This is a genomic window from Cumulibacter manganitolerans (assembly GCF_009602465.1).
GTDB classification, from domain to species: Bacteria; Actinomycetota; Actinomycetes; order Mycobacteriales; family Antricoccaceae; genus Cumulibacter; species Cumulibacter manganitolerans.
This window is the reverse complement of the sequence record NZ_WBKP01000011.1, coordinates 1-55,396: the sequence shown is the minus strand read 5'-3', so window position 1 is coordinate 55,396 and position 55,396 is coordinate 1. Positions and strand designations below refer to the sequence as shown.

At 71.0% G+C, this 55,396-nt stretch carries 57 protein-coding genes (1 of these 57 cut by a window edge); 32 read left to right on the top strand and 25 right to left on the bottom strand.

Annotation, left to right across the window (positions count from 1 at the left end; all coding sequences use genetic code 11):
* From F8A92_RS06295 to F8A92_RS06255, 10 genes are all read right to left on the bottom strand, one after another.
* Positions 1–449: the 5' portion of an enoyl-CoA hydratase-related protein gene (locus tag F8A92_RS06295; protein WP_153504307.1), read on the bottom strand. 373 nt of this gene lie to the left of the window's left edge; the window shows 449 of its 822 coding nt (coding positions 1–449); its start codon is at positions 447–449; its stop codon lies beyond the left edge, outside the window.
* 66 nt (positions 450–515) lie between these two features.
* Positions 516–1,361 (bottom strand): SDR family oxidoreductase, encoded by an 846-nt coding sequence (locus F8A92_RS06290; RefSeq protein ID WP_153504306.1) that lies wholly within the window; start codon positions 1,359–1,361, stop codon positions 516–518.
* 63 nt (positions 1,362–1,424) lie between these two features.
* Entirely contained in the window at positions 1,425–2,519 is a 1,095-nt protein-coding gene (gene dapC, locus F8A92_RS06285) for a succinyldiaminopimelate transaminase (RefSeq protein ID WP_153504305.1), read from the bottom strand.
* Between the two features lie 10 nt (positions 2,520–2,529).
* The gene (gene fdxA, locus F8A92_RS06280; protein WP_153504304.1) at positions 2,530–2,850 is read right to left on the bottom strand and encodes a ferredoxin; all 321 of its coding nucleotides are present in this window, start codon (positions 2,848–2,850) and stop codon (positions 2,530–2,532) included.
* A gap of 194 nt (positions 2,851–3,044) precedes the next feature.
* The gene (locus F8A92_RS19195; protein ID WP_267130035.1) at positions 3,045–3,179 is read right to left on the bottom strand and encodes a hypothetical protein; all 135 of its coding nucleotides are present in this window, start codon (positions 3,177–3,179) and stop codon (positions 3,045–3,047) included.
* A 198-nt stretch (positions 3,180–3,377) separates the two neighbouring features.
* Positions 3,378–4,106, bottom strand: a complete 729-nt coding sequence (locus F8A92_RS06275) for a helix-turn-helix transcriptional regulator (protein WP_194291382.1) — start codon at positions 4,104–4,106, stop codon at positions 3,378–3,380.
* A 172-nt stretch (positions 4,107–4,278) separates the two neighbouring features.
* Positions 4,279–4,758: a hypothetical protein gene (locus tag F8A92_RS06270; protein ID WP_153504302.1), complete on the bottom strand. Its 480-nt coding sequence runs from the start codon at positions 4,756–4,758 to the stop codon at positions 4,279–4,281.
* A gap of 70 nt (positions 4,759–4,828) precedes the next feature.
* The gene (gene mshB, locus F8A92_RS06265; RefSeq protein WP_153504301.1) at positions 4,829–5,707 is read right to left on the bottom strand and encodes an N-acetyl-1-D-myo-inositol-2-amino-2-deoxy-alpha-D-glucopyranoside deacetylase; all 879 of its coding nucleotides are present in this window, start codon (positions 5,705–5,707) and stop codon (positions 4,829–4,831) included.
* Positions 5,708–5,728: 21 nt separating this feature from the next.
* Positions 5,729–7,627: a translational GTPase TypA gene (gene typA, locus F8A92_RS06260; protein WP_267130034.1), complete on the bottom strand. Its 1,899-nt coding sequence runs from the start codon at positions 7,625–7,627 to the stop codon at positions 5,729–5,731.
* A 126-nt stretch (positions 7,628–7,753) separates the two neighbouring features.
* Positions 7,754–8,818 carry a hypothetical protein gene (locus tag F8A92_RS06255; RefSeq protein ID WP_153504300.1) on the bottom strand — a complete coding sequence of 355 codons (1,065 nt, stop codon included), beginning with the start codon at positions 8,816–8,818 and terminating at the stop codon, positions 7,754–7,756.
* A gap of 159 nt (positions 8,819–8,977) precedes the next feature.
* On the opposite strand from F8A92_RS06255, the gene F8A92_RS06250 reads away from it, so the two are divergent.
* The 6 genes from F8A92_RS06250 (at position 8,978) to F8A92_RS06225 (ending at position 17,180) form a co-directional block, all read left to right on the top strand.
* The gene (locus F8A92_RS06250; RefSeq protein WP_153504299.1) at positions 8,978–10,867 is read left to right on the top strand and encodes a potassium transporter Kup; all 1,890 of its coding nucleotides are present in this window, start codon (positions 8,978–8,980) and stop codon (positions 10,865–10,867) included.
* Between the two features lie 127 nt (positions 10,868–10,994).
* Entirely contained in the window at positions 10,995–11,864 is an 870-nt protein-coding gene (locus tag F8A92_RS06245) for an SGNH/GDSL hydrolase family protein (RefSeq protein WP_153504298.1), read from the top strand.
* A 170-nt stretch (positions 11,865–12,034) separates the two neighbouring features.
* A complete protein-coding gene (locus F8A92_RS06240) occupies positions 12,035–13,570 on the top strand; it encodes a class I adenylate-forming enzyme family protein (protein WP_153504297.1) in 1,536 nt (511 codons plus the stop codon).
* A 1-nt stretch (position 13,571) separates the two neighbouring features.
* Positions 13,572–14,702 carry a DUF429 domain-containing protein gene (locus tag F8A92_RS06235; RefSeq protein ID WP_153504296.1) on the top strand — a complete coding sequence of 377 codons (1,131 nt, stop codon included), beginning with the start codon at positions 13,572–13,574 and terminating at the stop codon, positions 14,700–14,702.
* A gap of 157 nt (positions 14,703–14,859) precedes the next feature.
* Positions 14,860–16,407 (top strand): DHA2 family efflux MFS transporter permease subunit, encoded by a 1,548-nt coding sequence (locus F8A92_RS06230; RefSeq protein ID WP_153504295.1) that lies wholly within the window; start codon positions 14,860–14,862, stop codon positions 16,405–16,407.
* Between the two features lie 209 nt (positions 16,408–16,616).
* Positions 16,617–17,180 (top strand): hypothetical protein, encoded by a 564-nt coding sequence (locus F8A92_RS06225; protein WP_153504294.1) that lies wholly within the window; start codon positions 16,617–16,619, stop codon positions 17,178–17,180.
* A gap of 149 nt (positions 17,181–17,329) precedes the next feature.
* On the opposite strand, the gene F8A92_RS06220 is transcribed toward F8A92_RS06225, so the two are convergent.
* Positions 17,330–17,695 (bottom strand): DUF488 domain-containing protein, encoded by a 366-nt coding sequence (locus F8A92_RS06220; RefSeq protein ID WP_153504293.1) that lies wholly within the window; start codon positions 17,693–17,695, stop codon positions 17,330–17,332.
* A 107-nt stretch (positions 17,696–17,802) separates the two neighbouring features.
* Here F8A92_RS06220 and F8A92_RS06215 point away from each other — a divergent pair, with 107 nt between their 5' ends.
* From F8A92_RS06215 to F8A92_RS06205, 3 genes are all read left to right on the top strand, one after another.
* Complete coding sequence (locus tag F8A92_RS06215) at positions 17,803–18,618, top strand: alpha/beta fold hydrolase (RefSeq protein ID WP_153504292.1); 816 nt, start codon at positions 17,803–17,805, stop codon at positions 18,616–18,618.
* Between the two features lie 131 nt (positions 18,619–18,749).
* Positions 18,750–19,769: an FUSC family protein gene (locus F8A92_RS06210; protein ID WP_228389251.1), complete on the top strand. Its 1,020-nt coding sequence runs from the start codon at positions 18,750–18,752 to the stop codon at positions 19,767–19,769.
* Positions 19,762–20,277 carry a low molecular weight protein-tyrosine-phosphatase gene (locus tag F8A92_RS06205; protein ID WP_153504291.1) on the top strand — a complete coding sequence of 172 codons (516 nt, stop codon included), beginning with the start codon at positions 19,762–19,764 and terminating at the stop codon, positions 20,275–20,277. Before F8A92_RS06210 ends, F8A92_RS06205 begins: the two co-directional genes overlap by 8 nt.
* On the opposite strand, the gene F8A92_RS06200 is transcribed toward F8A92_RS06205, so the two are convergent.
* Positions 20,274–21,245 carry a magnesium transporter CorA family protein gene (locus F8A92_RS06200; RefSeq protein ID WP_153504290.1) on the bottom strand — a complete coding sequence of 324 codons (972 nt, stop codon included), beginning with the start codon at positions 21,243–21,245 and terminating at the stop codon, positions 20,274–20,276. The genes F8A92_RS06205 and F8A92_RS06200 overlap by 4 nt on opposite strands.
* A 164-nt stretch (positions 21,246–21,409) precedes the next feature.
* Here F8A92_RS06200 and F8A92_RS06195 point away from each other — a divergent pair, with 164 nt between their 5' ends.
* Both F8A92_RS06195 and F8A92_RS06190 read left to right on the top strand, forming a co-directional pair.
* Entirely contained in the window at positions 21,410–21,766 is a 357-nt protein-coding gene (locus F8A92_RS06195) for an SPW repeat protein (protein ID WP_153504289.1), read from the top strand.
* A 93-nt stretch (positions 21,767–21,859) separates the two neighbouring features.
* Positions 21,860–22,426, top strand: a complete 567-nt coding sequence (locus F8A92_RS06190) for a TetR/AcrR family transcriptional regulator (protein ID WP_153504288.1) — start codon at positions 21,860–21,862, stop codon at positions 22,424–22,426.
* 3 nt (positions 22,427–22,429) lie between these two features.
* Here F8A92_RS06190 and F8A92_RS06185 read toward each other — a convergent pair whose 3' ends face one another.
* Positions 22,430–22,786: a carboxymuconolactone decarboxylase family protein gene (locus F8A92_RS06185; RefSeq protein ID WP_153504287.1), complete on the bottom strand. Its 357-nt coding sequence runs from the start codon at positions 22,784–22,786 to the stop codon at positions 22,430–22,432.
* Between the two features lie 160 nt (positions 22,787–22,946).
* Here F8A92_RS06185 and hchA point away from each other — a divergent pair, with 160 nt between their 5' ends.
* Positions 22,947–23,807: a glyoxalase III HchA gene (gene hchA / locus F8A92_RS06180; RefSeq protein ID WP_153504286.1), complete on the top strand. Its 861-nt coding sequence runs from the start codon at positions 22,947–22,949 to the stop codon at positions 23,805–23,807.
* Between the two features lie 71 nt (positions 23,808–23,878).
* Here the strand turns inward: hchA and F8A92_RS06175 are convergent, their stop codons facing one another.
* Positions 23,879–24,520 carry a dihydrofolate reductase family protein gene (locus tag F8A92_RS06175; protein WP_153504285.1) on the bottom strand — a complete coding sequence of 214 codons (642 nt, stop codon included), beginning with the start codon at positions 24,518–24,520 and terminating at the stop codon, positions 23,879–23,881.
* An 84-nt stretch (positions 24,521–24,604) separates the two neighbouring features.
* Between F8A92_RS06175 and arfB the strand changes: the two genes are divergently transcribed.
* Together arfB and F8A92_RS06165 are read left to right on the top strand one after the other, a co-directional pair.
* A complete protein-coding gene (gene arfB / locus F8A92_RS06170) occupies positions 24,605–25,054 on the top strand; it encodes an alternative ribosome rescue aminoacyl-tRNA hydrolase ArfB (protein WP_323368424.1) in 450 nt (149 codons plus the stop codon).
* Between the two features lie 174 nt (positions 25,055–25,228).
* Positions 25,229–26,881 carry a RecQ family ATP-dependent DNA helicase gene (locus F8A92_RS06165; RefSeq protein WP_153504284.1) on the top strand — a complete coding sequence of 551 codons (1,653 nt, stop codon included), beginning with the start codon at positions 25,229–25,231 and terminating at the stop codon, positions 26,879–26,881.
* 7 nt (positions 26,882–26,888) lie between these two features.
* Here F8A92_RS06165 and F8A92_RS06160 read toward each other — a convergent pair whose 3' ends face one another.
* On the bottom strand, positions 26,889–27,149 hold the full coding sequence (locus F8A92_RS06160) for a DUF3072 domain-containing protein (protein ID WP_153504283.1): 261 nt from the start codon (positions 27,147–27,149) through the stop codon (positions 26,889–26,891).
* Positions 27,150–27,275: 126 nt separating this feature from the next.
* Between F8A92_RS06160 and F8A92_RS06155 the strand changes: the two genes are divergently transcribed.
* The 3 genes from F8A92_RS06155 (at position 27,276) to F8A92_RS06145 (ending at position 29,771) form a co-directional block, all read left to right on the top strand.
* Positions 27,276–28,193, top strand: coding sequence for an enoyl-CoA hydratase (locus F8A92_RS06155; RefSeq protein ID WP_153504282.1), 918 nt, complete (start codon positions 27,276–27,278; stop codon positions 28,191–28,193).
* A gap of 103 nt (positions 28,194–28,296) precedes the next feature.
* Entirely contained in the window at positions 28,297–28,887 is a 591-nt protein-coding gene (locus F8A92_RS06150; RefSeq protein WP_153504281.1) for a carboxymuconolactone decarboxylase family protein, read from the top strand.
* Positions 28,884–29,771: an RNA polymerase sigma-70 factor gene (locus F8A92_RS06145; RefSeq protein WP_153504280.1), complete on the top strand. Its 888-nt coding sequence runs from the start codon at positions 28,884–28,886 to the stop codon at positions 29,769–29,771. Before F8A92_RS06150 ends, F8A92_RS06145 begins: the two co-directional genes overlap by 4 nt.
* Before the next feature lie 17 nt (positions 29,772–29,788).
* Here F8A92_RS06145 and ychF read toward each other — a convergent pair whose 3' ends face one another.
* Entirely contained in the window at positions 29,789–30,874 is a 1,086-nt protein-coding gene (gene ychF, locus F8A92_RS06140; RefSeq protein WP_153504279.1) for a redox-regulated ATPase YchF, read from the bottom strand.
* Between the two features lie 40 nt (positions 30,875–30,914).
* Here ychF and F8A92_RS06135 point away from each other — a divergent pair, with 40 nt between their 5' ends.
* From F8A92_RS06135 to F8A92_RS06125, 3 genes are all read left to right on the top strand, one after another.
* A complete protein-coding gene (locus tag F8A92_RS06135; protein WP_194291381.1) occupies positions 30,915–31,832 on the top strand; it encodes a DNA-3-methyladenine glycosylase family protein in 918 nt (305 codons plus the stop codon).
* 37 nt (positions 31,833–31,869) lie between these two features.
* Positions 31,870–32,985 (top strand): DNA recombination protein RmuC, encoded by a 1,116-nt coding sequence (locus tag F8A92_RS06130; protein ID WP_153504277.1) that lies wholly within the window; start codon positions 31,870–31,872, stop codon positions 32,983–32,985.
* Between the two features lie 276 nt (positions 32,986–33,261).
* Positions 33,262–34,029, top strand: coding sequence for a DUF6542 domain-containing protein (locus F8A92_RS06125; RefSeq protein WP_153504276.1), 768 nt, complete (start codon positions 33,262–33,264; stop codon positions 34,027–34,029).
* A gap of 32 nt (positions 34,030–34,061) precedes the next feature.
* Here F8A92_RS06125 and F8A92_RS06120 read toward each other — a convergent pair whose 3' ends face one another.
* Positions 34,062–35,078 (bottom strand): 4-hydroxy-3-methylbut-2-enyl diphosphate reductase, encoded by a 1,017-nt coding sequence (locus tag F8A92_RS06120; protein WP_153504275.1) that lies wholly within the window; start codon positions 35,076–35,078, stop codon positions 34,062–34,064.
* Between the two features lie 73 nt (positions 35,079–35,151).
* On the opposite strand from F8A92_RS06120, the gene F8A92_RS06115 reads away from it, so the two are divergent.
* Genes F8A92_RS06115 through F8A92_RS06105 form a run of 3 tightly spaced genes read left to right on the top strand, consistent with a single transcriptional unit; the run spans position 35,152 to position 37,505 of the window.
* A complete protein-coding gene (locus tag F8A92_RS06115) occupies positions 35,152–36,051 on the top strand; it encodes a lipid droplet-associated protein (RefSeq protein ID WP_153504274.1) in 900 nt (299 codons plus the stop codon).
* Positions 36,052–36,054: 3 nt separating this feature from the next.
* Positions 36,055–37,290, top strand: coding sequence for an exodeoxyribonuclease VII large subunit (gene xseA / locus F8A92_RS06110; protein WP_153504273.1), 1,236 nt, complete (start codon positions 36,055–36,057; stop codon positions 37,288–37,290).
* Positions 37,287–37,505, top strand: a complete 219-nt coding sequence (locus tag F8A92_RS06105; RefSeq protein WP_153504272.1) for an exodeoxyribonuclease VII small subunit — start codon at positions 37,287–37,289, stop codon at positions 37,503–37,505. Before xseA ends, F8A92_RS06105 begins: the two co-directional genes overlap by 4 nt.
* A gap of 4 nt (positions 37,506–37,509) precedes the next feature.
* Here F8A92_RS06105 and F8A92_RS06100 read toward each other — a convergent pair whose 3' ends face one another.
* On the bottom strand, positions 37,510–38,073 hold the full coding sequence (locus tag F8A92_RS06100) for a DUF4245 domain-containing protein (RefSeq protein ID WP_153504271.1): 564 nt from the start codon (positions 38,071–38,073) through the stop codon (positions 37,510–37,512).
* A gap of 90 nt (positions 38,074–38,163) precedes the next feature.
* Between F8A92_RS06100 and glpX the strand changes: the two genes are divergently transcribed.
* A complete protein-coding gene (gene glpX, locus F8A92_RS06095; protein WP_153504270.1) occupies positions 38,164–39,186 on the top strand; it encodes a class II fructose-bisphosphatase in 1,023 nt (340 codons plus the stop codon).
* Between the two features lie 109 nt (positions 39,187–39,295).
* On the opposite strand, the gene F8A92_RS06090 is transcribed toward glpX, so the two are convergent.
* The gene (locus F8A92_RS06090) at positions 39,296–40,573 is read right to left on the bottom strand and encodes a PhoH family protein (RefSeq protein WP_267130033.1); all 1,278 of its coding nucleotides are present in this window, start codon (positions 40,571–40,573) and stop codon (positions 39,296–39,298) included.
* 227 nt (positions 40,574–40,800) lie between these two features.
* On the opposite strand from F8A92_RS06090, the gene F8A92_RS06085 reads away from it, so the two are divergent.
* Positions 40,801–41,718: a hydroxymethylglutaryl-CoA lyase gene (locus F8A92_RS06085; RefSeq protein ID WP_153504268.1), complete on the top strand. Its 918-nt coding sequence runs from the start codon at positions 40,801–40,803 to the stop codon at positions 41,716–41,718.
* The gene (locus F8A92_RS06080; RefSeq protein WP_153504267.1) at positions 41,715–42,404 is read left to right on the top strand and encodes an AMIN-like domain-containing (lipo)protein; all 690 of its coding nucleotides are present in this window, start codon (positions 41,715–41,717) and stop codon (positions 42,402–42,404) included. Before F8A92_RS06085 ends, F8A92_RS06080 begins: the two co-directional genes overlap by 4 nt.
* Before the next feature lie 9 nt (positions 42,405–42,413).
* Here F8A92_RS06080 and F8A92_RS06075 read toward each other — a convergent pair whose 3' ends face one another.
* From F8A92_RS06075 to F8A92_RS06055, 5 genes are read right to left on the bottom strand one after another with little or no spacing between them, the layout of a single operon-like run.
* Complete coding sequence (locus F8A92_RS06075) at positions 42,414–43,610, bottom strand: CaiB/BaiF CoA transferase family protein (protein WP_153504266.1); 1,197 nt, start codon at positions 43,608–43,610, stop codon at positions 42,414–42,416.
* Between the two features lie 3 nt (positions 43,611–43,613).
* Positions 43,614–44,495 carry an alpha/beta fold hydrolase gene (locus F8A92_RS06070; RefSeq protein WP_153504265.1) on the bottom strand — a complete coding sequence of 294 codons (882 nt, stop codon included), beginning with the start codon at positions 44,493–44,495 and terminating at the stop codon, positions 43,614–43,616.
* 53 nt (positions 44,496–44,548) lie between these two features.
* Positions 44,549–45,187 (bottom strand): SRPBCC family protein, encoded by a 639-nt coding sequence (locus tag F8A92_RS06065; RefSeq protein WP_153504264.1) that lies wholly within the window; start codon positions 45,185–45,187, stop codon positions 44,549–44,551.
* 7 nt (positions 45,188–45,194) lie between these two features.
* Positions 45,195–45,992, bottom strand: a complete 798-nt coding sequence (locus F8A92_RS06060) for an SDR family NAD(P)-dependent oxidoreductase (protein ID WP_153504263.1) — start codon at positions 45,990–45,992, stop codon at positions 45,195–45,197.
* A 56-nt stretch (positions 45,993–46,048) separates the two neighbouring features.
* Entirely contained in the window at positions 46,049–46,750 is a 702-nt protein-coding gene (locus tag F8A92_RS06055; RefSeq protein ID WP_153504262.1) for an enoyl-CoA hydratase/isomerase family protein, read from the bottom strand.
* A gap of 78 nt (positions 46,751–46,828) precedes the next feature.
* Between F8A92_RS06055 and F8A92_RS06050 the strand changes: the two genes are divergently transcribed.
* From F8A92_RS06050 to F8A92_RS06025, 6 genes are all read left to right on the top strand, one after another.
* A complete protein-coding gene (locus tag F8A92_RS06050; protein ID WP_153504261.1) occupies positions 46,829–47,698 on the top strand; it encodes an FAD binding domain-containing protein in 870 nt (289 codons plus the stop codon).
* Positions 47,695–50,049, top strand: coding sequence for a xanthine dehydrogenase family protein molybdopterin-binding subunit (locus tag F8A92_RS06045; RefSeq protein ID WP_153504260.1), 2,355 nt, complete (start codon positions 47,695–47,697; stop codon positions 50,047–50,049). Before F8A92_RS06050 ends, F8A92_RS06045 begins: the two co-directional genes overlap by 4 nt.
* Entirely contained in the window at positions 50,046–50,537 is a 492-nt protein-coding gene (locus F8A92_RS06040) for a (2Fe-2S)-binding protein (protein WP_153504259.1), read from the top strand. The genes F8A92_RS06045 and F8A92_RS06040 overlap by 4 nt, the downstream gene beginning before the upstream one ends.
* Positions 50,534–52,882, top strand: a complete 2,349-nt coding sequence (locus F8A92_RS06035; RefSeq protein WP_153504258.1) for a xanthine dehydrogenase family protein molybdopterin-binding subunit — start codon at positions 50,534–50,536, stop codon at positions 52,880–52,882. The genes F8A92_RS06040 and F8A92_RS06035 overlap by 4 nt, the downstream gene beginning before the upstream one ends.
* Positions 52,883–52,975: 93 nt before the next feature.
* On the top strand, positions 52,976–53,560 hold the full coding sequence (locus tag F8A92_RS06030) for a GntR family transcriptional regulator (protein WP_267130032.1): 585 nt from the start codon (positions 52,976–52,978) through the stop codon (positions 53,558–53,560).
* 90 nt (positions 53,561–53,650) lie between these two features.
* Complete coding sequence (locus F8A92_RS06025) at positions 53,651–55,006, top strand: MFS transporter (RefSeq protein ID WP_153504257.1); 1,356 nt, start codon at positions 53,651–53,653, stop codon at positions 55,004–55,006.
* 64 nt (positions 55,007–55,070) lie between these two features.
* Here the strand turns inward: F8A92_RS06025 and F8A92_RS18555 are convergent.
* A partial coding sequence (locus F8A92_RS18555) for a hypothetical protein (RefSeq protein ID WP_194291380.1) occupies positions 55,071–55,396 on the bottom strand: 326 nt, incomplete at its 5' end.

Below are 55,396 nucleotides of genomic sequence, written 5' to 3'. Positions count from 1 at the left end.
CCGCCGAACGCGGTCGCCATGACCGACTTCGGCGTCCCGACGCGAACGTCGGTGGCCAGCGCGAAGCCGAGGCCCGCCCCGGCGGCCGCGCCGGGGATCGCGCCGATCACCGGCTTGGGGTAGCTGTAGATCCGCCCGACGGTGGCCTTCTGGTTCTCGCGCTGGGCATCGACGCGGCGCGGATCGACCGCGCCGCCGGCGCCGCCCTCTCCCCCGCGCTCGTTGAAGCCCTTGACGTCGCCGCCGGCGCAGAACGCGCCGCCGGCACCGGTGATGACCACCGCGCCGATCTCGTCGTCGTCCGCCCAGTCCGCCAGCACGTCGGCGAGGCCGCTCATCATGTCGCCGCTCATCGCGTTGCGTGCTTCGGGACGGTTGAAGGTGAGGGTGCCGACCCCGTCCGCGACCTCCGCGAGCAGGTCGTCCGTTCCGGTCTCTGTCTTCGCCATGCGGGAGCTCCTTGCGTCGTTAGGCTTGCTAAGAGTGCACCTTAGCGAACCTGCGGCGACGTGTCGCTAGCCGCGAAGGGTCTCCACGAGCGGAGTGGTCGGGCGGCCGATCAGGCGGCCGAGCGTCGGGTCGACGTCGCCGAGGGCACCGTCGGCGATGTTCTCGTCGAGGGCCGCGACGAACCGGGCACTGCCCTCGTCGAGCCCGGCGTCCAGCAGCGCGGTGACGAGCTCGGCGGCGCTCACCGGCTTGTACACGACGTCCCGCCCGACGACCTCGGACAACGCCCCGGCGAGATCGTCGTAGGTCCACGCGGTGTCGCCGGTGAGCTCGTAGATGCGGCCCTCGTGGCCGTCGCCGGTGAGCACCGCGGCCGCCGCCTCGGCGAAGTCGCGGCGCGCGGCACTGGCGACCCGCCCGTCACCGGCCGCGCCGAGCAGGATGCCGGTGTGCCGCACCGCGTCGACCTGGGGCAGGTAGTTCTCGTTGTACCAGTTGTTGCGCAGGATGGTCACGGCGAGGCCGGAGGCGGCCAGCAGCTCCTCGGTCGCCTTGTGCTCCGGGGCGAGCACCAGCGGGGTGTCGGTCGCCTTGGGGGCGCTGGTGTAGACGATCCGCCGGACGCCGGCCTGCGTGGCCGCCTCGATCACGTTGGCGTGCTGCCGAACGCGCCGGCCGACCTCGCTGCCGGAGATCAGCAGCAGGGTCTCGACGCCGGCCAGCGCGGCGCGCAGCGCCTCCGGGTCGTCGTAGGTGGCGGTCCGGACGGCGACGCCGCGCTCGGCGAGCCCGGACGCCTTGGCCGGGTCACGGACGACGGCGACGAGATCGGCGGGGCGCTCGGTGCGCAGCAGCGACTCGAGCACGAGCGAGCCGAGGGCGCCGGTGGCGCCGGTGATCGCGATGGTCATAGGGTTCCTCCACACGTTGACGACATAGTGGTTGAACCGTCAATCAATGTCGGCTATTCCCCGTCAGGCGAGCAGCCGGGCAGCGGCCTGCTCGATGCCGGCGTCGGTGGCGGTCAGCGCGATCCGCACGTGCGTGGCGCCTGCGGCGCCGTAGAACGCGCCCGGCGCGACCAGGATGCCCTTCTCGGCCAGGAAGTCGACGGTCTGCCAGCACGGCTCGTCGCGGGTCGCCCACAGATACAGCCCCGCCTCGCTGTGGTCGATTCGGAAGCCGCTCTCGACGAGCGCCGCCTTGAGCAGCTCGCGGCGACGGCGGTAGATCTCGCGCTGGTCGCGCACGTGGACGTCGTCGCGGTACCCGGCGATCATCGCCATCTGGACCGGCCGCGGCACCAGGAATCCCAGATGCTTGCGAACCTCGGTCAGCCGGGCGATCACCTGCGGGTCACCGGCCACGAAGCCGCCGCGCAGGCCGGCGAAGTTGGAGCGCTTGGACAGCGAGTGGACGGCAAGGAGTCCGTCGAACGACCCGCCGCGTACGTCGGGGTGCAGCACCGACAGCGGCGCGTCTCCCTCCCAGGACAGGTCGATGTAGCACTCGTCGCTGGCGAGCAGCACGCCGCGGCGCCGTGACTCGTCCACCATCTTCTGCAGGTGCGCCGGGCCGAGGACCCGGCCGGTCGGGTTGGACGGCGAGTTGATCCAGGTGAGCGCCAGCCGCTGCGGGCCGATGCGGGTGTAGCCGTCGGCGGTGAGCGTCTGTGCGCCGGCGAACGCCGCGGCGACCGCGTAGGTCGGGTAGGCCAGGTCGGGAATCATCACGGTGTCGCCGGTCCCGATGCCCAGCAGCGTCGGCAGCGTGCCGATCAGCTCCTTGGTCCCGATCACCGGCAGGATGTGGGCGGGGGTGAGACCGGTGATGCCGTACAGCCGCTCGGCCGCCTCGGCGACGGTCTCCCGCAGGCCGGGGATGCCGATCGTGGGCGGGTAGCCGGGCGAGTCCGCCGCGGCCCGCACCGCGTCCTGCACGACCTGCGGTGTCGGATCGACGGGCGTCCCGATGGAGAGGTCGACGATTCCGTCAGGGTGAGCCCGGGCCTTGTCGCCGTACGGCGCGAGCGTGTCCCAGGGGAATTCGGGGAGGGTGATCTCGCGCATCCTCGGCCGACTACTCGGCCTGCGGGGGCAGCGCCGCCACGATCGGGTGATCGAAGTTCTGCTTGCCGATCTTGGAGGCACCGCCGGGAGAGCCAAGCTCATTGAAGAACTCGACGTTCACGTCGTAGTACTGCTTCCACTCCTCGGGGACGTCGTCCTCGTAGTAGATCGCCTCGACCGGGCAGACCGGCTCGCACGCACCGCAGTCCACGCACTCGTCGGGGTGGATATAGAGCATCCGCTCCCCCTCGTAGATGCAGTCGACGGGGCACTCTTCGACGCACGCCTTGTCCAGGACGTCGACACACGGAAGCGCGATCACGTAGGTCACGGGATGTTCCTCTCCACGAACGATGAGGCCACGGCCTCGATGCGGTGCTGTAGGACGAGTCTAGTCACCACACGGCGACGCTCCGTGAGTGGCTCACGGAGCGTCGGGCGGAGCTGAGAACAACGAAACAGCCGGCTCGGAAGCACATTGCAGGTAATGCGCCTCCGAGCCGGCTGCTCGGTCGTTGTGCTGGCCTACCGGTTGGTGGGCCAGCAGAACGCGCAGGCCTGGGGTGCCTCCTGCTGGGGTGCCGCGGCGGCCTCGACGGTGGCAACAGTGCCAAGCGCGAGGGCGGCGGCGGTGCACAAGATCGCTACGACTCGTCTCATCTTCGATCCTTCCCAGGTCTGCTCGGGAGCGCCCCGCACGGGGGAGTAGGGGCGTTTCCCATGACGCCCGTTGGGGGAACGGCGTCAAGAACATTCCATGTCATGAATCGCTCTGGCGCGAGGGTTTCACGGTTAGGTGACCGGTTCCGGCCACCGTCCGGATCCAGGCTTGACATTGTGGTGCCGATGTGGTGGGGCTTACATCCATCCGCGCTCGACGGCGCGAACTCCCGCTTGGAAGCGGCTCACTGCGTCCAGGCGCTCCATGACCGAGGCCACGTGGCGTCGGAACGTGCGTTCGCTGACCGCGAGCCGCTTGGCGGCGGCCTCGTCGGTCAGCCCCAGGCTCAGCGCCCGGATGACCTTGAGCTCCATCTCGGTGGGAGCGGTGCGGCCGCCGGCCTGGCGCAGCTGCTCGAGGTCGGAGCCTCGGCGCAGCATGCTGATGGCCAGGTGACGCAGCGCGCGCACCAGCACCGCCTCGCTCGTCAGGATCGCCCCGCTGCGCTCGGAGGTCGCAACGTGCGGGACGACGGCGCGCAGGCCGTCGGAGATGATCATGCGGTACGGGATCGCGTCGGCGAACCGGTACATGGCGCCGGCCGCCGTCTGCTGGTCGACGAAGTCGCGGATGAAGCCGACCTGGGCGAAGCTGCTGGGGTACAGCACTCGCACGTGCACGCCGCGATCGAGCAGCTCCTGGTCGGCCCGCGCCGCGTGCTGCAGCATGGGCTCGGTCGGCATGGCGCCGGCGTGCAGGCTGAGCACCTCGCGTCGAGTGCGCAGGCTCAGCCCCGACAGCTCACGTCCGAGCTCGGCGAGGTCGGTGACCTGGCGGACCCGAAGGTCGACGGGCGGCTGCTCGTCGAGCAGGCGGTCGAGGGTGGCGCGGCCTTCCAGGACTCGACGGTCGGCGCGCGTTCCCATCGAACGCCGATCGTTGAGCGAACGCACAGCAGCGAGAGCCTCGTGCGCCGCTTGCTCGGCGTCGGGATACTCGACAACTGTGGATTGCGTGGCAGCCACCAGACGTCCCCCCATTACGGACTTCGGGCCATGACCTCTGTCGGATGCTACTCCGCGAACGGACTGCTACGCACTACTTAGTGATGACATCGTACCTGGCGCGACGTCGCCGGCGCGGCGACATCCGCGCGACGGCCACCCCCATGACGGCTCCCATCGCGCCGGCGGCCAGGTGGATGAGGCCGACCACGCTCGAGTAGCTGTTGCCCGGAATCAGCAGGTCACCGTCGGAGGAGACGCTCGCACCGGCCAGCACCACGACGAGCCATGCCAGTGCGGGCAGGAAGGTGGCCCACCCCCAGCCGGCCCCGTGATACATCAGCCTGGGAAGGACGATGTTGGCGGCGAGCGCGATGGCCGGCGCGACGGGGATGCGGACGCCGCCGGGCGTCGTGAGCGGGATCAGCAGCATCCCGATCACCGCGACGAGGAGTGCGACCAGGGTCCAGACCACGACATTGCCGACGCGCGTCGCCGTCTCAGCGCCGGCCGGCTTCTCGACAGCGCGTCGCCGGTCGGTGACGGTCACTGCGTCGGCGGTCTTCTGGTCCACGCACGCCAGCGTAGGCCACGGCGGGGCCGGCACCGCGCCGCCGTCCGGGCCGGGTGGCCGCGCGGGTGCGCTACAGCCCGGCGAACAGATCGCTCTCCAGGCCGGTGGCGGGATCGCGCGCGCCGAGCGCGCCCTTGACCAGCTGGTAGTGGTCGCGCTGCGCCTCGGCACCGATCTGGTCGAAGACCCGGAAGAACGGGTGCTCGGGACTCACCTGGGTGGCGTGTGCCCGCAGGGCCAGCGTGCGCTGGTCGGCGTACCCGGTCCCCTGGATCGCGGTGGTGACGAGGGCGTCGTCGACGAGGAACGTCGCGTTCTCGATGTCGAGGTCGGCGAAGGCATCCTCCCCCGAGTCCCGCAGCCGGGCGATCGCCTTCGCGAAGCCGGAGCGCGGCATCGCGCTCCAGTAGATCTTCGCGATGTCCCACGGCTCACCGAGCTCGGCGGCGTACGCCGGGTCGGCGGCCAGCTCGGCGCCGCGCATCGCGACGCGGTGCGCCTGGATGTGATCCGGGTGCCCGTAGCCGCCGATCTCGTTGTAGGTCAGCAGCACCTGGGGCCGGTCGGCGCGGATCACCTCCACGAGGTGGCGCGCGGCCTCGTCGACGTCCGCCCGCCAGAAGCTGCGGGGATGCTCGTTGCTGGGCTCCCCCATCATCCCGCTGTCGCGGTAGCGCCCTGGTCCGCCGAGGAAGTGGTGGGTGCGCACGCCGAGCGCGGCGCATGCGGCGCGCAGCTCCCACAGGCGGTAGCCGCCGAGCTGGTCGGCCTCCTGCGCCCCGAGCCCGGCGAGCTCGGGCACCAGGATCTCGCCCTCCTCGCCGAGGTTGCTCGTCACCAGCGTGATGCGCACGCCCTCGTCGGCGTACCTCGGGAAGGTCCAGCCGTTGCTCGTCGTCTCGTCGTCCGGGTGGGCGTGGACGGCGAGCAGCCGCCTCTCATCGGGCACGGTGGCCTCCCTGTCGGTCTGCTACTGGCGCCCTGTCGCGCGGCGCGCGGTCTCGCGCTTGCGCTCGGAAGAGTTGAGGACCACCTTGCGGACGCGGACGGCGTCCGGCGTGACCTCGACGCACTCGTCGAAGGAACAGAACTCCAGCGCCTGCTCCAGGGACAGCACCCGCGGCGGCACGAGCTTCTGCAGCTCCTCGCCGGTCGACTGGCGCACGTTGGTCAGCTTCTTCTCCCGGCAGATGTTGACGTCCATCTCGTCCTGCCGCGAGTTCTCTCCGATGACCATGCCCTCGTAGACCGGCGCGCCCGGCTCCACCAGCATGGTGCCGCGCTCCTGCAGCGCGAACATGGCGTACGCGGTGGCGACACCGGTGCGGTCGGCGACCATCGAGCCGTTCTGACGGCCGCGGATCTCACCGACCCACTCGCCGTACCCGTGCGAGATGGCGTTCATGACCGCCGTACCGCGCGTCTCGGTGAGGAAGTCGGTACGGATGCCGATCAGGCCGCGCGAGGGGACGATCCACTCCATGCGCGCCCAGCCGGTGCCGTGGTTCGCCAGCGTCTCCATGCGGCCCTTGCGCACGCTGAGCAGCTGGGTCAGCGCGCCGATGAACTCCTCGGGGGTGTCGATCGTGACGTGCTCGAACGGCTCGTGGATCTTGCCGTCGATCTCGCGGGTGACGACCTCGGGACGGCCCACGGTGAGCTCGAAGCCCTCGCGGCGCAGGGTCTCGACCAGGACGGCGAGCGCGAGCTCACCACGGCCCTGGACCTCCCACGCGTCGGGACGCTCGGTGGGCAGCACGCGAATCGACACGTTGCCGATGAGCTCGGTGTCCAGCCGGTTCTTGACCAGCCGGGCGGTCAGCTTCGAGCCGCTCTTGCCGGCCAGCGGAGAGGTGTTGACACCGATGGTCATCGAGATCGACGGCTCGTCGACCGCGATGCCCTCCAGCGGGCGCGGGTCGTCGATGTCGGCGAGCGTGTCGCCGATCATGATGTCGCTGATGCCGGCGATCGCGATCAGGTCGCCGGGGCCCGCCTCCTCGGCGGGCTTGCGGTCCAGGCCCTCGGTCAGCAGCAGCTCGGCGACCTTCGCCCGCTGCTGGGTGCCGTCCGGCTTGCACCACATGACCTGCTGCCCGGAGCGGAGGGTGCCGTTGTGGATGCGGCACAGCGCGAGGCGACCCAGGTAGGGCGATGCGTCGAGGTTGGTCACGTGCGCCTGCAGGGGCATGTCCTCGTCGTACCGCGGGGCGGGGATGGTGCTCATGAGGACGTCGATGAGCGGCCCGAGGTCGTCGTTGTCGGGGCTGTGCCCGTTCTCCGGACGGTTCAGCGACGCCTTCCCGGCCTTCGCCTGGGCGTAGACGATCGGGAAGTCCAGGTCGCCGTGGTCGGCCATGCCGAGGTCGTCGTACAGATCCATGAACAGGCCGTACGCCTCGTCGACGACCTCCTCGATCCGCGCGTCCGAGCGGTCGACCTTGTTGATCACCAGGACGACGGGCAGCCCGGCCTGCAGGGCCTTGCGCAGCACGAAGCGGGTCTGCGGCAGGGGTCCCTCGGAGGCGTCGACCAGCAGCAGGACGCCGTCGACCATCGACAGGCCGCGCTCGACCTCGCCGCCGAAGTCCGCGTGGCCCGGGGTGTCGACGATGTTGATGGTGAACGGCTTGCCGTCGCGGACGATGTGGACGGCGGTGTTCTTGGCGAGAATGGTGATGCCCTTCTCGCGCTCGAGGTCCATCGAGTCCATGACGCGGGTCGCGCTCTCGGCCTGTCCCTCGTGCCGTTCGCCGAGGGCACCGGCCTGCTGCAGCATCGCGTCGACCAGCGTCGTCTTGCCGTGGTCGACGTGGGCCACGATCGCGACGTTGCGGAGGTCGTCGCGCACGGACATCTTGCTGCTCATCTGGCTCCTCGGGGATTGGCGGTCGCCACGGCGGAGGCGACGGGCAACCCTACAAGGATAGTCGCGCTCGCCGCGCTGCCGACGGGACTGTGGCCAACGTCCTGTGCGGCCGGCCGACGGCGCGCGCTACTCGGGCATCCCGGCGAGCACCACGACGAGCAGGACGGCCACGCCGATCCACAGCACCGTGTGGCCCAGCCAGCGCCGCTCGTACCACCGGGGTCGCGGCAGCACGGCGGCTCTGCCGGACGGCCGCCAGGTCTGGGTGATCGGTCGGATCGCCGGTCCGCGGGTGCGCAGCTGGGCGGCGAGGCCGTCGAGGGCGGTCTCGCTGAACAGGCGGGAGCGGACCGTGAGCTCGTTCCCCGCGGCGTACCGGACCACGAGGGCGCGGCCCTCGCCGTTCGAGCGTCGCCGCCGCGGCGGCAGCAGCATGCCCGCCTCGGCGATCTGCGCGACCGGCACCTCCCAGCGGCGCAGCGGTCCCTGGCGCGTGAGGGTGTCCCCCTCCAGCCGCACCTGGCTGCGCAGGATCGTCAGCGGCAGGACGATCGCGAGGAGCGCCGCAGCGACCCCCGTGGTCCAGAGTCCCTCGGTGAGGCTGATCGGTTCGCCGGAGCGGGTCCGGCGTACGACGAGGGACATGAACGCCAGGGCGGCGAACGCGATCCCCCACGGGACGGCGACCGCCCACGAGGCCCGCACCACCACCGGGGCGCCCGGCACGAGCGCGCGCCGGTCCGGCATCCACGGCGCCATCGGCACCCGGCAGCCTCGGCGGCGAAGGCCCTCGGCCAGGGCGGCGCGCTGCGCGACGCTGAAGTACGCCGGGCCGGCGACAACAACCGTGGGCCGTCCCTCGCTGACGAGCAGCACCCGCCGCGGGCCGCCCTCGAGCCGGCAGCCAGGCAGGGCGGGTCCGGGCACCGTGACGTCCCGGATCCGCAGGCCGCCCGGCCCGAGCTCGACGCGCTTGGACCCCAGCCAGACCTGGCCGAGGACCACGGCGGCCAGCACGATGCCGGCGAAGACCGGCGTCAGCAGGTAGGGGTCCCAGTCGCCGCCCTCGCCGTACAGCGCGGAGCCCAGCACCATCACGACGAGGAAGGCCCACCCCAGGCCGGCGAGGAGGTGCACCAGCAACCACAGCAGCCGGCGCGACATCGCCGGCCCGTACGACTCGACGATCACTGCCTCGCCCGCCCTCTCCGCTCGCTCGAAGCCATCCGCCCGCTGAGGCCGTCGATGGCCTCCGCAGGCTAGTGCATTCCGCGGCCGTGATCGGCGCCACGCGCCGTTCGGTGTGCTCTGTGCTGCGCCGAGCGCTCGTCGCGTGCTGCAATTGCCGTCATGACTTCGGCACGCCGACCCGGTCCCGCACTGCTGGCGCTCACCGCTCTGGGGGTCGTGTACGGCGACATCGGCACCAGCCCGCTCTACGCGATCCAGGTCGTCTTCTCGATCGATCACGGGCTCGTGCAGCTCAATCGCGCGGACGTGTACGGCTCGATCTCGCTGATGTTCTGGTCGATCGTCATGGTGGTCTGCGTGAAGTATCTCGGGTTCATCACGCGGGCCGACAACGACGGGGAGGGCGGCATCCTGGCGCTGGCGCACCTCACCCGCCAGGGGCTACGCCCGGGAAGCCGCCGGTACGGGCTCGTCATGATCCTCGGGGTGATCGGCGCCGCGCTGTTCTACGGCGACAGCCTGCTCACGCCCTCGATCTCCGTGCTGTCGGCGGTGGAGGGCATCGAGGTCGCGCTGCCGTCGCTGTCGCACGTCGTGCTGGCGATCGGCGTCGTGATCATCGTGGCGCTGTTCGCCGTGCAGCATCTGGGCACCGAGAAGGTCGGCAGGTCCTTCGGGCCGATCATGGTGGTCTGGTTCGTCACGCTCGCGGCCCTGGGCATCGGCCAGATCGCCGCGCACCCGTCGATCCTGGGCGCGCTGTCGCCGCACCACGCGGTGCTGTTCATCCTCGACCACCCGCTGATCTCGTTCGTCGCCAGCGGCGCCATCGTGCTGGTGATCACCGGCACCGAGGCCCTGTACGCCGACATGGGGCACTTCGGGCGGCCGGCGATCACCACGGCATGGTTCGGCGTGGTGTTCCCGGCGCTGACGCTGAACTACCTCGGCCAGGGCGCCATGATCCTCAACCACCCGGAGACGGTCGGCAATCCGTTCTTCCAGATGGCACCGGCGTGGGGCCGCATCCCGCTGGTCGTCCTGTCCACCGCGGCCACCGTCATCGCCAGCCAGGCGGTGATCTCGGGCGTGTACTCGGTGTCGCGGCAGGCCGAGCGGCTGGGCTACCTGCCGCGGTTGACGGTGCGCCAGACGTCCGCGCACACCGGCGGCCAGATCTACGTCCCCGCCGTGAACTGGCTCGTCTTCGGCGGCGTCCTGGCGCTCATGCTGACCTTCCGGGAGTCCAGCCGGCTGGCGACGGCCTACGGGGTCGCGGTCACCGCGACGTTCCTGCTGACGACGGCGTTGTTCTGCGTGTACGCCGCCAGCGCCCTCGGGTGGAAGCGCTGGCAGGTCGTGCTGGCCGGTGGCGTGTTCGGGCTGATCGAGCTCGCGTTCTTCTCCGCGAACGTGACCAAGGTGCTGCACGGCGGCTGGCTGCCGATCCTGGTCGCGCTCGTGCTGACCACGGTGATGCTCACGTGGCGGCGCGGCGTCGTCCTCGTGACGGCACGCCGCCGGAAGCTGGAAGGGCCACTCGTCGAGTACCTCGGCAGCGACGACGTCGTCAACGTCACCCGCGTGCCGGGCTCGGCCGTCTTCCTGCACCCCTCGAAGGAGACGGTGCCGCTGGCCCTGCGCGAGAACGTCCAGTTCAACCAGGTGCTGCACGAGAACGACGTCATCGTCACGACCCGCTCGCTGAACGTGCCGCACGTCGAGGACAGCGACCGGGTGACGATCGACCACCTCGCTAGCGAGTACGACCGGATCACCCACGTGCAGCTGGACTACGGGTTCTCCGACGCCCAGGACGTGCCGGCGGGGCTCGCGGTGGCGGTCGAGCGGCACGGTGTCGCGCTCAACCTGGCGACCGCGACGTACTTCATCTCGCGCATCAACCTGCGGATCAGCAACCGCCCCGGCATGGTCCGCTGGCGGAAGCGGATCGTGCAGGGTCTCGCGCAGAACGCCGCACGCCCGTCGGACTACTTCCACCTGCCGATCGATCGGACCGTGCTGATGGGGGCAGAGGTCAACTTCTGATCCCTCGCCCGGGATTGCGCTGGGCACAAGGGCTCTGGTGCGGGGTGCGGTGCGCGCGCCTACCGTCCGTAGCACCTGCCCGACGTCCGCGAGGACGGCCCGTCGGTCCGAGCCTCGAGGGGGAACCATGAAACGACGCATCGTCGCCGCGCTCGCGGCGGTGGGGCTCTGTACCGCCGCCCTCGTCGGGGGCGCTCCGGCCGCGTTCGCCGACGGGGTGCCCGGCGCGCCGTACGTTGAGTTGGGTGATTCGGAGGCGGCCGGCACCGGCAACCTTCCCTATGCCGACCCGGACTGCCTCCGCTCGGAGAAGTCCTATCCGGCCGTCCTCGCCGGCGCACTGGGGACACCGTTCGTCTCGGCCGCCTGCTCGGGTGCGACGACGGCCGACGTGCTGGGCCAGGTGGCGCAGCTCGCGACGACCGGCGGGATCGGTCCCGCGACGACGCTGGTGACGCTGACCGCCGGGATCAACAACCTCGGCTGGCAGCAGGTCCTCCTCGCGTGCAGCCAGGACGGCGGAGCGCTCGCCTGCCAGCAGGCGATGGCCGGGGCGCAGGCCGCGGCAGGGCAGCTGCCCGGCGAGCTCGGAGCGCTGCTCGGTGCGATCCGGATGGCCGCGCCGAATGCGCTGATCGCCGTCACGGATTACCCGCTGCTCTTCGGCCAGGAGACCGGCTCGTGCAGCGTCGGGGCGTTCCAGGGCACGCCGGTGAAGCTCGGCGCCGACCAGGTCGCGTTGGTGAACGGGTCGCTCGCGCAGCTCAGCTCCGTCATCCAGAGCACCGTCGCGGCGTACTCGCAGACCACGGGCGACCCGGGCGTCCGGCTCGTCTCGGTCATCCCCGGCCTCACGGGGCACGGGCTGTGCGACACCGGCGACCGGTGGATCAGCGGCCTGGTGTCGGGGACGAAGACGTTCGCGCGGAGCCTGCACCCGAACACGGCCGGCCAGCAGGCCTACGCGCAGATCATCCGGGGTGGGCTGCCGATGTAGCCACTCGGCGTGGCTTGGCTCGGCTCGGCTCGGCTCGGCTTGCCGCGGGTCGTCAGAACGACGAGCGAGAGGGCCCCTGTCCACCCGGAGTGGACAGGGGCCCTCTCGGCTGGCGATCTCCGGAGCGCACGGCCTGTCGGTCCCGGGCGGGCGGATGGTTGCATGGGCAGATGGACATCGGCTACCTCATTCGTACGGCGTACTCCCGCGAGGACCAGGGCGGTCGGCCCGCGTACACCGTCGGCGACGACACCCTCACCTGGGCGCAGCTCGCCGACCGCGCGCGGTCGATGATCACCGCGCTCGACGGACTCGGCGTCCGGCCCGGCGAGCGGGTCGGCATGCTGCTCGGCAACAGCGTCGACTATCTGCCGCTATACCTCGCGATCACCTCGATGGGCGCGATCGCCGTGCGGTTGAACTTCCGCCTCGGGGCAGACGAGCTGAGCTACATCCTCGGCAACGCGGCGTGCACGGTGCTCGTCGTCGACCACGAGTACGCCGCGAACGTCCCGGGCGACGCGGCCGGTCCGGACGACGGGCGTGCGCTCGTCGTCGTGCAGCGCGGCGGCGCGAGCCGTGCCGACGGGTGGCTCGACCTCGGGAGCGTCGCGGACGACGCACCGCCGGCGCCGCTACCCGGGCCTCGCGAGGCCTCCGAGCCGGCGATGATCATGTACACGTCGGGGACGACGGGGCTCCCGAAGGGCGCGGTCTGGACGCACGGCGGCACGATGGCCTTCGGCCTGAGCCAGGCCGCTCGCTGGCCGATGAGCAGCCGGACGGCGACCCTGGTGTGCGGACCGATGTACCACGTCGGCGGCCTGGAGGACGCGCTGCTGCCCACCCTGATCCAGGGCGGTCACTCGATCGCGATGCCCAGTGGCGGGTTCACCGTCGACGCGGCGTTCGCGGTGATCGAGCGGCACGGCGTCTCCGACGCGTTCTTCTTCCCGTTCATGATCTACGAGATCCTGGGCCGCGCCGATCTGGCTCGGCAGGGGGCGAGCCTGTCCGCGATCTACACCGGCGGCGAGAACCTGCAGCACCGGGTCCTCGACGAGCTGCCCGCGACGTTGCCGGGCATCGAGCTGCACCAGGTGTACGGCCTCACCGAGGGCACGCCGATCATCGCCACCTCTGGGTGGGCGGAGATGCGGCTGAACCCGAGCTCGGTGGGCTACCCGATGCCGATGTGTGAGATCTCCATCCGCGACGACGAGGGGCAGATCGTCCCGGACGGCGTATCCGGCGAGATCTGGACGCGCAGCGACACGGTGAGCCGCGAGTACTGGCGCAACGCCGAGGCCACCGAGCGGACGTTCGTCGATGGATGGTGCGCGACCGGTGACAGCGGGCTGATCGACGAGCACGGCATGCTCGAGATCGTCGGTCGCAAGAAGGACATGATCCGCAGCGGCGGCGAGAACATCTATCCCGCCGAGCTCGAGAACGTGCTGACCAAGCATCCCGCCGTGGCGGACGTCGCGGTGATCGGGGTGCCGGACCCGAAGTGGGTGGAGACGGTGTGCGCGGTCGTGGTGCTGCGCCCGGGCGCTTCGCTGACGCTCGAGGAGCTGGTCGCGTTCTCCCGCGAGCGCCTCGCCGGCTACAAGCAGCCGCGCCGCCTCGAGATCGTCGACGAGCTGCCGCGCACGGCCTCCGGCAAGGTGCAGAAGTTCGTGCTCCGCCAGGGACGGCGCTGATATGGGCGCCTACGTGGGTATCGATCTCGCCTGGAAGGACTCCAACCGCACCGGGCTTGCGGCGGTGGACGGCTTCGGGGCCCTCACGGCATCAGGAGTCGCTCGGGCCGATTCGGAGATTGCAGGCTGGCTCGAAGAGCATGCGCCGGCACCCATGGTCGTCGCGGTGGATGCACCGCTCATCGTGCCGAACGCCGCCGGCCAACGCGTGGCGGAGAAGCTGATCGGCCAGGCTTACAGCCGGTACGGAGCCGCGGCCTACCCCGCCAATCGAGGCAATCCACTGTTCAACCCGCCGCGCGCGGAGACCCTGGCGCAGCGATTCGGCTGGGAGATCGATCCCGCGACGCCTGTCGGCAACGGGCGCACCGTGTGCCTCGAGGTATATCCGCATCCGGCGCTGGTCGGGCTGTTCGCCCTCCCCCAGCGGGTCCTCTACAAGAAAGGCACCGCCCGTCAAGCCGGGTTCCAGCAGCTTGCGGAGCTCCTCGCGTCCATCTCCGAGCTCCGCCTGGAGGAGTCCCGCCGGTGGGCCGAGCTCGTCGCGACGATCGCGCATCCTGCGCGTGGAGATCTCACTCGCATCGAGGACGAGCTGGACGCGATTCTCTGCGCCCATCTGGCATGGCTGTGGCACCACCGACCCGAGGCGTTGACCGTCTACGGAACGGTCCAGGACGGCTATATCGTCGCGCCGCCGAAACCGGCGCACGCGTGGGAGCGCTGCCCAGCCCCGCGCGGTCGCGTGGACCCCCACGACACCGCGGGCCCGGTGGTCACCTACTCCCGCAGTGTCACCGGCAGAGCGGACCTCGGCCTCGGCCACACGGACTGGCAGAACCGGGTACACCGCGCATTCGGCGACTGCTCGATACCGGGGCGCGGACCGGTATCGGTCGACGTCGAGTTCGTCATGGACGAGACGGCGGCCCAACCAGCCATCGCGTTGCACAGCCTGGTCGCGGCGACGATCGACGCCCTCGACGACGTCCTCGGAGCCCGCGACGAAGACCGCAGGGTCGCCGCGCATGCCACCCGAGTGGCCCGTCTGTCGGCCAGCAAGCGCGCGGCTCGCGACGGCACGCAGGAGGGTGCCGTCATCACGGTGACGGACGGCGGCGACGGCAGCTGACGAACCGTGTCAGCAACATCGCACCTGTGATCGGGATAAACGGCTGGCCGGCACTCATAGAATCTGCCCAGCGACAGCGGCGCCGGACCACGGCGTCCGCCGAGCGCCGCGCCGAGCATCCTTGCCGCGGCCCGTCCCCGCAGAATCCCAGGTCTCCATGAGTAGCCCTATCGCGGCGCCCGCGAGCGACAAGCTCGACGCGGGCGTCTTCAAGATCGCCGGAGTCGTCGTGCTCGGCGCGATCATGTCGATCCTCGACGTGACCGTCGTCAGCATCGCGCTGCCGACCTTCCAGTCCGAGTTCCACGCCGCCTACTCCACCGTCGCGTGGACCATGACCGGCTACACCCTCGCCCTCGCGACGGTGATCCCACTGACCGGGTGGGCCGCGGACCGCTTCGGCACGAAACGCATCTACATGCTCGCGTTGACCCTGTTCGTTCTCGGGTCGGTGCTGTGCTCGTTCGCGTGGAGCATCGGCTCGCTGATCACCTTCCGCGTCGTCCAAGGCCTCGGGGGCGGCATGCTGATGCCGATCGGCATGACGATCATGACGCGCGCCGCCGGTCCGCATCGTGTCGGTCAGGTCATGGCGGTGCTCGGGATCCCGATGCTCCTCGGGCCGATCGGCGGCCCGATCCTCGGTGGGTGGCTGATCGAGACGGCGTCCTGGCACTGGATCTTCCTCATCAACGTGCCGATCGGCGTGGTGGCGCTGGTGTATGCGTGGCTCGCGCTACCCAAGGACGAGCCGCGGGAGGCCGAGCGTCTCGACTGGATCGGCATGCTGTTGCTGTCGCCGGGTCTGGCCGCCTTCCTCTACGGCGTCTCGATGATCCCGACCGAAGGCACGATCGGGTCGGCCAAGGTCCTGATGCCCGCGCTCATCGGCGCGGCACTGATCGTCGCGTTCGTGCTGTACGCGCTGCGTGCGGTGAACCCGCTGATCCACCTGAACCTGTTCAAGAACCGCCAGATGACCGTCGCGGTCATCTGCATGTCGCTGTTCGCGATCGCGTTCTTCGGCGCCGGGCTGCTGTTCCCGTCGTACTTCTTGCAGGTGCGCGGCGAGAAGACCCTCGCGACCGGACTGCTGCTGGCTCCGCAGGGCATCGGCGCCATGCTGACCATGCCGCTCGCCGGCAAGATCGCGGACAAGACCGGCGCCGGCAAGATCGTCGTCGTCGGCCTGGTCCTGGCGACGCTGGGCATGGTGACGTTCACCCAGCTCGACGCCGGCACGCCGTACTGGCTGCTGCTGGGCTCGCTGTTCGTGATGGGGCTGGGCATGGGGGCGACGATGATGCCGATCATGACCGTCGCGATCCAGACGCTCACCGATCACGAGATCGCCCGTGGGACGACGCTGATGAACATCGTCCAGCAGATCGCCGGTTCGATCGGCACCGCCGTGATGTCGGTGGTGCTGACCAACCAGATGCTCGGCCGACCCGAGATCGGCATGGCACGGGCCGCGCTCGAGGACGAGGCGTTCGCGGACCGGCTCGTCGGGCAGCTCGGCCCGGACGGCTTCAAGGCCTTCCTGATGAAGGCCTCCGAATCGGCGGCGGACTCGTTCGCCAACACGTTCACGGTGGCCGTCGCGCTGATGGTGCTGACCCTCGTCGCGGCGCTCTTCCTGCCGCGCAACGCACCGGCCCGGCCGGACGCCGAGCAGCAGCACGCGGAGCTGCTGCTGCACTAGGTTGTGAGTCGAGTGTCAAGGAATGGCCCGGGTTCGCCGTCGAACCCGGGCCATTCTCGGTATTCGCTGCCGGCCGCGCCGGATTTAGGTAGGAAGGTAGTAGCACCTCGTCGACGAGGCCCCGAGGGAATCGTCGAGGAGGACCGGACGTTCAGCAGGACGAGCGCTCTTCACGAGAGGACGCCGACACCTTCGGAAAGGACGATCAGATGACTGATAGCAGCAACGCATTCGGCACCGGTCCCCAGGGCCCGGGCGCGACGCCCGGCACCCCCAACCCGTCGGCGGAGAACCCGACCGCGAAGGCCGCCGAGACCGCGGGGACCACCACCAGCGCGCCGGGCACGGAGAAGGCGGTCGACGAGATCAAGCAGAAGGCCGAGGAGCTGTTCGATCTGGTCAAGAAGAACGCGGGCCCGCTGTTCGCCGAGCTCAAGGCGAAGGTCGAGCCGCTGCTGGCCGACCTGAAGGAGAAGACTCCGCAGTACATCGACCAGGCCAAGCAGAAGGCACAGCCGCTGATCGACGACGTCGCGGCGAAGCTCGACGAGGTCCGCAACAAGAACTCCCAGCCGGCCGGCGCCGGCACCGACACCCCGCCGACCGCGTCGCCGTCCGGCACCGCGCAGACGGTGACCGAGCCGGGCACCTCGACCCCGGGCAGCACGTCGCCGTCCACCACCGGCACGACGACCTCGGTGACCGATGCCCACCAGCCGGGCACCGGCGTCGAGGGGACGCCGGGCAGCGCCGGCGACAAGCCGACGGACTGACGCCGGCGGCCACGCGGCTGAAGCACTGCTGAGGCGGGCTTCGTCGGGCAGGGCGGGGAAGTTTCCCCGCTTTGACCGGCGAAGCCCGCTTCGGTTTGCATCGACGGCCGTCCCCGTGGCCGCCCTCGCGCGTCCATCGGTTCGTTCGTTCAGCCGGTGGCCTTCGCGGCACGCGCCTGCAGGGCGCGCGCCAGGACCGGCAGGTGGGTGCGCGCCGGGTCCTTCGTCGCCGTGAGCAGGGTGACGACCGGGTACTCGAGGACGGCATCGGCGGTGTCCGGGAACTCGTCGTTGCGGTCCAGCTCGCTGAGGTACCGGCGCTCGAACTCGGCGTAGTCGCCGCCGCCGTGCAGCCACCTGCGCAGCTCGTCGGACGGTGCGATCGCCTTGATCCACAGCGTCAGGTCGGCGTCGGCCTTCGTGATCCCGCGCGGCCACAACCGGTCGGCGAGCACCCGCGCGCCGTCGTCGGAACCGGGCTCGTCGTAGACCCGCGCGAACCGGAAGTCGGTCATGGCTCCATCCTGGCACCGGGCGCCGGCGGCTGCCGTCGTCCGACCGGCTGCCATGGCCACCGCGGATCACCGGACGTGGTTGACCGGCCCTGGAGGAGAATCGGGGCGTGGATACCTTCACGCGCGGCAGCATGTCGTTCCGGGTGCGCGACGCCGGACCGGCCGACGGGACGGTGGTCGTGCTGCTGCACGGCTTCCCCGAGACCTCGAGGGCGTGGGACGCCGTCGCGCCCCGGCTGCACGAGCGCGGCTACCGGACGCTCGCCCCGGACCTACGGGGCTACTCCCCCGGCGCGCGCCCTCGCGGCGCGCGGCACTACCGCCTGGACACGATGACCGGTGACGTGCTCGCCCTGCTGGACGCCGCGCGGATCGAGCGGGCGCACCTCGTCGGTCACGACTGGGGCGGCGCCCTCGCCTGGCAGGTCACCGGATCGCGCCCGGAGCGGCTGCGCACGCTGACCGCGGTTTCGACACCGCATCCGGCGGCGATGGCGTGGGCCGTGCGGCACTCTACCCAGGCGATCAAGAGCCTCTACATGGGGTTCTTCAACCTTCCCCGGCTCCCGGAATACCTGCTGCGCAAGGGAATCCAACGGGACGGCTTGCGCAGCCTCGGTCTCCCGGAGCCGCAGCGCGCGGCGTACGCCGAGGCGCTCCTCGAACCGGGCGCTCTCGAGGCGGCCCTCGGCTGGTACCGGGCCATCCGCACCCGTCCCCTGCCGAAGGCGGCGCCACCGGTGAGCGTCCCCACGACCTACGTGTGGGGGCGGCACGACAAGTACCTGGGCCGTGCCGCCGCCGAACGCACGGCGCGGTACTGCGACGGCCCCTACGAGCTCGTCGAGCTGGACGCCGATCACTGGATCCCCGAGAAGCACCCCGTCGAGCTGGCCGGGCACATCCTGGCGCGTATCGCGTGAGCGCCGGCCCGCCTCCGTCCGGGCCGCCGCCGTCCGGGCCGTCTACGTCCGGGCCGCCGCCGTCTGGGCCGTCCACCGCGGACCCGCCCGGATCGTCCCCCTCGCCGTCCGGCCGGCGCCGGCTGGTCGAGGTGCGCGACCTGCTGGAGATGCGCCCCGCCGCCGGGGCCCACCGGGTCGCGGTACGCGCCGCCGTCGGCGTCGCCGTGCCGCTGCTGGTGCTGTGGGCGATCGGGCGGCTGGACTGGTCGATCTACGCCTGCTTCGGCGCGTTCACGTCCTTGTTCGGCCGCAACCACGCCGGCGTCCCGCGCCTGCAGCTGCAGGCCTGGGTCGGCCTGCTGCTGGTCGGGTGCACGACGGTCGGCACGCTCATCGGCATCAGCCCGGCGCGGGCCTGGATCGCGGTGCCGTGCGCCGCGGCGCTCGCGGCCGGCGCCACGGCGCTGTCGGACCGCTACGACTGGCATCCGCCCGGCTCGCTGTTCCCCATCTTCGCCCTCGGCGGCTGCGCCTCGCTGGCGTCGACATCGGGCGACCTGCTGCCGGCGTTCGTGGTGTCCGTGGCGAGCGCCGGGTTCAGCGTGCTCGTCGGCTCGGCCGGCGCCCTGGTCCGCAGCCACGGCCGGCTCGCCGGCGAGCGGGTGCGCCCCGGCACCGTGCACCCCGCGCAGCTGCGGCACGCGGTCCGAGGGGCCGCGGCGGTCGGTGTGGCCGGCGCGGTGGCGACGCTGGCCGGGATCGGGCATCCGTACTGGGCGATGGTCTCCGCGGTCGTGCCGCTGGTCTCCCGCGACCCCCGGGTGCAGCTCGTGCGCGGGCTGCACCGGGTCGTCGGCACGGCGATGGGCCTCGGCCTGTCGGCCGCCCTGCTCGCCGCCCACCTGCCGTCCGCCGGAATCATCGTCACGGTCGTCGTCCTGCAGGCGGGCGCGGAGATGCTGGTCGGGCGCAACTACGCCGTCGCGCTGATCTTCGTGACGCCGCTCGCGCTGCTGATGGGGCAGCTCGCGCGTCCCCAGCCCCTCGGGCCGCTGCTGACCGACCGCGGCATCGAGACGCTGATCGGCGTGGTCATCGGGATCGCGGTGGGCGTCCTCACCCGCCGGCCGCGCACCGCGGATCGATGGCACCATCGACGGCATGGCTGATTCGTACCGCGTGTCCGTCGTCTGCTGGGGCAACATCTGCCGGTCCGCGATGGCCGAGCACATGCTGCGCGAGGCCGCGGCGGACTCCGACCTCGCCGACCGGCTCACCGTCGACTCCTACGGCACCTCGACCGAGGAGCTCGGCAACGGGATGGATCGCCGCGCGGTCGCGGCCCTGCACCGGAACGGCTCGCGGGACACCGGCTGGTCGACCCATCGGGCCCGTCAGTTCCTGGCCGACGACTTCGACGATCACGATCTGGTCCTCGCGGCCGATCACGTGCACGAGCGGATCCTGCGCGAGCGGGCCCGGGACGACACCGACCTGGCCAAGGTCGTCCTCCTGCGGTCGTTCGACCCGGCGGCCCTCGACGCGGGAGACCTGCGGATGGCCGACCCGTGGTACGGCGACGACACGGACTTCGACCAGACGTATCGGCAGATCGCCGCAGCGATCCCGGGAATCCTGGAGCGCGTCCGCGCGGACCTGACCGAGCGGGCGCGCTAGAGCCAGTCCTTCGCCTTGAAGGTGATGTAGAGCGCGCCCGAGAGCAGCACGATGAGGATCGAGGACGTCAGGAAGCCCGACAGGTGCGCGAAGCCGGGGTACGGCACGTTCTGGCCGTAGAAGCCGGTGATCGCCGTGGGCACTGCGATGATCGCCGCCCAGCTGGTGACCTTCTTGGTGATGACGTTGAGCCGATTGCCCTGGATCGTCAAGTTGGTCTCGAGGATCGTGTTGACGAGGTCGCGGAGGCTCTCGGTCCACTCCGTCGCCCGCAGCACGTGGTCGTACACGTCCTGGTAGTACGGCAGCAGCTCCTCGGGGATCAGGCCGATGTCCCGCCGCATGAGGGTGTTGACGACCTCGCGCATCGGCAGCACCACGCGCCGGAGCTGCACCAGGCTCTTGCGCAACTCGAAGCTCCGGCGCTGCACGTGCTGGTCGTGCGGACGGGCGTCGAACAGCAGGTCCTCGAGCTGCTCGATCTCGTCGTCGAGCGACTCCACGGCGTCGAAGTGGCCGTCGACCAGCAGGTCGAGCAGACCGTGCACCAGGGCGCCGACGCCGAACCTGCAGAGGTCACGGTCGCCGTCCCACCGTGCGGTCAGCGCCTCGATGGGGAAGGAGTCGTCACGGCGCACCGTCACCAGCGCGGTGGGGGTGATGAAGGCGTGGATCTCGCCGGTGACGAGCTTGCCGCTCTGCACGTCCAGGCGCGCGGAGTAGGCACTCAGGAAGTCGTGCTCGGCGTACCGGTCGACCTTGGGCCGCTGATGCCCCTGCGCGGCGTCCTCGACGGCCAGCTTGTGCAGGCCCAGCTCGTCGGCGACGAGCTCCAGGTCCGCGCGTTCGGGGGCGAGGAGATCAACCCACACGACGGCCGCGCCCTCGCCCAGATGCTCGGACAGCTGGTCGATCGGGAAGTCCTCGTCGGTCAGGACTCCGTCGCGGTAGCAGCGCGTGCGTGGCATCCGCCCAGTATCCGGCACGGTCGTCCCGCCGACGCCGAAGCCGGACCGCCGACGGCCCAGAATTGCGCGCGACAGGTCTTGACCGGCCGGTCAATCAAATTAGAATCGAAGGTGCATGGCCCGCCTTGGTAGCGACGGGTCCGCTCGAAGGGGAGGTACCTCTGATGCAGAAGTGGGCGCGGTGGCAGGACTGGGTGACGCTGATCGCGGGCGCGTACGCCGCACTCTCACCCATCTGGACGACCACCGACCGAACCGCCACGTGGACGATGGTGGTCCTGGGAGTGGTGACCGTGGTGGCGTCGCTGTGGGCGCTGGCGATGCCCGAGGATCGCATCTCCGAGTACGGTCTGATGCTGCTCGGCGTGCTGTTCATCATCTCGCCGTGGGTGATGGGCTTCACCAACCTGACCAGTATGGCGGTGACCGCCTGGATCGTCGGAGCGGTCACGCTGGTCGCCGGCTTCCTGGCAGTGCCGCAGGTCGACGGGCGCATGCATCACACGAGGGTGGCGCACTAGCGGCGCGCCCCAAGGTACGAGGACGGGCCTTCTCAGCGCCGGGAGGGCCCGTCCGTTCGGTCGTCGGCGCGCGGATGCCGGGAGGGAGCAGGGATGTCCACGGCCGATCGCCGGGCCCGGATACTGGATGCCGCCGAGGAGCTGTTCGCCGAGGAGGGCTTCGACGCCACGCCGACGGCGCGGATCGCCCGTGCCGCCGACGTCCCGAAGGGACTGGTCTTCTACTACTTCCCGCGCAAGATCGACCTGCTGCTCGCCTTGCTGGGCGAGCGGCTGCCCGCTCCGGCAGCGGACGCCGTGCAGGGCGTCGTCCGCCGCGGTGACCCCGCCGGCTCGCTGGTGGCTCTGCACCGCCGCCTCGGCATGGACACGCACGACTCGCTCGTCCTGCGCACGATCATCTTCCGCGAGAGCGGCACCCACCCGGAGGTACGCGACCACCTGCGGCGCCTACGCCGATCGCTGGTCGAGCTCACCGAGTCGGCGCTCGACCAGGCCGTCGACTGGGCGCTGGCCAAGACGCTGCGCCGCCAGGCGGCGGAGACGTTCGTATCGGTGATGCTCGACCATGCCAACGCGCGGCGCTCGGGAGGCGCGCTGCCGGACGTGACCGGCGCCGCAGCGGTCGTGGCGCTGGCGCTCGGCGCTCCGTCGACCTGAGGATCAGTCGTCCGCGCCGCCGGCCTTCTTCGAGTGCTCCTCGAAGAACTTCATCGCGAGCATGCCGTGCGTCGCCCCGCCGCCGGCGCGCAGCGCCGCTGCGAGCATCGAGGTCTCGGCGATCTCGTTCTTCGTGGCGCCGGCCTGCGCGGCCCCGGCCGCATGCGCGTCGAGGCAGTACACGCACTGCGTCGCGTGCGCGACCGCGAGCGCGATCAGCTCGCGGTACTTCCGCGGGATGGCGCCGTCCTCGATGGCCACGATCTTGTCGAGGTTGAGCCACGCCTCGAACTCGCGCGGTGCTCCTTCGCGGATGTCGCGCATGAACTTGGTGTCGGAATGATCGTGATATCCAGTCATGGGCTCACCGTGGCACGGTCCCGGGCGCGCCGCAAGCATCGCCGGCCCACGGCCCGCAGTACCCGTTTTCGCCGTCCCTGCGGCATTCGCCGGAGATCGGGTGCACCATGGTCGGCTGGCCGACCGCCACCGCGGCCGGTGAGGATCAGGAAGGAATCCCATGACTGAGGACACCCAGGACAAGCGGCCCGCCGCCGACCCCGCGGAGGACGGCGCGTTCTTCCCGTCGCCGTACTCCCTGTCGCAGTACACCGCCGCGAAGACCGACTTCGACGGTCTGGCGACCGAGCAGAAGTACGCCGGTGATCGCTGGAAGGTGCTCGTCATCGCCACCGACGAGCGCTACATGCTCATGCAGAACGAGACCTTCTTCTCCACCGGCAACCACCCTGTCGAGACCCTGCTGCCCATCCACCACATGGCCCAGGCCGGCTACCGCATCGACGTGGCCACTGTCAGCGGCGGTCCGGGCAAGCTCGAGTGGTGGGCGTTCCCCTCGGGTGACGAGGCGGTCAAGGCGACCTGGCAGGCGACGAAGGACGACTTCAAGGCACCGAAGAAGCTTGCCGACGTGGTCGCGAGCGGGCTCGAGGACTACGCGGCGATCTTCATTCCGGGAGGTCATGGGGCGATGAATGGCATCCCGTTCAGCGCCGATGTGGCCCAGGCTCTCGACTACTTCCTGGACAACGATCGGTTGATCGTGAGCCTGTGCCACGGGCCGGCTGCCCTGCTCGCCGCCGGTATCGGGCGCGACGCGAACCGGTTCGCCGGGTACCAGATCGTGGCGTTCCCGGACGCGCTCGACCTCGGCGCCAACATCGAGATCGGCTACCTGCCCGGCCAGATGCCGTGGAACCTCGGAGAGCGGCTGAAGGAGGCCGGGCTCGAGATCACGAACAGCGAGATGACCGGGGCGACCACCCGCGACCGGAACCTGCTGACCGGCGACAGTCCGCTCGCCGCGAACCAGCTGGGCAAGGACGCCGTCCTCGCCCTGCTGGAGAAGTTCGGCAGCTGACCGGTCGCGTCACCGCTGCGGGCCCTGGCCCGCAGCGGTGATGCGGGGTGCGTTGCCCTGCGAACTCGCGCTCAGCGGGGGTTGCGGTTCCACAGCTGGTGCGTCAGGCCGCTGGAGGTGCTGATCGACTCGACGGTGAAGCGCTGCTCCAGCCCGGCGAGGTGGTCCCAGATGCGCACGCCGGCACCGAGCACGACCGGGACGATCGCCACGTGCAGGAAGTCGACCAGGTCCGCCTCCAGGAACTGCCGCACCGACGACGGGCCGCCGCCGAGCCGCACGTCCAGCCCGCCGGCCGCCTCCTGCGCCAGGCGGAGTGCCTCCTGCGGCGCGGCGTCCACGAAGTGGAAGCTGGTGCCGTTGTCGAAGTACAGCGCCTCGCGCGGGTGATGGGTGAGGACGAAGACCGGCGTACGGAACGGTGGCGCGTCACCCCACCAGCCCTGCCAGCCGTCGTCCGGCCAGGCGCCTTGCTGAGGCCCGAACTTGCGCCGTCCCATGATCTCCGCGCCGATCCCCTGGCCCCACATGCTGAACAGCGCGCGGTCGACGGTGACCGGTTCGTCGATGTGGTGCACACCGTCGATGACGCGTCCGTCGAACCTGCCGAAGAGGGCGGCGGCGTCCCCGATGGGCTTCTCGAAGGTCACCTGCTCACCGGCGGCGTACCCGTCCGAGGAGACGAACAGGTTGTGGACTCGGGTACGCGACATGAGGGCTCCGAGGAGAGAGGTGCAGGACCGCCTTCATCCTGGCGGAGGCACCCGCGGTTGTCGACATCGTCATCGAGCGAGACGATGAGCGTTATGGACGACCTGCGCGTGGAGCCCGGCCCCGGTGCTCCCCGCGGCCTCAGCGTCCCGGCCGGCGAGCTCACGGAACAGTTCTCCCGGTCCTCCGGCCCCGGCGGCCAAGGTGTGAACACCACGGACTCCCGAGTCCAGCTCGGGCTCGACGTCGGCACGTCGTCCGCGTTCAGCGACACGCAGCGGGCGCGGGTGCTCGACCGGCTCTCGTCGAGGCTCGCGGGCACGGTGCTGTGGGTCAGCGCGGAGGAGCACCGTTCGCAGCGCCAGAACCGGGCGGCGGCCCGGCGGCGGCTCGCCGAGCTGCTCCGGGACGCCGTCGCGCCACCGGTGCCACGGAAGCCGACCCGGCCGACGCGCGGGTCGCAACGTCGCCGGCTCGAGGGCAAGCGTCAGCGGTCGGAGATCAAGCGGGCTCGGCGGCGTCCCGACACCGACTGACCGGCCGTCGCGAACGGCGTCCCCGCTCCGCCAGGAACCTTCGGGTGGTCGCTGCGCATACTTCCCGCCCTCCTGGGGCACGAAGATGCGTGACGGACGCCTGTCCCGGCCCCGCCCGAGACGGCGCTGGGCCGGAGGCTTGCGTACCCACGAGCCGGAAGGAAGCACGTGCAGATGAGCGACGAGACCGCGCAGCATGGCGAGCGGGCGCTGGAAGAGGCGGCCGCGCAGTTCGGCATCGACGAGTTCCGTGAGGGCCAGCGCGATGCCGTCCGGGCGGCGGTGAGCGGCCGGGATGTGCTGGCGGTCATGCCGACCGGTCATGGCAAGTCGGCGATCTACCAGGTCGCCGCGATGGTGTCGTCCGGTACGGCGGTCGTCGTGTCTCCGCTGATCGCGCTGCAGCACGATCAGGTGGCCGCCATCAACGAGGCACTCGGGGCTGAGCGGGCATTCGTGCTCAATTCCCGGGTGGGCGTGCGCCGCGAGAAGGCTGCCTGGGCGGCGCTCGAGGCGGGAGACGCGAGGTTCCTGTTCCTCGCCCCCGAGCAGCTGGCCCGCGAGGAGACGGTGCAGCGACTGTGCGGGCTGCGGCCGACCCTGCTGGTCGTCGACGAGGCGCACTGCGTGTCGTCCTGGGGCCAGGATTTCCGCCCCGACTACCTCGCGCTGGGCAACGTCCGGGAAAGGCTCGGCCGCCCGACCACGATCGCGCTGACCGCTACCGCGGCTCCCCCGACACGCGCCGATATCATCGAGCGGCTGGGCTTGCGCGACCCGCTGGTGATCGTGCAGAGCTTCGATCGGCCCAACATCGCCCTGCGGGTGCAGCATCATCACGAGGACGCCGCGAAGCAGGACGCGGTGCTCGATCAGGTCCAGCAGCTGTCCGGCCAAGGGCTGGTCTACGTCGCGACGCGTCGCGAGGCCGAGCAGTACGCCGCCGGGCTGGCGGAGCGCGGGCTGCGGACGGCGGCGTATCACGCCGGTCGTAAGCAGGCCGAGCGAGATGATGCGCACCAGCGCTTCCTCGACGGCGAGCTCGACGTGGTGGTCGCCACGAACGCCTTCGGGATGGGCATCGACAAGCCCGATGTCAGGTTCGTGGTACACGCGCACTGCCCCGACTCGCTGGACAGCTACTACCAGGAGATCGGGCGAGCCGGCCGCGACAACGCGCCCGCGCACGCGGTGCTGCATTACCGACCGCAAGACCTGGGCCTGCAGCGGTTCTTCGCCGGCGGTCCCCCGTCCCAAGCCGAGCTCAAGGCGGTATTTCGGGCGGTCCAGGAGCACGGCCCGATCCGCCGCACACCGTTGGCCGAGCACACCGGGCTACGACCTCGCACCCAGACGCGGGTGCTGAACTTGCTGGAGCACAGCGGCAGCGTCCTGACCTCGCGCCGCGGCCATCGGGCTGCACCGGGAGTGACGGCGCGGCAGGCGGTCCAGACCGCCCTGGAGGATGCCGAGAACCAGCGCCGCGTCGAGGAATCTCGTATCGAGATGCTCCGGGGCTACGCCGAGACCACGCAGTGCCGACGCGTCCGGCTGCTGAACTACTTCGGCGAGCAGACCGATGAGCGCTGCCACAACTGCGACACCTGCGAGGATCCCGCCTCCGCGGCGAACACGGAGGACGCCGCCACGCACGACTCGGCCTGGCCGATCCAGACACCGGTCTCCCACCGGGATTGGGGCTCAGGCATCGTGATGGGCACCCAGCCGGACCGGATCGTGGTGCTGTTCGATTCGGTGGGCTATCGCGAGCTGGCGCTGGAGCTCGTCGAGCAGGACGACGATCTGCTCGTCCGCGTCGTCACCTAGGCCCCGCTCAGGAGGTCGACTCCCGCCCGGTGCTGGACTTCAGTCGGTCGATGTGCTCGGAGGCCTCCGCCTTCGTCAGGTCGGCGGGGATCTGCTCACCGGCCTGGCGCGCGAGGGTGTCGAGGTAGCTGCGCTGGGCATCGGTCATCGGCTCATCCCCGCTGACCCAGTCCTCGGGGTCCTTCACCGCTCCGGACTGGTCCGGTTCCGTCGCACCGAGCATCTCCGGCTCGTCGGCGTCCGAATCGTGGGCATTCTTATCGCTCATGGCGCAACCCTATGCGCGGAACTCGGTGGACGCTCCTGGTGGTGACCGCGCGGCGCCTTCGACGTACGGTCACGACCAGGAGCACCGGTCTGACCCTCCGCACGCGGCACGACGAATGGAGAACCCATGGACACCCGATGGATCAGCTATGAGACGGTGGACGACGGACGGATCGCCGTCATCTCGCTGAATCGGCCGAAACAACGCAACGCCCAGAACCGAGGGCTGCTCGTCGAGCTGGACGAGGCGTTCCGTGCTGCCGAGAAGGACGACACGGTCCGGGTGGTCGTGCTGCGAGGCGAAGGACCCTCCTTCTCGTCCGGTCACGATCTCGGTTCGCGGGAGGGCGTCGCCGAGCGCGAGCCCGGACCCGGCCAGCATCCGTCGTACCAGTCGGACGGCGGGTCGTACGCCGCAATCGAACGCACCTGGCGCCAGGAGTGGCACTACTACCTGTCGAACACCCGCCGCTGGCGCGACCTTCGCAAGATCACGATTGCGTCGGTGAACGGCCCGGTCATCGCCGGGGGTCTCATGCTCATGTGGTGCTGCGACCTGATCGTCGCGAGCGAGGATGCGTTCTTCTGCGACCCGGTCGGCTCGCGGCTTGGCATGTGCGGCGTGGAGTACTTCGCTCATCCGTGGGAGTTCGGGGCACGAAAGACGAAGGAGCTCCTCCTGACCGGCGACGGGATCGATGCCGAAGAGGCCTACCGGCTGGGCATGGTCAGCAAGATCTTCCCCAACGACGATCTCGAGGAAAAGACTCTCGAATTCGCGCGACGGATCGCCAAGCGTCCGACGATGACCTCGATGATGATCAAGGAGTCGGTCAACCAGACCACCGACATCCAGGGGTTCCACAACGCCACGCAGGCTGCGTTGAGCCTGCACGAGATGAACCACGGTCACTGGCAGGTCGTCACGAACGGTGAGTCGATCGTGCCGAGCGGCGTACCGGGCGCGGATGACTTCCTGGAGTCCGGCGTGATGCTGCCCGCGCGCAAGAACGAGGTCTGGCCGACAGCCGGCGGCGCCAAGTAGCGCCGGCTGGAGCGAGCCCACTAAGGCGACCCGCCGCGCGGGTGTGTCACAACTGGCCACCGGACGGCGTCTCCATGTCGTATCCACTCGACAGGAGGACGACATGACCGGAACGACTCGCATCCCGCCCGCCCAGATCCTCGGCTTCAAGGGGCTGCTGATCAAGCGGTTCGCGAAGAAGACCCTCGGGCGGGTCCCGACCTCGCTCGGTGTCTACTGGCACAACCAGAAGGTGCTGATGGGCATGGCCGGCGTCGGCGGCAAGGTCAAGAAGTGGGATGCGTGCGACGAGCAGCTCAAGTCGTTCGCGCACATGGCGGTGGCCGCCCAGGTGGGCTGCAGCTGGTGCCTGGACTTCAACTACTTCGAGACCTACAACAAGAACCTCGACGTGACCAAGGCGCGGGAGATCCCGCGGTGGCGCGCCTCCGGCGCTTTCTCCCCGCTCGAGCGTGAGGTGCTGGCGTACGCCGAGGCGATGACATCGACCGAGCCGACGGTGACCGACGAGATGGTGGCCTCGTTGCGCGCCCAGCTGGGCGACGCCGCGCTCGTCGAGCTCACGGCGATCATCGGGTTCGCGAACCTCACCACCCGCACCAACGTGGCGCTCGGTATCGAGTCCGACGGCTTCGCCGCGGCCTGCGGTCTCAAGCCGATCGCCGAGCGCACGGTCGTAGGGTCGGAAGGGTGACCGCGACCGAGGACCCGTTCGTCGCCCATCGTGGGCTGCTGTTCACCGTCGCCTACGAGATGCTCGGCTCCGCCGTCGACGCGGAGGACGTCGTGCAGGACGGCTGGCTGCGGTGGGACGCGATCGGCGCGGACGCGCGTGCCGCAGTGCGCGACCCGCGGGCATTCCTCGTGCGGATGGTCACCCGCAAGGCCCTGGACCTCCTGCGCGCCAACGCCCGGCGCCGCGAGGAGTACGTCGGTGAGTGGCTGCCCGAGCCGTTGCTCACCGCGGCGGATGTGGCCGAGGACGTCGAGCTCGCCGAGAGCGTCTCGTTCGCCATGCTCACGGTGCTCGAGACGCTCTCACCCACCGAGCGCGCCGTGTTCGTGCTCCGCGAGGTGTTCGCCACGCCGTATGAGGCGATCGCCGAGGCGGTCGGCAAGTCGCCGGCGGCGGTGCGCCAGATCGGGCATCGCGCTCGCACGCACGTCGCGGAGCGCCGTCCACGGATGGCGGTCAGCCAAACGGAGCAGCGGGCGGTGGTCGAGCGGTTCATGGAGGCAGTGACGCGCGGAGACGTGCAGGGACTGCTCGATGTCGTCGCCCCCGACGTCGTGCTCGTGGCCGACGGTGGCGGGATCGCCCAGGCCGTCGTCAATCCGGTGAACGGGGCGAAGAAGGTCGCCAACCTGCTCGGCTCGTTCAGCCGGCTGGCACCGCAGGCCCGGATCCTGCCCGCGTTGCTCAACGGCGCCGTCGGCGCCCGCATCGTGGGCACCGACGACGGCTACGACACGGCGATCAGCTTCGCGGTGGCCGAGGGCCGGATCAGCCGCATCTACGCCGTCCGCAACCCCGCCAAGCTCGGACGCATCGATGCCGAGGCGAGGCTGAGCCGTTGAGCCGTTGAGCCGCCACTTCACACGTTGAAGCGGAACTCCACGACGTCGCCGTCCGCCATCACGTAGTCCTTGCCCTCGATGCGGACCTTGCCGGCGGCCTTCGCCGCCGCCATCGACCCGGTGGCGATCAGGTCGTCGAAGGAGACGACCTCGGCCTTGATGAAGCCGCGCTGGAAGTCGGTGTGGATGACCCCGGCGGCCTCGGGCGCGGTCGCGCCGACCGGGATCGTCCAGGCGCGCGACTCCTTCGGTCCGGCGGTCAGGTAGGTCTGCAGGCCGAGGGTCCGGAAGCCCGCGTGCGCGAGCTGGTCGAGCCCGGACTCGGTCTGCCCCAGCGACTCCAGGAGCTCGGCGGCGTCCTCGGGCTCGAGCTCGATGAGCTCCTCCTCGGTCTTCGCGTCCAGGAAGATCGCCTCGGCCGGCGCGACGATCTCGGCCAGCTCGGCCTTGCGCTCGTCGTCGGAAAGGACGTCGGTGTCGACGTTGAAGACGTAGAGGAACGGCTTCGCGGTGAGCATGTGCAGGTCGCGCAGCAGGTCCATGTCGATCCCGGCGCCGGCCGCCCCGGCAAACAGCGTCGTCCCGCTCTCCAGCAGCGCCTGGGCCTTGGTGACCTCGGCGACGACCGGCTGCAGGTCCTTCTTGTTCCGGGCGTCCTTCTCCAGCCGCGGCAGCGCCTTCTCGATCGTCTGCAGGTCGGCGAGGATGAGCTCGGTGTTGATCGTCTCGATGTCCGAGCGCGGGTCGACCCGGCCGTCGACGTGCACCACGTTGTCGTCGCTGAACGCCCGGACCACCTGGCAGATCGCGTCGGCCTCGCGGATGTTGGCGAGGAACTTGTTGCCCAGCCCCTCCCCCTCGCTCGCGCCCTTCACGATGCCGGCGATGTCGACGAACGACACCGTCGCCGGCAGCTCGCGCTGGCTGCCGAACACCTTCGCCAGCTCCCCCAGCCGCGGGTCCGGGACGCCGACCACGCCGACGTTCGGCTCGATCGTCGCGAACGGGTAGTTCGCCGCGAGCACGTTGTTGCGGGTCAGGGCGTTGAAGAGGGTGGACTTGCCGACGTTGGGCAGCCCGACGATTCCGATGGTGAGACTCACCCGGACATCGTAGTCGGCGTGGCCTGGCAGGATCGGCCGCGTGAGCACCGCCGCGCATCGATCCAGTCACACCCTGGCGCTGCCGACGCCGTACGACGCGGGGCGGCTGTTCGCGTTCCTGGCCAGCAGGGCCATCCCGGGCGTCGAGATCGCCGAGCAGACCGACGGCCAGTGGCTCTACGCCCGCTCGCTGGTGCTGGACGGCGGCGCCGGCTCGGTACGGCTGCGCACCGACGGCCGGTCGGTCGACGTACTGGCGCTGACGACCGCGCCTCGCGACGCCTCGGCCGTCCTGCAGATCGCGCGGCGGGTCCTCGATCTGCACACCGACCCCGTCGAGGTGGACGCCGCCCTCGCCGAGGACCCTGCGCTCGCGCCGCTGGTGGCCGCCCGGCCCGGGCTGCGGGTGCCCGGCGCCGCCGACGGCTACGAGCTCGCCGTGCGCGCGATCCTCGGCCAGCAGATCTCGGTCGCCCGCGCGTCGGCGCTCGCAGGCCGGATCGTCGCGGCACACGGCAGCGAGCTGCCCGCCGCGCTCTCCGTGGACGACCGGCTCACCCACCTGTTCCCCGCTCCGGCGGCCCTCGCCGCCGCGGCTCCCGATGCCTTTCCGATGCCACGCTCGCGCGGACGCTCCCTGAACGCACTCGGCGCCGCGGTGGACAGCGGGGAGCTCGACCTGCGCCCGGACGTCGATCCCGCCGAGGCCGGCGACCGGCTGCTGGCGCTGCACGGCATCGGCCCGTGGACGGTCGGCTACGTCCGGATGCGCGCGCTCGCCGACCCCGACATCCTGCTGGACGGCGACCTGATCGTCCGCCGCTCGGCCGAGGCGCTCGGCATGCCCGGCGCCGCCCGTGCCCTCGCCGCGCACGCGGCCCGCTTCGCCCCCTGGCGTTCCTACGTCACCATGCACCTGTGGGCGGCGTACGACCCGGCGCCGCGCTCGGCGCGCTGAGCGAAACCTGTCGGGGCGCTCGGGCACCATCAGCGGCATGGACGCACTCACCCTGATCGTGCTGCTGATCGCCGTCATCTGCCTCGCGCTCGGCGCCGCCGCCGGCTACTGGGCCGGACGCCGCTCGGCCCCCGCCGACGTACCCCTCGAGGTCGACGCCGCCGTCGGGCCGCTGCGCGACACCCTCGCCCGCGTCGAGGGCGTCCTGCAGACCGGCGAGAAGGAGCGCGCCCGCGCGCAGGGCGAGCTGCGCGAGCAGGTACGCGCCATGCACACCCTGCAGGCCACGCTCGGCACCCAGACCACCGCGCTCGTCAACGCCCTCCGCGCCCCGCAGGTGCGCGGCCGGTGGGGCGAGATGCAGCTGCGGCGCATCGTCGAGTCGGCCGGGATGATCGACCACTGCGACTTCAGCGAGCAGTACGCCGCCACGAACGACGAGCGCCGGCTGCGCCCCGACCTGGTCGTGCATCTCACGCACGAGCGGTCCGTGGCGGTCGACGCCAAGGTGCCGTTCACCGCGTTCATCGCGGCCCTCGAGGCCGACGACCAGCAACGCGCCCGGCTGGTGCGCGAGCACGCCAAGCAGGTCCGCGCGCACATCGACGTCCTCGCCTCGAAGGGCTACCAGGACGCGCTCGACGACTCGCCCGAGTTCACCGTGATGTTCCTGCCCAGCGACGCCTTCCTGCAGATGGCGCTGCAGCACGACCCCGCCCTGCTCGAGCGCGGCTTCGACCGCAACGTCGTCGTCGCCACGCCGTCCACGCTGCTCGCGCTGCTGCGCACCGTCGCACACACCTGGCGGCAGGACACCGTCGCCCGCGAGGCCCAGCAGATCCTCGCGCTCGGCCAGCAGCTGCACCAGCGCATCGGTATCTTCGCCGGTCACCTGTCCAAGGTCGGCGCGGCGCTCACCAGCAGCGTCACGCACTACAACCGGGCCGTCGGCTCGCTGGAGCGCAACCTGCTGAGCACCTCCCGCAGGCTGCACGAGCTCGGCGTCACCAGCACCGACCACGAGACGCCCGACCAGCTCGAGCAGTCGGTGCGCGAGCTGCACCTCGCCGACCCGCCCGCCGCCGGGCTCACCGACCCCGCGCTGGACGCCCCCGCCCCGCCGTCCCCGATGCCCGAGCGGCGGCACGCCTAGTCTCGGCACGGCACGGCACGGCACGGCACGGCTCGACCGTCCTGCTGACGTCACGGTGGAGTTGTGCCCAGGAGGTGGGCTCGTGCGCAGACCGTGGAGTGCTCGGTCCTCGGTCTGTACCTGACCCCGATGTCTGTATCGGACCGCGACGTCGGCGCCGAGGTCGTCCGCAGCCGGGTGAGCGACACAGAGGGCCGCGGCACGGCGTCACACGGAACCCGCACGCCCGGCACTATCCTGGGAGCGCCCCGCCCACCGATTCCGACAGGTTGCCGAGTGAACGACGAGCACGAGCCCCGCCGGAGAGCCGACGACGACCCGGCTGCGCCGCGGTCGAAGTGGGCCGTGCGTCCCGGATTCGTCGACGACTCGTTCGGGACCCGCCGCGGCGAACCGGAGCCCGACGCCCCCCGCACCCGGCGGCCGGCCAGCGAGATCATCGGCGACGTGCGGGCGCGTGCCTCCGAGGCCGACTACCCGACGCGCAGCACCGTCCGACGTCCCGGCGTGCCGGCCGGCGACCGCCCGCGGCCGCGGCTGGATCCGGACTACGCGGGCCGCTCCGAGGACGGCGCCGTGCGCCGCGCACCCCGCGCTCCGCTGTACGACGAGTCGACGCGCGTGGAGCCCGAGATGGGCGAGAACCGCGACCTCAAGGCCGTCTCGACGTCCGGTGGACGCCTCATCATGGCCGGCTTCGGCGGCGTCATCCTCATCGTCGTCGGCGGCCTGGTGGGCGCGATCGTCGACTTCCTGTTCACCGACCGGATCGGCGTCGTCACCGCGATCGGGCTCACCCTCGCCGCGGCGGTCGCCGCGCTGGTCACCCGCAAGCGCGACCTGCTGTCGATCATCGTCGCGCCGCCACTGGTCTACGCCGTGGTGGCGACCGTCGTGCTGCTGATGTCCGCGCGCACGATCCGGGTGACGAGCATCGCCGACCTGGCCATCCGCGGGTTCCCCGCGATGGCGCTCGCCACCGGGCTGGCGGCGCTGATCGCGGGCATCCGGCTGCTCACCTCGAAGAAGGGCGAGCGCTCCTGACCGGTCGCGGCTAGCGGCGTCCGGCGGCGCGGCTAGCGGCGTCCGGCGGCGCGCAGGTCGCGCTTGAGCTCCTGCGGGAGTGAGAAGGTCAGCCGTTCCTCCGCCTCGGTGACGACCTCGACGTCCTGGAACCCGTGCTCGCCGAGCACGTCGATCACGCCGCGCACGAGCTCGTCGGGCACCGACGCGCCGCTGGTCAGGCCGACCGTGCGCACCCCGTCGAGCCACTCGGGCTGGATGTCCTTGGGGTAGTCGATCAGGTACGACGAACGGGCGCCCGACTCCAGGGCGACCTCGACGAGGCGCACCGAGTTCGAGGAGTTGCGCGAGCCGACCACGAGCACCAGGTCGCAGTCGCCGGCGAACCGCTTGACCGCGAGCTGGCGGTTCTGGGTCGCGTAGCAGATGTCGTCGCTCGGCGGTGAGATCAGGTCGGGGAACTTCTCGCGCAGCGCGGCGACGGTGCGCATCGTCTCGTCGACCGACAGCGTCGTCTGCGACAGCCACACGACCTTCGCGGGGTCGCGCACCTGCACGTTCGCGACGTCCTCGGGGCCGTCGATCAGGTGGATGTGCTCCGGCGCCTCCCCCGACGTCCCGATCACCTCCTCATGGCCCTCGTGGCCGATGAGCAGGATGTCGTAGTCGTCGGAGGCGAACCGGCGCGCCTCCAGGTGCACCTTGGTGACGAGCGGGCAGGTCGCGTCGATCGTCTTCAGGTTGCGCACCTTCGCCTCCTCATGCACGACCGGGGCGACGCCGTGCGCGGAGAACACCACGATCGAGCCCTCCGGGACCTCCTCGGTCTCCTCGACGAAGATCGCGCCGCGCTCCTCCAGGGTGCGCACGACGTGCACGTTGTGCACGATCTGCTTGCGGACGTAGACCGGGGCGCCGTACAGCTCGAGGGCCTTCTCGACGGTCACGACGGCGCGATCGACGCCGGCGCAGTAGCCGCGTGGATTGGCCAGCAGGATCTTCTTGCCGTCGGCAGCGGGCACGTCGGTAGCGAGGGCTTGCGCGGTGAGATCGGGTGCGTGCGAGTCCATGCTCCCAGGGTACGCACCGCGGGGAGCCGCTGCCGCGCTGACAGCGCTCCGGGCGATGGTGCACTCTAGAGGCATGGCCCAGACTCCCTTGCCGCCGTCGCTCGCCGCCCTCCTCGCCGCCGACCTGCCCTCGCCGCTGAAGGCGATCGCCGGCCTCGCGGTGACCGCCATCGAGGACGCCCGAGGGCTGCCCGAGCGGGTCACCGAGCTGCCCGCGCACGTGCTGACCAGCCTCGCCGCCCGCTCGATGCGGGTGCAGCAGCAGTACGCCGAGTGGGTCGCCAAGGGTGACGAGCTGCTGGGCTCGCTGCGTCCGCCGTCCGACGAGGCCCCGCCGTGGGCGACCTTCGACGAGGACCTCCCGGCGCAGTCCCTGCCGGAGGAGGCCGCCGGTCTGGCCGGTGTCCCGGAGGCGGACGCCCGTCCTGCCGCGGCCCCCGGCCACGGACCGGTGTCGGCCGGGCTCGGCCCCGGCTCGGCGTTCGACCTGCAACCGGAGACCGACGAGCTGCCGATCGCGCGGCGTCGCGCCGCCGCGAAGAAGACGGCGCCGGCCAAGAAGACGGCGCCGGCCAAGAAGGCAGCGCCCGCGAAGAAGGCAGCGCCGACCACGAAGCCGGCTCCGGCGAAGAGGGCCGGACCGGCCACCAAGCGGGCACCGGCCAAGCAGGTCGCCCCGGTGAAGGACGAGCCCGTCGCGTCGGCTCCGGTCGAGGACGCGACCCCGCCCGCGATCGAGGCCGCCTCGCCCCCGGCCCTGGAGGCGGTCACCCGCGAGGCGCTTCCCGCGGCGCCCTCGGTGCCGCAGTCGCTGCCGGAGTTCGACACCCTCACCCTCCCGCAGCTGCGCTCGCGGCTGAAGACGCTGAAGTCGGCCGAGCTCGAGGAGCTGATCGCCTACGAGCAGGCCAACGCGACCCGCGACGCCGTCGTCCAGATGCTGCGCGCGCGGCTCGAGACGCTGCAGAAGTAGCCGGTGACCGCTGCCTCACGGGGACCGGAGAACCCCTACTCGGTACGCGTGATCGCCGCCAAGATCGCCGGGTGGATCGACCGGCTCGGACCGATCTGGCTCGAGGGCCAGGTGGCGCAGCTGAACGTCCGGCAGGGCACCAAGCTCGCCTACCTCACGCTGCGGGATCTGGAGGCGCCGTACTCGCTGCCGGTGTCCGCGCAGACCAGCGTGATCCAGGCGGTGGACGGCGGCCTGGCCGAGGGCAACCGGGTGATCGTGCACTGCAAGGCCGAGTTCTGGGCGCAGCGTGGGTCGTTCTCGATGCGCGCGAAGGAGATCCGCCAGGTCGGGCTCGGTGACCTGCTGGCCCGCATCGAGCGCCTGCGCACGGCGCTCGAGGCCGAGGGACTGTTCGCCGCCGAGCTCAAGCGGACGCTGCCGTTCCTCCCGCGCCACATCGGGCTGATCACCGGGCGCGACAGCGCGGCCGAGAAGGACGTGCTCACCAACGCCCGCAAGCGGTGGCCCGCCGTGCGGTTCACCGTCGCCAACGTCGCCGTCCAGGGCACCACGGCCGCCGGCGAGGTGATCCGGGCGCTGCGCGTGCTGGACGCCGACGCCAGCGTCGACGTGATCGTGATCGCCCGTGGCGGCGGCTCGGTCGAGGACCTGCTGCCGTTCAGCGACGAGTCGCTGGTGCGCGCCGTCGCCCGCGCGCGTACCCCGGTCGTCTCGGCGATCGGCCACGAGCCGGACGCGCCGCTGCTGGACTACGTCGCCGACGTGCGTGCCTCGACGCCGACGGACGCCGCCAAGCGGATCGTCCCCGACGTCGCGGAGGAGCACGCCCGGATCGCGCAGGCCCGCGAGCGCATCCGCGCCGCGCTGCAGCGCAGCATCGACGCCGGCTACCACCACATCGAGCAGCTCACGTCGCGCCCGGTGCTCGCCGCACCGGAGTCGATGATCTCCGAGCGCCGCGCCGACATCGAGCGCGGCCGCGAGCGCGCCCGTCGCGCCACCGGCCATCACCTGGCCATCGAGCGCGAGACGCTGGCCGCCGCCCGCGCCCGGATAGTCGCACTCTCGCCGACCGCCACGCTGCGCCGGGGCTACGCCGTCCTGCAGCGCGCCGACGACGGCGGCGTCGTGACCGCGACCACCGACGTCCGGCCCGAGGCCCGGCTGAGCGCGCTGGTCACCGACGGCCGCATCGACCTCGTCGTCGAGAACACCCACCCGAAGGAGCAGACATGACCCAGCCGACCGACGGACTGACGTACGAGCAGGCCCGGCAGGCGCTCGGCGAGGTCGTCCAGAAGCTCGAGGCGGGCGGCATCAGCCTCGAGGAGTCGATCGCGCTGTGGGAGCGCGGCGAGAAGCTCGCGAACGCCTGCCAGCGGCTGCTCGACGGGGCACAGGAACGGCTCGACGCTGCGATCGAGCACGTGCAGCAGGACGACGAGTCGTAGCCGGCTACCCGTCCTTGGCCGGCGGCTGCACAGCACCCGCGAGCTCGCGCAGCTCGGCGTACGACGCGGTGCCCGCGACGACCGCGACGAAGCCCTCGCCCTGGGCGACCAGCGCGTGTCCCGCGGTGGTCCGTACGGGCACCCAGCCGAGCCCCGCCAGCTCGACCGCCGACCCGTCGGGGTCGGTGCGCACCTTCGCGTCGGCGAGCGCGGTGCCGATCACCTCGTCGCGGGTCCCCGAGCTGATCACGTACCGCGCCAGCTGGTCCTTCGGCGTCCGGTAGCCGATCGACACGCCGACCACGTCGCCGTCCTTGCGCAGCAGCGTCGACGCCGTCGAGCGCCAGTCCTCGCTCAGCGAGTCCGGCGCGACCAGCGGGTAGCCGACCACCTGCGCCGCGCCGCGGACGTCGCCGCGCGGATCGACGGTGCTGACCTGGGAGTCACGCGGCCCGCAGAAGTAGACGAACCCGAGCACGAGCACGACGATGGGGATCAACGACCACATCATGTCCTTGAACGACTCGAATCCGCGCTTGCGAGGCCGGTACGGCTGGGTGTCTGCCACCGAACCATCATGCCGACAGTGGCGGACCGCGTTCGCCGGGGCCCCACCCAATAGGATGGACGAAAGCCCGCCTGTGAAGGAGATCAAGCCGTGCCCGGTGAGAATGCGTCCACGTCAGCCTCGGTGTCCGCGCCCGACCGGAATATCGCGCTGGAGCTCGTCAGGGTCACCGAGGCGGCCGCCCTCGCGGCGTCCCGCTGGGTGGGCCGCGGGCGCAAGAACGACGGCGACGGTGCCGCGGTCGACGCCATGCGCTCGCTGATCGCGACCGTCGAGATGCAGGGCGTCGTGGTCATCGGCGAGGGTGAGAAGGACGACGCCCCCATGCTGTTCAACGGCGAGCAGGTCGGCGCGGGCAGCGGGCACGCGTACGACGTGGCGGTCGACCCCATCGACGGGACGACGCTGATGGCCAAGGGCATGCCCAACGCGATCGCTGTGATGGCCCTGGCCGACCGCGGCTCGATGTTCGACCCGTCGGCGGTGTTCTACATGGAGAAGATCGCCGTCGGCCCGGACGCCGTCGGAGCGATCGACATCAACGCCTCCGTGGCCGACAACCTGGCCAGCATCTCCAAGGCGAAGGGCCGCCCGGTCCGCGACCTGACTGTCTGCGTGCTCGACCGGCCCCGTCACGAGCAGCTCGTGCACGACATCCGGCAGGCCGGCGCCCGCATCAAGTTCATCACCGACGGTGACGTCGCCGGCGCGATCGCCGCGGCGCAGCGCGGTGCGGCGGTCGACGTCCTCATGGGCGTCGGCGGGACGCCGGAGGGCATCATCGCGGCCTGCGCGCTGAAGTGCATGGGCGGCGAGATCCAGGGCAAGCTGTGGCCGCGGGACGACGCCGAGCGGCAGAAGGCGATCGACGCGGGACACGACCTGGACCGGGTGCTGGGCATCCAGGACCTGGTCCGCGGCGAGAACGTGTTCTTCAGCGCCACCGGCATCACCGACGGCGAGCTGCTCAAGGGCGTGCGCTACGAGGCCGGCGCCGCGTACACGTCGTCGCTGGTCATGCGGCACTCGTCCGGGACGATCCGGCAGATCGACGCGCGCCACCGGCTGAGCAAGATCCACGACCTGTACGACGACCCGGCACCGCTCGCCTAGCCCGGCGCGGCTCCGGCGGTGGCGGTGGGTGCTGCCCCGCTCGCCGCACGCGCGGTGGCTTCCACCCCGCTATCGGCGTCCGATCGGGGTAGAAGCCACCGCGAGCGCATCAGACGGCCGGGTACTCCTCCAGCAGTGAGGTGACCAGCGCGGCGATCGGCGAGCGCTCGCTGCGGCTGAGCGTAAAGTGCGCGAACAGCGGGTGGCCCTTCATCGACTCGATCACCGCGTTGATCCCGTCGTGCCGGCCCACCCGGAGGTTGTCGCGCTGCGCCACGTCGTGGGTCAGGACGACGCGGGAGTTCTGCCCCATCCGGCTCAGCACGGTCAGCAGCACGTTGCGCTCGAGCGACTGGGCCTCGTCGACGATCACGAAGGCGTCGTGCAGCGACCGGCCCCGGATATGGGTCAGCGGCAGCACCTCCAGCAGATCCCGTTGCAGCACCTCGTCGATGACCTGCCGCGAGGTCACCGCGCCGAGGGTGTCGAACACCGCCTGCGCCCAGGGGTTCATCTTCTCGCCCTCGGTGCCCGGGAGGTAGCCGAGCTCCTGGCCGCCGACGGCGTACAGCGGGCGGAAGACGATGACCTTCTTGTGCACCCGGCGCTCGAGCACCGCCTCGAGGCCGGCGCAGAGCGCGAGCGCCGACTTGCCGGTGCCGGCCCGGCCGCCGAGCGAGACGATGCCGATGCTCTCGTCGAGGAGCGCGTCCAGAGCGATCCGCTGCTCGGCGGACCGCCCGCGCAGCCCGAACGCCTCGGCATTGCCGCGGATCAGCCGGACCTGCTTCTCCGGGGTCACCCGCCCGAGCACCGAGCTGCCCGAGCCGTTGATCACGACTCCGGTGTGGCAGGGCAGCGCACGCGCGTCGTCGTGGTCGATCACCGTCGACTCGAAGAGGTGGTCGATCTGCTCGGCGGTCATCTCCAGCTCGCGCATGCCCGTCCAGCCGGTCTCGACCGCGCCGATGGCGCGGTACTCCTCCGCGGGCAGGCCGACGGCCGCGGCCTTGACCCGCAGCGGCATGTCCTTCGTGACCAGCACGACGTCCTCGCCCTCGGCGCGCAGGTTCAGCGCCACCGCGAGGATCCGCGCGTCGTTGCCGCCGTCGCGGAAGCCGTTGGGCAGGACGCCGGCGTCGACGTGGTTGAGCTCGACCCGCAGCGTGCCGCCGTCCTCGCCGATCGGCGTGGGGCCGTCGAGCCGGCCGAACTCGTGCCGCAGGTCGTCGAGCACCCGCAGCGTCTCGCGGGCGAACCAGCCCAGCTCGGGATGGTGGCGTTTGGCCTCCAGCTCGCTGATCACGACGATCGGCAGCACGACCTCGTGCTCACCGAATCGGCGCAGGGCGGAGGGGTCGGACAGCAGCACGCTCGTGTCGAGCACATAGCACCGGCGCTGTCCTCCTTCCGGCTGACGGGTCGTGCTGGAAGTGGAGCTCGCGCGTGGTGCCATGGGTAGTTCTCCTAGAGAGCGGAGGCGTTATCGACATCATGGACTGCTGTTCAATTGTGGGCCGTACACCGCTGAACCTATGCCCACGTCTCGCCGGCTGATCGTCGACACGCCCAGGCCCGCGTGTCGGGCCGGTTAATTCCCTCTACGATCGGCCTATGCCAGAACAGCTCTCCATCGTGGAGGTCTCGCCACGCGACGGCCTGCAGAACGAGAAGACCCTGCTCAGCACCGGCGCGAAGGTGTCGCTCATCGAGCAGCTGGTCGACGCGGGGGTACGGCGCATCGAGGCCGCCTCCTTCGTGCACCCGAAGCTGGTGCCGGCGATGGCCGACTCCGAGGCGGTCATGGAGGCGGTTCCGCGGCGGGACGACGTCTCCTACATCGGCCTGGTGCTGAACTCCCGGGGCTGGGCTCGCGCCCAGGCGGCCGGCGTCGACGAGGTCAACGTCGTCGCGAGTGCCTCCGAGGGGTTCGCGCAACGCAACCAGAACTCCAGCGTCGAGGCGATCATCAGCGAGGCCGAGCAGGTCATCGCCGAGGTGCGGCAGGCCGCGATCCCGGTCTCGATCACGATCACCACGTCCTTCGGCTGCCCGTTCGACGGCGAGGTCGACCCGGAGGTCGTGGTGGGCCTGGCCGCGCGGGCCGCCCGTGCCGGCGTCGACGAGATCGCGCTGGGCGACACCATCGGGGTGGCGGTGCCGACCGAGGTGACCCGGCTGTTCACCGCGATCCGTGACGAGGTCGGGGACGGCGTCCGGCTGCGCGGGCACTTCCACAACACCCGCAACACGGGGTACGCCAACGCGTACGCGGCGCTGCAGGCGGGGGTGCGCGTCCTCGACGCGAGCGCCGGCGGCATCGGCGGCTGCCCGTTCGCGCCCGCCGCGACCGGCAACATCGCCACCGAGGACCTGCTGTATCTCGCTCACCGGATGGGCTACCGCACCGGGATCGACCTGGAGGCGGTCACCTCGGTCGCTGCCTTCCTGGCCGGCGAGCTGCAGCACGACACGCCCGCCCTGCTGGGCAAGGCCGGTGGATTCCCACCCCGCGAAGGGAGCACCTCATGAGCAGCAACGTCGTGCGTCGATCGGTGAGCGCAGCCGCGGCGTTCGGGCTGGCGGCGGGCGTGCTCGCCGGATGCGCGAGCGAGCCGTCCGGGACACCGGGTGCGTCCGGCTCGGCGTCGTCCGCCTCGCGGACCTCGTCCTCGAGCGCACCGGCGACCAGCGGTTCGCAGGGCTCGGCAGCGGCCACGAGCGGCACGGCCGCAAAGTCGTCCTCGACCGACGCGTCGGCCAGCCCGCAGGGCAGCGATGCACCGTTCGTGGCGGACACCAGCCCGGACACCGCGACCGCCACGACGGATGCGGCGCTGGTGCTGACCGCCGTACGCAGCGGCGTCCAGCCGGGCTTCGACCGTGTGGTGCTGGAGTTCACCGGGCCGGGAAAGCCAGGCTGGGAGGCGAAGTACGTCGACGCCGCCTCGCGCCAGGGCTCCGGAGCGGCGATCTCGCCCGGCGGTAGCGCGATCATCTCGATCGTGCTCACCGGCACCACGATTCCCCAGCCCGGCCAGGCGACGGTGCCCGGTGGCCCGATCGCGACGTCCGGCACGACCGCGATCAAGGGCGTGTTCAACGACGGCACCTTCGAGGGCATGACGCAGGTGGTGCTGGGGATCGACGGCAAGAAGCCGTTCCGGGTGTTCTACGTCGCCAACCCCTCGCGCGTGGTGATCGACGTCCAGCGCTAGCGCCGGCTGCTAGGCGACCGTGCCGGCATCGCGGAACGCCGATATATCGGCGTTCGAGTAGCCGATCTCGGCCAGCACGGCGTCGGTGTCGGCGCCGAGCAACGGCGCCGCGGAACGGACCGTAGGGGTCGTGCGGGACATCTTCGCGACCGGCCCGAGCACCCGCACATCGCCGATCGTCGGGTGCGGCACCTGCGCGACCATGCCTCGGCGGAGCACCTGCTCCTGCTGCATCGCCTCGGCGTACGTGAGCACCGGCCCGCCGGGGACGCCGGCGCTGTCGAGCCGGGCCGCCCAGTGCTCCGTCGGGTGCTCGCGCAGCACCGCGGAGAGCTCCGCCTCGAGCTGGTCGACGCGGGTGATGCGGTCGGTGACCGTGGCGTATTCGGTGCGCTGCGGCAGGTCCGGCCTCTCCAGCACCTGCGTGCAGAAGACCTCCCAGAGCTTCTGGTTGTTCGCCCCCACCGTCACGTACCCGTCGGACGTCGGGAACGCCTGATAGGGAGCGATCTTGCGATGACGGGAGCCGGTCGCGGTCGCGTCCTCCCCACCGCCGAAGTACGCGGCCGACTCCCAGACGGTGAGCCCGATGCCGGCGTCCAGCAGGGAGATGTCGATGTACTGCCCGGATCCGCCGCGCAGCCGGTGCACGTAGGCGGCGAGGATCGCGATGCTCGCATTCAGGCCGGCGGCCAGGTCGGTGATCGCGACCCCGACCTTGACCGGCGCTCCGCCGGGCTCGCCCGTCATCCGCATGAACCCGCCCATCCCCTGGGCGATGATGTCGAATCCCGGTCGGCGGCTGATCGGCCCGGTCTGCCCGAACCCGCTGATCGAGCAGTAGACCAGGTCGGGCGAGGCCGGCCCGACCGCTGCGTACCCGATGCCGAGACGGTCGGCCACGCCCGGCCGGAAGCTCTCCACCACGACGTCCGCGCCGGCTATCAGCTCGCGGGCCAGACCCCGGCCGGCGTCGCCGCGCAGGTCGATGGCGATCGAGCGCTTGTTGCGGTTGGGCGCCTGGAACGAGTAGCTCTCACCCGCCACGCGAGGCCCCATGTCTCGCGCGTCGTCGCCGCCGCCGGGGCGCTCCACCTTGATCACGTCCGCGCCGAGATCCGCCAGCTGCATCGTGCAGTACGGCCCGGCGAGGAACTGGCTGAAGTCGACCACCTTCACGCCGTCCAGCGGCAGCGCGGTGCCCATGGGCTACTTCGCCCCGGTCGTGGAGCCGGATATGGACCGCGGGTCCCGAGGTCCCCATCCGCCGTGCTCGACCTGCGTGAAGAACGACTCCAGCAGCCGGTTGTAGAGCTCCGGCTCCTCCAGGTTCGTCACGTGCCCCGAGCGCGGCAGCACCGCGAGACCGCAGCGCGGCACCGTGCGCTTGAGCATCAGGTCGGTATCGAGGACGCCGTCATCCTCGTCGCCGGCTATCACGAGCAGCGGAAGCGACATGGCGGCGAGCTGGTCGCGCAGGTCGTACAACGACGGACGGGACTTCTGCACGGCGCGCATCGTCAGGCTCGCCCCCAGATTGCTGTGCTCGGCGAGCACCCGGACGTGCTCGGCGTGCCCGCGTGGGTCCTTGGCCTGGTACTGCACGCGGGCCGGCCCGACGCCGTACCACTCCGACATGGCCTCCGCACCCTCGTTCTCGAAGGCCTGGGCGATCGTCTCGCTCTCGGCGCGGAAGCCGTCCTGCTTGTCGGGGTGGGCGCCGTATCCGCAACCCGACGACACGATGCCCAGCACCCGGTCGGGGTGCCGCAGCCCGACATGAAGGGCCGCGAAGCCGCCCATGGAGTTGCCGACGAAGAAGGCCTTCTCGGCACCCAGCGCGTCCAGGATCGCCACGGCGTCGTCGGCGGCGCGATGCTGGCCGTACGCCGCAGGATCCTCGGGTACGGCGGACGGCGGGTAGCCTCGGGCGCCGTAGGTCGCGCAGCGGTAGCCGCGGGAGAAGTACCGCATCTGGTGCGGCCACGACCGGTGGTCGCCGGCGAACTCGTGGATGAACACGATCGGCGTGCCGCTGCCCTGCTCCTCGTAGTAGAGGCGCACGCCGTCGTCCGTGGTGGTGAATGCCATGCTTCGTCCTTCCGTTCGACCGCGCCGACGGCGCGGTCGTGGTCAGCCCCGCGCTAGCGGCGCCTCCCGGCCAGCCGTACCACGACGTACGCGGCGGCGGTGGCCGCGACGGCCGCCGCGACGACCTGGCCGGCGATCGCCACCAGCGTCGCGCGGGCCGGTCGGCCGGGCGGGGTGCCTTCGGCGTCCGCCGGCGGCGCCGGTGACGTGCCGGCCGGGGTCGCCGGTTCGGTCCGCTCGGCCGCCCGCTCCGCGATCATCCGCTCGAGGTTCGCGGCGAGCTCTGCGCTGCCCCTCTCGGCCAGCTCACCGATCGCGCCACGGCCGTACTCCGCGGCCTTGCCGCGAATGCTGAGGTCGGTGTCGAGGTCCACGCGCGTACCGCCGTCCGCTGCGCTGAGCCGCACCCGCACCAGGGCGTCGGCCGGTCCCAGACCGTTCATCTCGCGCCCACGCGCCCGCAGCGCGAACGTCCTGTCCTGCCGGCTGATGTCCTGCAGCTGCGCGGATCCGGCGTAGGTGGCGACCAGCGGCCCGACCTTGAGCCTCAGCTCGCCCTCGACGTGCTCGGCTCCGTGGGTGCCCACAACCCGCGCGCCCGGCACGCAGCCGCTCGCGCGCTCGAGGTCGAGGACCGCGTCGAGCACCTCATCGACCCCGCGGCCGATCACGAACGAGCTGTGCAGCCGCATCGCTTGCTCAGCGCTCCATCAAGGCCTTGCGCTGCGCCCCGTCGATCGGGATGTGCGCACCGTGCACGGCGCCCACCCGGTCCGAGCACAGCATGGTGACCAGGGCCGCGACCTCCTCCGGCTGGGTGATGCGCCCCAGGGGCACCGACCGCTCCGCGGCCTTGCGCGCCTCGTCCTGCGTGACCCCCATATCGCGCGCGAACGCCTTCTCCAGGGTGTCCCAGCGGTCGGTGTCGACGGGTCCGGGGTTGACGGTGTTGACCCGCACCCCCTTGGGTCCGTACTGGTCGGCGATCGACGAGGCGAAGTTCAGGTCTGCCGCGTTCGCCGCACCGGCGGTCATCTCCCAGAAGCTCGGCTTGAGACCGTCGTTGCCGACGACCAGCACGATGGTGCCCTTGCCCTGCTCGACCATGTGCGGGACGACGGCGCGCACCGAGCGCACGTAGCCCATGAACTTCAGGTTGAGCGATGCATGCCACTGCTCGTCGGTGAGCTCCTCGAGCAACCCGCCGGGCGAGCTTCCGGCGCAGGTGACCAGGATGTCGATCTTCCCCAGCTGCTCGAGGGTCTTGGCGACACACGCCTCGACGTCCTCGCTCTTGCTCATGTCGCCGGCCAGGCCGATGACCTGCTGGCCGGTCGCGCTGCTCAGCTCCCGGGCAGCAGCCTGGAGGTTGTCGTCGTCGCGCCCGGTGATGACACAGCTGACGCCTTCTTCGGCGAGATGCTTCGCCACCTGGTAGCCGATGCCCTTGCTGGCTCCGGTGATGAAGGCGACCTGCCCGGCGAGATTGAGATCCACAGCGTGCTCCGTTCGGCAGATGGTATACCACTTTGGTATACCAGATCGTCACACTCTCACTGCGGTTCCGCAAGCCCCCGCGGAGGAAAGGCCGCTTTCCCGTCCCAGTCGGCATTCCGCTGTCGCTCATGGCGCAGCCGGTCCACCAGGTCGGGGACGGCGGTCATCGACTTGAAGTCGGCGACTGCGCGGGCATCCAGGGTCGCCAGGTGGCCGAGGAGACCGGCGGCCTGCTCCCCCGGGTCCTTCGCTATCTCGCCGGCCAGTCCGCGGGCCACCAGGCCGTCGGCGGCGGTCCATCGGGACGTGAGGGCGAGCTCGGTCGCCACGGACCGGCCGACCAGCGCCGGCAGGATCCAGGCGCCGACGACCAGACCGTGCCCGGCGCCGACCCACCGCATGCGGGCGCGCGCGCCGATGACGCGCACGTCGGCCGCGGCGAGCAGCTGCGCCCCTCCCCCGACCGCCAGGCCGTCGACGACCGCCAGCACCGGACCGGGTCGGGTGATGATCAGCTCGTAGACCTCGTACAACGTGTCGCTCGTGCGAGCCCGTTCGCTGCGGTCGGCCTTCAGATCGGCGCCGGCGCAGAACACTCCGTCGGCGGCGCTGCCCAGGACGAACGGCGCATCCGGCGTCCCGCGCAGCTCGTCACGCAGCGCCTGCACCGTGGCGAGGTCCAGCGAGTTCCGTCGCGGCGGATCGTCCAGGCGAAACCGGCGCGCGCCGTGCCAGTCGTCGACCTGCGCTCGAATCATGCTGGGTCCTTTCGCTGCCGGTCGAGTCGTGCGTATGGTATACCAAATTCTCAGCCCGATCCTCGTACGGAGGCGCGCATGAAACCAGCAGCTTTCGAGTACCACCGAGTCTTCACCGCCGCTGAGGCGGTCGAGCTGCTCGGCGAGCTCGACGAGGATGCCAAGGTGCTGGCCGGCGGGCAGAGCCTGGCTCCGATGATGAACTTCCGGCTCGCTCGCCCGAGCGCGCTGGTGGACGTGAACGGCGTGCGCGAGCTCGACTACATCCGGCGCGACGGGGATGCCTTGCGCATCGGCGCACTGACGCGCCACCGCACCATCGAGACGAGCACGGACGCCGCCCTGCACGACGGCTTCGCCGTACTGCCGCGTGCCGCGAAGCACATCGGCCACTACCCGATCAGGACCCGCGGAACCATGGGCGGCAGCATCGCGCACTCCGACCCGTCGGCGGAGTGGTGCCTGATCGCGCTGCTGCTGGACGCCGAGATCGTGACCCTCGGCCCCGACGGGAGCCGCGTGACCGCCGCCGCGGACTGGTTCACCGGCTTCATGACCACCAGCATCGAGCCGGGTGAGATCGTGACCGAGGTGCGGTTCCCGAGACCTCGCGGCAATGCCGCGCTGACGGAGTACGCGCAACGCAGGGGGGACTTCGCGATCTGCTCGGCCGCCGTGGCCTACGACGACGTCGACGGCGTCATCACGAATCCTGCGGTCGTGCTGGGGGGCGTCGCCTCGGAGCCGTTCCGGAGCGCCGAGCTCGACGCGGTCGCCGCCGACCGGCCGGCCGAGAGCGCCACGTTCCGGGCGGTGGCGCGGGCCGCTGCCGAGCTCATCGACCCACCCAGCGACCTGCACGGCGACGCGTCGTATCGGCGATCCCTTGCCGCCACGATGATCGAGCGCGCGTTCGCCGAGGCGACCGGCACCGGGGACCGACCATGACCACCACCGCCCGCACCGCGCCGCAGACGTGGGTCGGGCAGCGTGTGCCGCGGCGCGAGGACGACCGGCTGGTGCGCGGAGCCGGCCATTTCACCGACGACGTCCAGGCGCCGAACGCGCTGCACGCGGCGTTCGTCCGTTCCGCGATCGCCGCCGGCACGATCCTCTCGATCGACGTGGCGCCCGCCCTCGAGGTGCCCGGCGTCCACGCGGTGCTCACGGCCGCGGATCTGGGAGATCCACGGCTGCGCGCCGTGCTCGAGCGCCCGGGGTTCGTGGCGACCGACATGCCGCTGCTCGCCTCGAGCCGGGTGCGGTACTGCGGTGAGCCGATCGCCGTCGTCCTCGCCGAGGACCCCTACTGCGCCGAGGACGGCGCCGACGCGGTGCTGGTCGACATCGATGCGCACCCGGCGCCGGTGTCGATCGACGATGCTGGCCGGCACCCCCTCCACGACGAGGCCCCGGACGGCGTGCTGGTCGATCTGCAGATGTTCGAGGACGAGTCCATCGAGCAGGCGCTCGCCGACTCCGCCCTCGTGCTGGAGGAAGGGTTCCGGTCGGCGCGCGTCAACGCCGCGCCGATGGAGTGCCGCAGCGTCGTCGCGGACGTCGATCGCCGCAGCGGGCAACTCGTGGTGCACCTCTCGACGCAGGTACCGCATCAGGTCCGCAGCGGCATCGCGCAGGCGCTGGGCGTGGCCGAGCACGGGATCCGGGTCATCGCCCCGGACGTCGGCGGCGGCTTCGGCCTGAAGTGCGTCGTCGGCCGCGAGGAGGTCGTCGCCGCGGCCGCGGCGCGCAGGCTCGGTCGCGCGGTGCGCTGGAGCGAGGACCGGGTCGAGAGCCTCACCGCGTCGTTCACCGGGCACGAGCAGCGCTACCGGGTCCGGGCCGGGTTCGACGCCGACGGTCGACTGACCGCGATCGACGCCGACGTCGAGGCGGACATCGGCGCGTACTCCGCCTACCCGTTCACCTGTGGTGTCGAGCCGCTGATGGCCTGCACCGAGCTGCCGGGTGTCTACCGCGTCGGCCGGTACGCCGCCCGCGGGCGCGGCTACACGACCGCCAAGTGCCCTACGGCTCCGTATCGCGGCGTCTCGCGGCCGCAGATCGTGCTGGTGATGGAGCGGCTGATGGACAAGGCCGCCGCCCGCCTCGGGCTGGACCCGATCGAGATCAGGCGGCGCAACCTGATCACCGAGTTTCCCTACACGGGGCCGAATCTCATCACGTACGAGCCGGGGTCCTACCTGGAGTCGCTCGAGAGATGCGAAGCGGCGATCGACGACGCGGGATGGCGCCGCCGCGCGGCGCAACCGGCCGCCGGTGAGCGCTACGGAATCGGCATCGCGTGCTTCTCCGAGCGCTCGGCGTACGGCACACCGACGATGGGAGCCCGGCGCATGGGCATGACGCCCGGCTACGACGTCGCGCACGTGCGCATGGACCCCACCGGCCACGTCACGGTGACGACCGGAACCTGTGGGCACGGGCAGGGCCACGAGACGACGTTCGCGCAGATCGTCGCCGACCAGCTGGGCATCACCCCGGACGAGGTGCGCATCCGCCAAGGCGACACCGATCTGAGCAGCTACGGCTGGGGAACGTTCGCCAGCCGCAGCCTGGTCATCGGCGGGACGGCGATCCGCAACGCGTCGGTGTCCCTCGCCGAGAGCCTCAAGCGGGTGGCGTCCGACGTGCTGGAGGCGGACCCGCGCGACATCTCCCTGCGCGACGGGAACGCCGTGATCGACAACGTCGTCGTGCCGATCAGCGAGCTCGCCGCCCGCGTGCACTTCCGCGCCCACGAGCATCCCGACCAGCCCGACCACCTTCTGGAGGCGCGCGGTGAGAGCGACCCGGACGGGTGCTTCTCGAACGCGACGCACGCCGCGCTCGTGCGCATCGACGAGGGAACCGGCCATGTGCAGGTCGAGGACTACATCGTCGTCGAGGACTGCGGGGTCGTGGTGAACCCGATGATCGTCGACGGGCAGGTGCGCGGCGGCGTCGCGCAGGGCATCGCCTGTGCGTTGCTCGAGCACCTCGAGTACGCCGACGACGGCCAGCCGCTGTCCGGCTCCTTCATGGACTACCTGGTGCCGACCGCGTGCGAGATCCCGGAGATCAGCATCCACCACCTGGAGACCCGCAACGACGGCAATCCACTCGGCGCCAAGGGCATGGGCGAGGGCGGCACGATCGGCGCCCCCGCCGCGGTCCTGTCGGCGGTGAACGACGCCCTGCGGGGCACCGGGGCGCAGCTCGACTGCATACCGGTGCTCCCGCACCAGGTGCGCGCCGCCCTGCACGGCGACGGCTCGACGAGCGAGGAGACGGCATGAGAGACCTGCATCTGATCACCACCGAGGTCAACGGCACGCAGCACGAGCTCGTGGTCGAGTCCCGGCGCACCCTCGCCGACATGCTCCGCGAGGACCTCGGCCTCACCGGCACGCACCTCGGCTGCGAGCACGGCATCTGCGGCGCGTGCACGGTGCTGCTCGACGGCGAACCGGTGCGTGCCTGCCTGGTCTTCGGCGTCCAGGCCGACGGCAAGCAGGTGCGCACGGTGGAGGACCTCGCCGACGGCGAGCAGCTGTCCCCGCTGCAGCAGGCGTTCTCGAAGCATCACGCGCTGCAGTGCGGCTTCTGCACACCCGGCTTCCTGATGCTGGCGGAGTCCTACCTCGCCAGTCGTCCGGCGGCCGACAAGACCGAGATCCGGGAAGTGGTCGCCTCGAACCTCTGCCGATGCACCGGCTACCAGGGCATCGTGGACGCGATCCACGAGGTCGCCACGGCCCAGCAGGCCGGGCCCGTCCAGCCATGACGACGACCGGCACCCGGGCGCAGTCACTGCCGTCGACGTACGTCGGCGCGCGCGTCGGCCGGAAGGAGGACCGCCGGCTGCTGCGCGGCGAGGGCCGGTTCGGCCACGACGTGCAACGACCGCGAATGCTGCACGCGCGCGTCGTGCGGTCCGGCATCGCCCACGGCCGGCTCGTCTCAATCGACGCGACGGAGGCGAAGCAGCTACCCGGCGTGGTCGACGTCGTCACGGGCGCCGATCTGCCCCGGCCGCTGCGCATCCCGGTGCGGCTCAAGGTCCAGGACGTCGACCTGACCGAGTACCTCCAGCCGATCCTGCCCACGGAGGAGGTGCGCTACGTCGGTGAGCCGATCGCGGTCGTGCTCGCCGAGGACGCCTACGTCGCCGAGGACGCCGCGGAGCTGGTCGTCGTCGACATCGACGAGCTGCCGGTCGTGCTGGACACCACCGGACCGGCGGACGACGTCACGATCGCAGCGGACTTCACGATGTCCTACGGCCGCGTCGCGGACGCCTTCGACGCGGCGGATCACATCACGTCGCTGACCTTCGACATCGGCAGGCACAGCGCGGTGCCGATGGAACCGCGCACGCTGGTGGCCGACCCGGTCGGCCCCGGCGAGCTGGAGATCTTCGGCTCCACGAAGGTGCCGGTGTTCAACCGCCGCGTGCTGGCCGAGATGCTCGGCCTGGACGACGAGCGGATCCGGATGCATGCCGTCGACGCCGGCGGCGGCTTCGGCGTGCGTGGGGAGTTCTATCCGGAGGACTTCCTGATCCCCTGGCTGGCACTGCGCAACCGGCGGCCGGTGTCGTGGGCCGAGGACCGCCAGGAGCACCTGGTTTCGGTCAACCACAGCCGTCAGCAGCGCCACCGGCTCTCCGTGGCCCTCAAGAAGAACGGCGAGATCCTCGGCCTGCGCGCCGACGTCATCCAGGACAACGGCGCGTACGCGCGGACCCACGGCATCATCGTCCCCGAGCTGACCATCGCGATGCTGCCCGGCCCGTACCGGGTTCCCGCGTATCACGCCCGCGCCCGGGTCGCGCTGTCGCACAAGACGCCCTGCGGCACCTACCGGGGACCGGGGCGATTCGAGGGCACCGCCGCCCGCGAGCAGCTGCTCGACAAGGCCGCCGCCGAGCTGGGCATCGACCGGGTCGAGCTACGCCGCACCAACCTGCTGGTGCCCACCGAGCTGCCGCATGCGCGCGAACTCGGGACCCTCGGTACCGACATGGTCATCGACGAGGGCGACTTCCCGGGGCTGTTCCAGGCGGCGCTCGATCGCGCCACGAGGCTCGGCTGGCCGGACGCCGTGACCGCCGGCCGCCGGGACGGTCGAGTGATGGGGCTCGGCGTCGCGATGTTCATGGAGAAGAGCGGGCTCGGGCCCTACGAGTCGGCGGACGCCGAGATGACCCGCACCGGTCGGGTGCGGGTGTACTCCGGCGGAACCTCCCTGGGACAAGGCATCGAGACCGCACTGGCCCAGATCGCCGCCGACGTGATCCCCGTCGGCATCGATCGGATCGACGTCGTCAACGGCGACACGGCGGAGCAGCCCTTCGGCACCGGCTCGTGGGCGAGCCGGTCGACCGTCGTCGCCGGCAACGCCGTGCGCGCCGCCTGTCAGGAGGTGGCGGATCGGCTCATCGAGCTGGCGGGGCGGCTGCTCGAGGCGCCCCCGGACGAGCTGCTGCTCGACGATACCGGCGTCCGCCACAAGACGGATGCCGGGAAGCGCTGCAGCTACAGCGAGCTGTCCGCCGCCGCGGGTCCGGCCTCACCGCACCTGCGTCCCGACGAGCAGCCGGGCCTGCGCCGCCGGGCCCGGTTCACCGTCGACCACATGACCTACCCGTACGGGGCGCACATCGCCCTCGTGGAGATCGACCCCGGCACGGGGAACGTGCAGGTGCACGGCTACCTCGTCGTCTACGAGGTCGGTGTCGCCGTCAACCCGACGTTGATCGAGGGCCAGCTGTACGGGGGGATGGCGCAGGGCATCGGCGGGGCGCTCCTGGAGGAGTTCCGGTATGACGACGCGGGCCAGCCGCAGAGCGCCACGTTCATGGATTACCTGCTGCCGACGGCCTGTGAGGTTCCTCGGCTGGACGTGCTGGTGCTGGCCGACCACCCGGCCCGCACCAACCCGTTGGGCGTCCGCGGCGCGGGAGAGGGCGGCCTCACCGCGGCCGGCGGATGCCTCGCGTCGGCGGTGCGCGACGCGCTCGGCAGCCTCCCGGGCGTGCGGCCCGACATCACCCGTCTCCCGATCACCCCGGCCGAGATCCTCGCGCGTATCGGATCCGGCACACCTGCCACAGATCGGCCTGGCTAGCCGACGGTCGTCGGTATTCTGCAGCGTGAGGCCTTGTACGACTGATGAAGGACGGGCGACCGGTTGATGGTCTACAACTCGAAGGCGGACATGGTGACCGCGAAGCTTCGCGAGATGATCGTCGCCGGCGACGTCCAGCCCGGGGCCGCCCTCCGGCAGCGTGACCTCGCCGCGAGCTTCGGGGTCAGCCAGACGCCGGTCCGTGAAGGGCTGCGGCGCCTGGAATCCGAGGGCCTGGTCTCCAACGACCCGCACAAGGGCTCCATCGTCGCCGAGGCCCGCGCCGGGCGCTGGAACGAGAACTTTGCGATCCGCGCCGCCCTCGAGTCTCTTGCCGCAGAGCTCGCGTGCGACGTCATCCGCGATGATCAGATCGCCCATCTGGCGGCGATCGACGACCAGATGCGCGCCCTCGGGAAGATCGACGACCAGTACCGAGAGCTGAACAAGCAGTTCCACATGGAGATCTGCGCCATCGCGGAGAGCCCGCTGCTGATGTCGTTCGTGAAGCTCCTTTGGCGCGCTCTGGGCGACGGGCCGCACGTCGTCCGCTCGCACGCCGAGTCCGCCCGCCAGCACCGCCAGATCATCGCCGCGCTGCGGAAACGGGACAAGGCGAAGGTGACCGCCGCGATCCGCAAGCACATCCTCGGCGCCCCCATCGAGCAGCCCACGTAGCGCTTCCGAGGCGATGCCTTCCCATTTGGTATATCACTTGGTATACCTGTGAGAACGTTATGGGACGGATCACATCTTCGGAGGCGCACGATGACAACCGCCCGAGCCGCACTGACCGGCACACAGGTCGTCCAACAGCTCCCGTGGAAGTGGGGTGTGCAGGGGAAGATCTTCGTCGTCGGCGGTCTGGGCTTCATGTTCGACGCGTGGGATGTGCTGCTCAACGCCTTCATCTTCCCGTTGATCGCCACCGAGTGGAGCCTGAGCGCGGCCCAGCTCGGCGTGCTCGGCACGATGAACATCATCGGCATGGCGATCGGCGCGATCACGCTGAGCAGCCTCGCGGACGTCTACGGGCGCAAGAAGATCTTCACCTACTGCCTGCTCGCCTTCTCGCTGCTGTCGCTGCTCAGCGCGGCCGCCCCCAACTACGAGGTCTTCCTGATCCTGCGGTTCCTGACCGGCATCGGTCTCGGTGGCACCATCCCCGTCGACTACGCGATCGTCGGCGAGTTCACGCCGGCGAGGGTGCGCGGCCGCGTGCTCACGGCGATGGACGCCTGGTGGCCGGTCGGTGGCACGCTGTGCGGCCTCGTCGCCGCCTTCCTCACTGCGCAGGGCATCCAGAACTGGCGCTACCAGCTGCTGTTCATGGTGCTGCCGGCGCTCCTCGTGGTGTGGATCCGGCGCGGTATCCCGGAGTCGCCGATGTACCTGCAGCGTCACGGCCGGGAGCAGGAGGCCCGCGCGATCATCGACGACATGATCGTCCGGACCGGCGCCCCCGCCCAGGACTACGTCATGGACGAGCCGGGTCGCGTCGAGGCGCGTGGGCCCAAGGCGGCGTCCGAGAAGGTCGTCCAGCTGTGGCGGTTCAGCGCCAGCCGCACCTTCGTCTCCTGGATGCTGTTCTCCTCGGTGCTGTTCGTGTACTACGGGGCGCTGATCTGGCTGCCGAAGATCCTCCGCGACACCAAGTACTCGGAGTACGTGGCGTTCATGGTGACCACCGGGGTGACCGCGGTCGGTATCGTCGGCGTGCTGGCGTCCGCGTACCTCGTCGACTGGTTCGGCCGCAAGCCGGTCATCTTCGGCTCCGCCGTCCTGACGGCCGCGACCCTCATCCTGTTCGCGACGTACATCGACGCCCCCGGGCCGGCGAAGTTCTGGATCCTGGCCTTCGGCATCGTCATCGAGTTCTGCATCCCGGCCATCTACGCGTACGTCTCCGAGCTGTACCCGACGGAGCTGCGCGCCTCCGGCTTCGGCTGGGCCTCGAGCATGAGCCGGTTCGCCGCGGCCATCGTGCCGGTGGCGTTCGGCGCGTGGCTGTTCCCGCAGCTCGGCTACGTCTGGACGTTCGTGGTCGCCACCGCCTTCCTGGTCGTCTCGGCCGTGCTGATGATGTTCATGACCCCCGAGACGAAGGGCCAGGAGCTGCACTGATCGCCGGGACCGCGGACTCGCGGCGTACTTCGGTACCGAAGTACGCCGCAGGTCGTGTCCGGGGTCAGCGTGCCGGCCGGGCGGCCTCGATCGCGGCAGCCAGCCCGGGCCCGTCGACCTTGCTGGCGAGCAGCAGGGCCAGCCGCAGCAGCGTCTGCTCGCGGTCCTCGCCGGCAGTGGCGTCCAGCAGCTCGCTGAGCGACTCCCAGGCCCGCTCCACCGCGACCACCTCGGGCCCGTCCAGCGTCGGGTCGGGCACGTCACCGCGCGCGGCATCGGTGCGTCCGCGGCGCACGCCGTCCAGCATCGCGGCGACGCTGCTGCCGTACTCGTTGATCGGCCCGTTCGTCGGCGTCCTGCTCGACCGGTACAGCCGGCGGCACCTGATGA

Excerpts from the sequence above, each read along its gene's own strand:
- F8A92_RS06290 (WP_153504306.1), bottom strand. The coding sequence starts at position 1,361 with ATGACCATCGCGATCACCGGCGCCACCGGCGCCCTCGGCTCGCTCGTG.
- dapC (WP_153504305.1), bottom strand. The coding sequence starts at position 2,519 with ATGCGCGAGATCACCCTCCCCGAATTCCCCTGGGACACGCTCGCGCCG.
- F8A92_RS19195 (WP_267130035.1), bottom strand. The coding sequence starts at position 3,179 with ATGAGACGAGTCGTAGCGATCTTGTGCACCGCCGCCGCCCTCGCGCTT.
- F8A92_RS06275 (WP_194291382.1), bottom strand. The coding sequence starts at position 4,106 with ATGGGAACGCGCGCCGACCGTCGAGTCCTGGAAGGCCGCGCCACCCTC.
- typA (WP_267130034.1), bottom strand. The coding sequence starts at position 7,627 with ATGAGCAGCAAGATGTCCGTGCGCGACGACCTCCGCAACGTCGCGATC.
- F8A92_RS06250 (WP_153504299.1), top strand. The coding sequence starts at position 8,978 with ATGACTTCGGCACGCCGACCCGGTCCCGCACTGCTGGCGCTCACCGCT.
- F8A92_RS06245 (WP_153504298.1), top strand. The coding sequence starts at position 10,995 with ATGAAACGACGCATCGTCGCCGCGCTCGCGGCGGTGGGGCTCTGTACC.
- F8A92_RS06240 (WP_153504297.1), top strand. The coding sequence starts at position 12,035 with ATGGACATCGGCTACCTCATTCGTACGGCGTACTCCCGCGAGGACCAG.
- F8A92_RS06235 (WP_153504296.1), top strand. The coding sequence starts at position 13,572 with ATGGGCGCCTACGTGGGTATCGATCTCGCCTGGAAGGACTCCAACCGC.
- F8A92_RS06230 (WP_153504295.1), top strand. The coding sequence starts at position 14,860 with ATGAGTAGCCCTATCGCGGCGCCCGCGAGCGACAAGCTCGACGCGGGC.
- F8A92_RS06225 (WP_153504294.1), top strand. The coding sequence starts at position 16,617 with ATGACTGATAGCAGCAACGCATTCGGCACCGGTCCCCAGGGCCCGGGC.
- F8A92_RS06220 (WP_153504293.1), bottom strand. The coding sequence starts at position 17,695 with ATGACCGACTTCCGGTTCGCGCGGGTCTACGACGAGCCCGGTTCCGAC.
- F8A92_RS06205 (WP_153504291.1), top strand. The coding sequence starts at position 19,762 with ATGGCTGATTCGTACCGCGTGTCCGTCGTCTGCTGGGGCAACATCTGC.
- F8A92_RS06200 (WP_153504290.1), bottom strand. The coding sequence starts at position 21,245 with ATGCCACGCACGCGCTGCTACCGCGACGGAGTCCTGACCGACGAGGAC.
- F8A92_RS06195 (WP_153504289.1), top strand. The coding sequence starts at position 21,410 with ATGCAGAAGTGGGCGCGGTGGCAGGACTGGGTGACGCTGATCGCGGGC.
- F8A92_RS06190 (WP_153504288.1), top strand. The coding sequence starts at position 21,860 with ATGTCCACGGCCGATCGCCGGGCCCGGATACTGGATGCCGCCGAGGAG.
- F8A92_RS06185 (WP_153504287.1), bottom strand. The coding sequence starts at position 22,786 with ATGACTGGATATCACGATCATTCCGACACCAAGTTCATGCGCGACATC.
- hchA (WP_153504286.1), top strand. The coding sequence starts at position 22,947 with ATGACTGAGGACACCCAGGACAAGCGGCCCGCCGCCGACCCCGCGGAG.
- F8A92_RS06175 (WP_153504285.1), bottom strand. The coding sequence starts at position 24,520 with ATGTCGCGTACCCGAGTCCACAACCTGTTCGTCTCCTCGGACGGGTAC.
- arfB (WP_323368424.1), top strand. The coding sequence starts at position 24,605 with ATGAGCGTTATGGACGACCTGCGCGTGGAGCCCGGCCCCGGTGCTCCC.
- F8A92_RS06165 (WP_153504284.1), top strand. The coding sequence starts at position 25,229 with ATGAGCGACGAGACCGCGCAGCATGGCGAGCGGGCGCTGGAAGAGGCG.
- F8A92_RS06160 (WP_153504283.1), bottom strand. The coding sequence starts at position 27,149 with ATGAGCGATAAGAATGCCCACGATTCGGACGCCGACGAGCCGGAGATG.
- F8A92_RS06155 (WP_153504282.1), top strand. The coding sequence starts at position 27,276 with ATGGACACCCGATGGATCAGCTATGAGACGGTGGACGACGGACGGATC.
- F8A92_RS06150 (WP_153504281.1), top strand. The coding sequence starts at position 28,297 with ATGACCGGAACGACTCGCATCCCGCCCGCCCAGATCCTCGGCTTCAAG.
- F8A92_RS06130 (WP_153504277.1), top strand. The coding sequence starts at position 31,870 with ATGGACGCACTCACCCTGATCGTGCTGCTGATCGCCGTCATCTGCCTC.
- F8A92_RS06120 (WP_153504275.1), bottom strand. The coding sequence starts at position 35,078 with ATGGACTCGCACGCACCCGATCTCACCGCGCAAGCCCTCGCTACCGAC.
- F8A92_RS06115 (WP_153504274.1), top strand. The coding sequence starts at position 35,152 with ATGGCCCAGACTCCCTTGCCGCCGTCGCTCGCCGCCCTCCTCGCCGCC.
- F8A92_RS06105 (WP_153504272.1), top strand. The coding sequence starts at position 37,287 with ATGACCCAGCCGACCGACGGACTGACGTACGAGCAGGCCCGGCAGGCG.
- F8A92_RS06085 (WP_153504268.1), top strand. The coding sequence starts at position 40,801 with ATGCCAGAACAGCTCTCCATCGTGGAGGTCTCGCCACGCGACGGCCTG.
- F8A92_RS06080 (WP_153504267.1), top strand. The coding sequence starts at position 41,715 with ATGAGCAGCAACGTCGTGCGTCGATCGGTGAGCGCAGCCGCGGCGTTC.
- F8A92_RS06075 (WP_153504266.1), bottom strand. The coding sequence starts at position 43,610 with ATGGGCACCGCGCTGCCGCTGGACGGCGTGAAGGTGGTCGACTTCAGC.
- F8A92_RS06070 (WP_153504265.1), bottom strand. The coding sequence starts at position 44,495 with ATGGCATTCACCACCACGGACGACGGCGTGCGCCTCTACTACGAGGAG.
- F8A92_RS06065 (WP_153504264.1), bottom strand. The coding sequence starts at position 45,187 with ATGCGGCTGCACAGCTCGTTCGTGATCGGCCGCGGGGTCGATGAGGTG.
- F8A92_RS06055 (WP_153504262.1), bottom strand. The coding sequence starts at position 46,750 with ATGATTCGAGCGCAGGTCGACGACTGGCACGGCGCGCGCCGGTTTCGC.
- F8A92_RS06050 (WP_153504261.1), top strand. The coding sequence starts at position 46,829 with ATGAAACCAGCAGCTTTCGAGTACCACCGAGTCTTCACCGCCGCTGAG.
- F8A92_RS06045 (WP_153504260.1), top strand. The coding sequence starts at position 47,695 with ATGACCACCACCGCCCGCACCGCGCCGCAGACGTGGGTCGGGCAGCGT.
- F8A92_RS06040 (WP_153504259.1), top strand. The coding sequence starts at position 50,046 with ATGAGAGACCTGCATCTGATCACCACCGAGGTCAACGGCACGCAGCAC.
- F8A92_RS06035 (WP_153504258.1), top strand. The coding sequence starts at position 50,534 with ATGACGACGACCGGCACCCGGGCGCAGTCACTGCCGTCGACGTACGTC.
- F8A92_RS06025 (WP_153504257.1), top strand. The coding sequence starts at position 53,651 with ATGACAACCGCCCGAGCCGCACTGACCGGCACACAGGTCGTCCAACAG.